The organism is Azospirillum oryzae, from assembly GCF_008364795.1.
In the GTDB taxonomy this organism is placed as follows: domain Bacteria; phylum Pseudomonadota; class Alphaproteobacteria; order Azospirillales; family Azospirillaceae; genus Azospirillum; species Azospirillum oryzae.
Window position 1 is genome coordinate 169009 of sequence record NZ_VTTM01000009.1, and the last position, 57671, is coordinate 226679.

The 57671-nt window shown below is 67.9% G+C and carries 50 protein-coding genes and 1 pseudogene (2 of these 51 only partly in view); 25 read left to right on the top strand and 26 right to left on the bottom strand.

Features of this window, described 5'->3' with window-relative positions; all coding sequences use genetic code 11:
• Positions 1-1708: the 5' portion of a glucose/quinate/shikimate family membrane-bound PQQ-dependent dehydrogenase gene (locus FZ938_RS22170; RefSeq protein ID WP_149200612.1), read on the bottom strand. 746 nt of this gene lie to the left of the window's left edge; 1708 of the gene's 2454 nt are visible here — the first part of the coding sequence; it begins with the start codon at positions 1706-1708; its stop codon lies off the left edge, out of view.
• A gap of 194 nt (positions 1709-1902) precedes the next feature.
• Between FZ938_RS22170 and FZ938_RS22175 the strand changes: the two genes are divergently transcribed.
• Positions 1903-2424 (top strand): BON domain-containing protein, encoded by a 522-nt coding sequence (locus FZ938_RS22175; RefSeq protein ID WP_149200613.1) that lies wholly within the window; start codon positions 1903-1905, stop codon positions 2422-2424.
• A 155-nt stretch (positions 2425-2579) separates the two neighbouring features.
• Positions 2580-2789, top strand: a complete 210-nt coding sequence (locus tag FZ938_RS22180) for a hypothetical protein (protein ID WP_149200614.1) — start codon at positions 2580-2582, stop codon at positions 2787-2789.
• Between the two features lie 42 nt (positions 2790-2831).
• On the opposite strand, the gene FZ938_RS22185 is transcribed toward FZ938_RS22180, so the two are convergent.
• Complete coding sequence (locus FZ938_RS22185; RefSeq protein WP_149200615.1) at positions 2832-3143, bottom strand: hypothetical protein; 312 nt, start codon at positions 3141-3143, stop codon at positions 2832-2834.
• Positions 3144-3450: 307 nt separating this feature from the next.
• Between FZ938_RS22185 and FZ938_RS22190 the strand changes: the two genes are divergently transcribed.
• On the top strand, positions 3451-4704 hold the full coding sequence (locus FZ938_RS22190; protein ID WP_149200616.1) for an allantoate amidohydrolase: 1254 nt from the start codon (positions 3451-3453) through the stop codon (positions 4702-4704).
• A 13-nt stretch (positions 4705-4717) separates the two neighbouring features.
• Positions 4718-5956 (top strand): ArgE/DapE family deacylase, encoded by a 1239-nt coding sequence (locus FZ938_RS22195; RefSeq protein ID WP_149200617.1) that lies wholly within the window; start codon positions 4718-4720, stop codon positions 5954-5956.
• Between the two features lie 7 nt (positions 5957-5963).
• Here FZ938_RS22195 and FZ938_RS22200 read toward each other — a convergent pair whose 3' ends face one another.
• Genes FZ938_RS22200 through FZ938_RS22225 form a run of 6 tightly spaced genes read right to left on the bottom strand, consistent with a single transcriptional unit; the run spans position 5964 to position 13615 of the window.
• On the bottom strand, positions 5964-7754 hold the full coding sequence (locus FZ938_RS22200; protein ID WP_149200618.1) for an alpha/beta fold hydrolase: 1791 nt from the start codon (positions 7752-7754) through the stop codon (positions 5964-5966).
• A complete protein-coding gene (locus FZ938_RS22205; protein ID WP_149200619.1) occupies positions 7751-10255 on the bottom strand; it encodes a glycoside hydrolase family 2 protein in 2505 nt (834 codons plus the stop codon). Before FZ938_RS22205 ends, FZ938_RS22200 begins: the two co-directional genes overlap by 4 nt.
• A 6-nt stretch (positions 10256-10261) precedes the next feature.
• The gene (locus tag FZ938_RS22210) at positions 10262-11245 is read right to left on the bottom strand and encodes a DUF1839 family protein (protein WP_246799085.1); all 984 of its coding nucleotides are present in this window, start codon (positions 11243-11245) and stop codon (positions 10262-10264) included.
• A complete protein-coding gene (locus tag FZ938_RS22215) occupies positions 11242-12168 on the bottom strand; it encodes an amino acid--[acyl-carrier-protein] ligase (RefSeq protein ID WP_149200620.1) in 927 nt (308 codons plus the stop codon). Before FZ938_RS22215 ends, FZ938_RS22210 begins: the two co-directional genes overlap by 4 nt.
• Positions 12165-13370, bottom strand: a complete 1206-nt coding sequence (locus FZ938_RS22220; protein WP_149200621.1) for an acyl-CoA dehydrogenase family protein — start codon at positions 13368-13370, stop codon at positions 12165-12167. The genes FZ938_RS22215 and FZ938_RS22220 overlap by 4 nt, the downstream gene beginning before the upstream one ends.
• Positions 13367-13615, bottom strand: a complete 249-nt coding sequence (locus FZ938_RS22225; protein WP_085090880.1) for an acyl carrier protein — start codon at positions 13613-13615, stop codon at positions 13367-13369. Before FZ938_RS22225 ends, FZ938_RS22220 begins: the two co-directional genes overlap by 4 nt.
• Before the next feature lie 605 nt (positions 13616-14220).
• Here FZ938_RS22225 and FZ938_RS22230 point away from each other — a divergent pair.
• Positions 14221-16872 carry a methyl-accepting chemotaxis protein gene (locus FZ938_RS22230; RefSeq protein WP_149200622.1) on the top strand — a complete coding sequence of 884 codons (2652 nt, stop codon included), beginning with the start codon at positions 14221-14223 and terminating at the stop codon, positions 16870-16872.
• 40 nt (positions 16873-16912) lie between these two features.
• Here the strand turns inward: FZ938_RS22230 and FZ938_RS22235 are convergent, their stop codons facing one another.
• From FZ938_RS22235 to FZ938_RS22245, 3 genes are all read right to left on the bottom strand, one after another.
• Complete coding sequence (locus tag FZ938_RS22235) at positions 16913-17620, bottom strand: Crp/Fnr family transcriptional regulator (RefSeq protein WP_246457956.1); 708 nt, start codon at positions 17618-17620, stop codon at positions 16913-16915.
• Positions 17621-17735: 115 nt separating this feature from the next.
• Positions 17736-19559, bottom strand: a complete 1824-nt coding sequence (locus FZ938_RS22240) for an ABC transporter ATP-binding protein/permease (protein ID WP_246457954.1) — start codon at positions 19557-19559, stop codon at positions 17736-17738.
• 101 nt (positions 19560-19660) lie between these two features.
• Positions 19661-21025, bottom strand: coding sequence for a GH1 family beta-glucosidase (locus FZ938_RS22245; protein ID WP_149200624.1), 1365 nt, complete (start codon positions 21023-21025; stop codon positions 19661-19663).
• A 208-nt stretch (positions 21026-21233) separates the two neighbouring features.
• Between FZ938_RS22245 and FZ938_RS22250 the strand changes: the two genes are divergently transcribed.
• The gene (locus FZ938_RS22250) at positions 21234-22532 is read left to right on the top strand and encodes a family 4 glycosyl hydrolase (RefSeq protein WP_149200625.1); all 1299 of its coding nucleotides are present in this window, start codon (positions 21234-21236) and stop codon (positions 22530-22532) included.
• A 6-nt stretch (positions 22533-22538) separates the two neighbouring features.
• Here FZ938_RS22250 and FZ938_RS22255 read toward each other — a convergent pair whose 3' ends face one another.
• Positions 22539-23690, bottom strand: a complete 1152-nt coding sequence (locus FZ938_RS22255) for an MFS transporter (RefSeq protein WP_149200626.1) — start codon at positions 23688-23690, stop codon at positions 22539-22541.
• A 219-nt stretch (positions 23691-23909) separates the two neighbouring features.
• Here FZ938_RS22255 and FZ938_RS22260 point away from each other — a divergent pair, with 219 nt between their 5' ends.
• Genes FZ938_RS22260 through FZ938_RS22270 form a run of 3 tightly spaced genes read left to right on the top strand, consistent with a single transcriptional unit; the run spans position 23910 to position 26029 of the window.
• Positions 23910-24287, top strand: a complete 378-nt coding sequence (locus FZ938_RS22260) for a nuclear transport factor 2 family protein (RefSeq protein ID WP_149200627.1) — start codon at positions 23910-23912, stop codon at positions 24285-24287.
• 28 nt (positions 24288-24315) lie between these two features.
• Positions 24316-25131, top strand: a complete 816-nt coding sequence (locus FZ938_RS22265) for an alpha/beta fold hydrolase (RefSeq protein ID WP_149200628.1) — start codon at positions 24316-24318, stop codon at positions 25129-25131.
• A gap of 52 nt (positions 25132-25183) precedes the next feature.
• Positions 25184-26029 carry a helix-turn-helix domain-containing protein gene (locus FZ938_RS22270; RefSeq protein ID WP_149200629.1) on the top strand — a complete coding sequence of 282 codons (846 nt, stop codon included), beginning with the start codon at positions 25184-25186 and terminating at the stop codon, positions 26027-26029.
• A gap of 93 nt (positions 26030-26122) precedes the next feature.
• On the opposite strand, the gene putA is transcribed toward FZ938_RS22270, so the two are convergent.
• Both putA and FZ938_RS22280 read right to left on the bottom strand, forming a co-directional pair.
• Positions 26123-29845, bottom strand: coding sequence for a trifunctional transcriptional regulator/proline dehydrogenase/L-glutamate gamma-semialdehyde dehydrogenase (gene putA / locus FZ938_RS22275; RefSeq protein ID WP_149200630.1), 3723 nt, complete (start codon positions 29843-29845; stop codon positions 26123-26125).
• Between the two features lie 360 nt (positions 29846-30205).
• Positions 30206-30823 carry a metal-dependent hydrolase gene (locus tag FZ938_RS22280; protein WP_149200631.1) on the bottom strand — a complete coding sequence of 206 codons (618 nt, stop codon included), beginning with the start codon at positions 30821-30823 and terminating at the stop codon, positions 30206-30208.
• Between the two features lie 572 nt (positions 30824-31395).
• Here FZ938_RS22280 and FZ938_RS22285 point away from each other — a divergent pair.
• From FZ938_RS22285 to FZ938_RS22305, 5 genes are all read left to right on the top strand, one after another.
• Positions 31396-32343, top strand: coding sequence for a glycosyltransferase family 87 protein (locus FZ938_RS22285; protein WP_174757432.1), 948 nt, complete (start codon positions 31396-31398; stop codon positions 32341-32343).
• Positions 32344-32361: 18 nt separating this feature from the next.
• The gene (locus FZ938_RS22290) at positions 32362-32895 is read left to right on the top strand and encodes a hypothetical protein (protein WP_149200633.1); all 534 of its coding nucleotides are present in this window, start codon (positions 32362-32364) and stop codon (positions 32893-32895) included.
• Positions 32896-32970: 75 nt separating this feature from the next.
• Positions 32971-33576, top strand: coding sequence for a hemerythrin domain-containing protein (locus FZ938_RS22295; RefSeq protein ID WP_149200634.1), 606 nt, complete (start codon positions 32971-32973; stop codon positions 33574-33576).
• Positions 33577-33673: 97 nt separating this feature from the next.
• Positions 33674-34846, top strand: coding sequence for a zinc-dependent alcohol dehydrogenase (locus FZ938_RS22300; RefSeq protein WP_149200635.1), 1173 nt, complete (start codon positions 33674-33676; stop codon positions 34844-34846).
• Positions 34847-34855: 9 nt separating this feature from the next.
• Positions 34856-35407 carry a cyclase dehydrase gene (locus tag FZ938_RS22305; protein WP_149200636.1) on the top strand — a complete coding sequence of 184 codons (552 nt, stop codon included), beginning with the start codon at positions 34856-34858 and terminating at the stop codon, positions 35405-35407.
• Positions 35408-35499: 92 nt separating this feature from the next.
• Here the strand turns inward: FZ938_RS22305 and FZ938_RS22310 are convergent, their stop codons facing one another.
• Together FZ938_RS22310 and FZ938_RS22315 are read right to left on the bottom strand one after the other, a co-directional pair.
• Complete coding sequence (locus tag FZ938_RS22310) at positions 35500-35919, bottom strand: WD40 repeat domain-containing protein (protein ID WP_149200637.1); 420 nt, start codon at positions 35917-35919, stop codon at positions 35500-35502.
• A 137-nt stretch (positions 35920-36056) separates the two neighbouring features.
• Positions 36057-37367 carry an MFS transporter gene (locus tag FZ938_RS22315; RefSeq protein WP_149200638.1) on the bottom strand — a complete coding sequence of 437 codons (1311 nt, stop codon included), beginning with the start codon at positions 37365-37367 and terminating at the stop codon, positions 36057-36059.
• 181 nt (positions 37368-37548) lie between these two features.
• Here FZ938_RS22315 and cyoA point away from each other — a divergent pair, with 181 nt between their 5' ends.
• Genes cyoA through FZ938_RS22340 form a run of 5 tightly spaced genes read left to right on the top strand, consistent with a single transcriptional unit; the run spans position 37549 to position 42531 of the window.
• Positions 37549-38661: a ubiquinol oxidase subunit II gene (gene cyoA, locus FZ938_RS22320; RefSeq protein ID WP_149200639.1), complete on the top strand. Its 1113-nt coding sequence runs from the start codon at positions 37549-37551 to the stop codon at positions 38659-38661.
• A 14-nt stretch (positions 38662-38675) separates the two neighbouring features.
• Complete coding sequence (gene cyoB, locus FZ938_RS22325; protein ID WP_149200640.1) at positions 38676-40673, top strand: cytochrome o ubiquinol oxidase subunit I; 1998 nt, start codon at positions 38676-38678, stop codon at positions 40671-40673.
• A gap of 3 nt (positions 40674-40676) precedes the next feature.
• Positions 40677-41336, top strand: a complete 660-nt coding sequence (gene cyoC, locus FZ938_RS22330; protein ID WP_425529376.1) for a cytochrome o ubiquinol oxidase subunit III — start codon at positions 40677-40679, stop codon at positions 41334-41336.
• Entirely contained in the window at positions 41333-41764 is a 432-nt protein-coding gene (gene cyoD / locus FZ938_RS22335) for a cytochrome o ubiquinol oxidase subunit IV (protein ID WP_149200641.1), read from the top strand. Before cyoC ends, cyoD begins: the two co-directional genes overlap by 4 nt.
• The gene (locus tag FZ938_RS22340; protein WP_149200642.1) at positions 41761-42531 is read left to right on the top strand and encodes an SURF1 family protein; all 771 of its coding nucleotides are present in this window, start codon (positions 41761-41763) and stop codon (positions 42529-42531) included. Before cyoD ends, FZ938_RS22340 begins: the two co-directional genes overlap by 4 nt.
• Before the next feature lie 8 nt (positions 42532-42539).
• Here FZ938_RS22340 and FZ938_RS22345 read toward each other — a convergent pair whose 3' ends face one another.
• Genes FZ938_RS22345 through FZ938_RS22355 form a run of 3 tightly spaced genes read right to left on the bottom strand, consistent with a single transcriptional unit; the run spans position 42540 to position 44394 of the window.
• Positions 42540-42884: a winged helix-turn-helix domain-containing protein gene (locus FZ938_RS22345; RefSeq protein WP_211101141.1), complete on the bottom strand. Its 345-nt coding sequence runs from the start codon at positions 42882-42884 to the stop codon at positions 42540-42542.
• Positions 42885-42895: 11 nt separating this feature from the next.
• Entirely contained in the window at positions 42896-43303 is a 408-nt protein-coding gene (locus tag FZ938_RS22350; protein WP_149200644.1) for a hypothetical protein, read from the bottom strand.
• A gap of 41 nt (positions 43304-43344) precedes the next feature.
• Positions 43345-44394 carry an MFS transporter permease gene (locus tag FZ938_RS22355; protein WP_149200645.1) on the bottom strand — a complete coding sequence of 350 codons (1050 nt, stop codon included), beginning with the start codon at positions 44392-44394 and terminating at the stop codon, positions 43345-43347.
• Positions 44395-44623: 229 nt separating this feature from the next.
• Between FZ938_RS22355 and FZ938_RS22360 the strand changes: the two genes are divergently transcribed.
• Both FZ938_RS22360 and FZ938_RS22365 read left to right on the top strand, forming a co-directional pair.
• Positions 44624-45901, top strand: coding sequence for an ATP-binding protein (locus FZ938_RS22360; protein WP_246799088.1), 1278 nt, complete (start codon positions 44624-44626; stop codon positions 45899-45901).
• Positions 45888-46454 (top strand): response regulator transcription factor, encoded by a 567-nt coding sequence (locus tag FZ938_RS22365; RefSeq protein WP_149200647.1) that lies wholly within the window; start codon positions 45888-45890, stop codon positions 46452-46454. Before FZ938_RS22360 ends, FZ938_RS22365 begins: the two co-directional genes overlap by 14 nt.
• Positions 46455-46475: 21 nt before the next feature.
• Here FZ938_RS22365 and thiD read toward each other — a convergent pair whose 3' ends face one another.
• The 3 genes from thiD to folP form a co-directional block, all read right to left on the bottom strand.
• Positions 46476-47306, bottom strand: coding sequence for a bifunctional hydroxymethylpyrimidine kinase/phosphomethylpyrimidine kinase (thiD, locus tag FZ938_RS22370; RefSeq protein ID WP_149200648.1), 831 nt, complete (start codon positions 47304-47306; stop codon positions 46476-46478).
• Positions 47303-48676 (bottom strand): phosphoglucosamine mutase, encoded by a 1374-nt coding sequence (gene glmM / locus FZ938_RS22375; protein ID WP_149200649.1) that lies wholly within the window; start codon positions 48674-48676, stop codon positions 47303-47305. The genes thiD and glmM overlap by 4 nt, the downstream gene beginning before the upstream one ends.
• A gap of 129 nt (positions 48677-48805) precedes the next feature.
• Positions 48806-49963: a dihydropteroate synthase gene (gene folP / locus FZ938_RS22380; protein ID WP_149200650.1), complete on the bottom strand. Its 1158-nt coding sequence runs from the start codon at positions 49961-49963 to the stop codon at positions 48806-48808.
• Positions 49964-50198: 235 nt separating this feature from the next.
• Here folP and FZ938_RS31410 point away from each other — a divergent pair, with 235 nt between their 5' ends.
• On the top strand, positions 50199-50519 hold the full coding sequence (locus FZ938_RS31410) for a transposase (RefSeq protein WP_281497568.1): 321 nt from the start codon (positions 50199-50201) through the stop codon (positions 50517-50519).
• A 75-nt stretch (positions 50520-50594) separates the two neighbouring features.
• A pseudogene (locus FZ938_RS31490) lies at positions 50595-51068 on the top strand (transposase); the annotation flags it as partial.
• Between the two features lie 21 nt (positions 51069-51089).
• Here FZ938_RS31490 and FZ938_RS22390 read toward each other — a convergent pair.
• The gene (locus FZ938_RS22390; RefSeq protein WP_211101142.1) at positions 51090-52421 is read right to left on the bottom strand and encodes an MFS transporter; all 1332 of its coding nucleotides are present in this window, start codon (positions 52419-52421) and stop codon (positions 51090-51092) included.
• A 14-nt stretch (positions 52422-52435) separates the two neighbouring features.
• Between FZ938_RS22390 and FZ938_RS22395 the strand changes: the two genes are divergently transcribed.
• Together FZ938_RS22395 and FZ938_RS22400 are read left to right on the top strand one after the other, a co-directional pair.
• Positions 52436-53431: a GlxA family transcriptional regulator gene (locus FZ938_RS22395; RefSeq protein ID WP_149200651.1), complete on the top strand. Its 996-nt coding sequence runs from the start codon at positions 52436-52438 to the stop codon at positions 53429-53431.
• 422 nt (positions 53432-53853) lie between these two features.
• Positions 53854-54381, top strand: a complete 528-nt coding sequence (locus FZ938_RS22400) for a response regulator (RefSeq protein WP_149200652.1) — start codon at positions 53854-53856, stop codon at positions 54379-54381.
• A gap of 86 nt (positions 54382-54467) precedes the next feature.
• Here the strand turns inward: FZ938_RS22400 and flhB are convergent, their stop codons facing one another.
• The 3 genes in view from flhB to flhA are tightly spaced (at most 4 nt apart) and all read right to left on the bottom strand, a layout consistent with a single transcriptional unit that may run on beyond the window.
• Positions 54468-55550, bottom strand: coding sequence for a flagellar biosynthesis protein FlhB (gene flhB, locus FZ938_RS22405; protein WP_149200653.1), 1083 nt, complete (start codon positions 55548-55550; stop codon positions 54468-54470).
• Positions 55551-55553: 3 nt separating this feature from the next.
• A complete protein-coding gene (locus FZ938_RS22410) occupies positions 55554-56312 on the bottom strand; it encodes a flagellar biosynthetic protein FliR (protein WP_109073631.1) in 759 nt (252 codons plus the stop codon).
• Positions 56313-56316: 4 nt separating this feature from the next.
• On the bottom strand, positions 56317-57671 hold the 3' portion of the coding sequence (gene flhA, locus FZ938_RS22415) for a flagellar biosynthesis protein FlhA (RefSeq protein ID WP_149200654.1). It continues 739 nt past the right edge of the window; only the last 1355 of its 2094 coding nucleotides appear in the window; its start codon lies off the right edge, out of view — the gene reads right to left on this strand; the stop codon is at positions 56317-56319.

Consider the following 57671-nt stretch of genomic DNA (forward strand, 5'->3'; position numbering starts at 1 on the left):
GCGGCGGCGGGTCGTAGGACAGGGCGGAGACCGGCTGGGTCGGGGCGCTGTGGTCGCCCTCGGCGGCCCCCTGCGGCGCCGGCTTCTCGGTCACCGGCAGGATCGGCTTGCCGGTGCGGCGGTCGAGCACGAACAGTTCGCCCTGCTTGGTCGGCTGCACCAGGGCCGGGACGGTCTGACCGTCGACGGTCAAGTCGATCAGGCTGGGCTGTGCCGGCACGTCATAATCCCACAGATCGTGATGCACGGTCTGGAAGACCCAGCGCACCTGCCCCGTCGCCAGATCGAGCGCCACGACGGACGAGGAGAAGCGCTCCACCGCCGGGCTGCGGTTGCCGCCGAACTGGTCGGGCGGCTGGTTGCCCAGCGGCACATAGACCATGCCCAGCGCCTCGTCCACGCTGGAGATCGACCAGCTGTTGGGCGAGTTGACGGTGTAGGTCTGGCCGTCGGAGATCGGCGTGGTCTGGTCCGGCTTGGCCGAATCCCAGTTCCACACCAGATGGCCGTCATTGACGTCGAAGGCGCGGATCACGCCGGACTGCTCGTGGACCGACACATTGTCCAGCACCGTGCCGCCGACGATGACGAGGTTGGCCGTCACCACCGGCGGGGAGGTCGAGTAATAGGCGCCGGGCTGGACGTTCGGCATGTTGGCCCACAGGTTGATCTGCCCGTCCTGGCCGAAGCCGGTGCAGATCGACCCGTCCTCCGGGTTCAGCGCGACCAGACGGCCGTCGGCGGTCGGCATGAACAGCTTGGCGGCACAGGCGCCGCCGGTCGCCGGGGCAGCGGCGGAGGCCTGCTGGGCCGGGTGGTAGGACAGGCCGCGGCAAGTCAGATGTTGCAGCGCCAGCTGCTTCTGGTCGATCTGCAGATCCCGGCGCCACACCTCCTTGCCGGTGGTCGCATCCAGTGCAATCACATGCTGGTGGGGCGAGCAGAGGAACAGGCGGTTGCCGATCTTCAGCGGCGTCACCTCGAACGTGGTTTCCTTCGGGTCACCGGGCTGACCGCGCAGGTCGCCGGTCTCATAGGTCCAGGCGACCTGAAGCTTGTCCACATTCTCCGGGGTGATGCCGGTCAGCGGCGAATAGCGCTGGCCGTAGCCGGTGCGGCCATAGGCCTGCCACTCCCCGTCCGGGATCGCCGGGCCGGAGCCGGTGCCTGCATCCGCGGCCCCAGTATCCCCGGCAAAGGCCGTCTGCTGCCGCGGCGGAACCGTGCCGTCGATGCGGTGCGGGTCGGTGAACCAGGAGACGACCCCGACCAGCAGCACGATCACCAGCGAGGCGGTGAGCGGGATGCCGGTGCCGCGGAAGACGCCGACGGGATAGGCGCCCGGCGCCCGTTCGCCGGCCACCGGTTCACGCTCGCCCAGGCTGCGGGTGATCCAGGGCAGAATAAGCAGGAAGCCCACCACCGCGATCACGTCGCCGCGCGCCGACAGCCGCCACCAGTCCAGCCCGGCTTCCCACAGCGCCCAGATCAGCGTGCCGATCACCAGCACCGCGTAGATCGACAGCGCCGTCGGCGACCGCTTCACCAGCAGCGCGGCGGTGGCCAGGAACAGCACGCCCGCGATGGCGTAGTACCAGGACCCGCCCAGCAGGATCAGCCACAGCCCGCCGCCGAGCGAGCCGAGCCCCAGTATCGCAAGAAGGATGACCATCGCCCAGAGGGCGACGCTTCGATTTGAATGTGTCATGGCACGTCCTCAGCCAAAGCTCTTTTCGAACCCAACTCCCGGCCGTTGACTTGGTTGCGCCTCTTTTGAGCGGTAGCCGCCATGCGCCCGCCGCCGCCGTTTCGCGGCAACCTTCCGGAACGGACAGGGGAACGGGCCGCGCGCACCGACTGTTGAACGGCCAACGATCCCCAAACCATGAAACGGAGGCCGCCATGCATCGCCATCCCTGGAGCGAGGAGTTCGCGAAGATGAGGCCGGAAGCGCGCTATCGCGGCGTCGGCCCGCGCAACTACCGCCGCTCCGACGAACGCATTTTGGAGGACATCAACGAACGCCTGACCGATGACCACCACATCGACGCATCGGACATCGGCGTGAAGGTGGAAGGGGGCGAGGTGACGCTGTCCGGCACCGTGGCGGACCGCGCCGCCCGCCGCCGGGCGGAGGACATCGCCGAGAGCGTTTCGGGCGTCGGGCATGTGCAGAACGACCTGCGGGTCGCCAGCCGGGCCGGCTCGGGCCGGACCGCCACGGTCGGCGTCGGCGAGCGGGTGGAACCGGCAGCCCCGCAGGGCGAGGGCAGCGTGACCGGCCCCGGCGCCCCGGCGCGCGACGCGATGGTGGCCGCACTCGACAACAGCTCCATGGTGTTGGGCAAACAGCCGCTGCCGGAGGATGACACCCTGCGGCGCGGTGACGCCATGGTCGGCAGCGAGAGGCGCGACCGCCGTTAGATCGGCGCCCGCCTGCGCCGGATGCGCTGCTGCCCTGCGCGGAGGACCGGAAGGCCGGAGGGGGTACTTAACCGTTGGTTAACCGGCGGGGACCATTGTCCCGCGGCCAATCGAGTATCCCCTCTCAAGCCTTCTGGAACAGAGCAGCTGCCATCATGGGCAACAAGACCATCAAGCTTTCCGACAAGTCCGGTTACCGCGACGTCGCGCTGGACCAACTGCCGCGCAACGTCCGCGCCGCAGTGACCGACCTGTCTTCCAAGAACCCGGTCGCCGACATCATCGTCGACCAGTCCGGCATGCTGTACCGCATCCACCTGTCGGCCCCGGCCAACATGTATGTGGATGTGCTGGCCGTCGCCTGACGCGACACCACAGCTTCCACGGTCGGAAAGGGCGGCTTGCAGCTATTGCAGCCGCCCTTCGTCGTTCCGGCCCTCCAGCCTTGCCAGCGCGCGGTTCAGCAGGCGGGGCGGCAGCATCGCCACCGCTCCTTCCCGCACCGCCCGCACATCCTCCAGGTCGAGGCCGGTGACGACGGCCAGCTGGCGGTCGTCCAGACCGCGGTCTTCGGCCAGAATCATGATCCATCCCGCCAGCGTGCGGGCCTGGGCCAGTTCGGTGCGGTCGTTGAACCAAAGGCTGCCACCCCGCCCACCTAGCGGGCGGCCAATCGGCGTTGCGTTTTCGAAAGGCATATCGGGATCGAAAGACGTCATGGACGCACCTCCCCTCAGCAGTTTCTTTCGCACTCGCAGCAAAAACACAGACTCATCGGCAGATTTTGTTCCGCTTCATCTATGAAGTCTGCGGCCGGCCTTCCAGAGGGTGGTAGGCAATATTCGGCACTCCCAACGATCTTTCTCCTGTCTTTTTGCGCTGCGGCATGATCGGAAGGCGCCGGGCGGCCCCCTTTCCGGGATTCTTTGAAACTGTCTTCACCGGCCGGGGGCTAGGGCGGAGCGGTGGCTTCGGCGTATAACCGGGGGCATCGTCCTGTTTCCCCCGCGCAGTCCGGACCCGCCGATGCCCGAATCCCCGCTCTCTGGACCGGCCCTTCTCGACCGCATCGACGCGCTGGCGGCGATCAGCGCGGAGGATGGCCGGTTGTCGCGCCTCTACCTGACGCCGGAACACCGCCGTGCCAACGACCTCGTCGCCGCCTGGATGCGCGAGGCGGGCATGGTCGTGCGCGAGGATGCGGTCGGCAACATCATCGGCCGCTATGAGGGCAATCAGCCGGGTCTGCCGGCGCTGCTGATCGGTTCCCACCTCGACACCGTGCGCGACGCCGGGCGCTATGACGGCATGCTGGGCGTGCTGAGCGGCATCGCCGTGGTCGCCGACCTCAACGCCCGCCGCCGGCGCCTGCCCTTCGCCGTCGAGGTGATCGGCTTCGGCGACGAGGAGGGCACGCGGTTCCAGTCAACCCTGATCGGCAGCCGCGCCATCGCCGGCACCTTCGACCCGGCGGTGCTGGAGACGCGCGACGCCGCCGGCACGCGGCTGGCCGACGCGATGACAGCCTTCGGTCTTCAACCCGCCGCCTGGGCAAGCGCGGCCTACGAGCCGCATGCCGTGCTGGCCTATGTGGAACTGCACATCGAGCAGGGGCCGGTGCTGGAGGCGCTGGGCCGGCCGGTCGGCGTCGTCACCGCCATCGCCGGCGCCACCCGGCTGGCGGTGACGGTGGAGGGGATGGCCGGCCATGCCGGAACCGTGCCGATGACCCTGCGCCGCGACGCGCTGGCCGCCTCCGCCGAGATGATCCTGGCTGTGGAACAGCTCTGCTCCGGGCAGGAGCGGCTGGTCGGCACCGTCGGCCGGATCGAGGCGTCGCCCGGCGCCACCAACGTCATCCCCGGCAAGGTCCGCTTCACCATCGACCTGCGCGCCGACCGTGACCCCCTGCGGCTGGAGCGGGTCGGCGCCGTCCGCGCCCGGCTGGAGGCCATCGCCGACGCCCGCGGCGTCGCCATCGGCTTCGAGACCCTGCATGAAAGCCCCGCCGTCGCCTGCCACCCGGCGCTGATGGCGCAGTTCGCCGCCGCGGCGGCCGCCGAAGGGCTGGACGCGCCGGAACTGCCGAGCGGCGCCGGCCACGACGCCATGGCGGTGGCGGCGCTGACCGACATCGCCATGCTGTTCGTGCGCTGCGAACGCGGCATCTCGCACAACCCGGCCGAACGCATCACCGACGCCGACGCCGAGGCCGGCGCCCGCGTGCTCGCCCGCTTCGTCGACCATTTCCAGCCCGCAACCTCCCCCTCCATCCCGTGACGGACCGCCTGCCATGACCGACCTGTCCCCCTCCCTCGCCGCCACACTGGATGAAGCGGTGAACGCCCGCTTCGACGAGGAGGTCCGTTTCCTGGCGGAGCTGGTGAAGGTGCCGTCCGACAACCCGCCCGGCGACTGCGCCCCCCACGCCGTCCGCGCCGCCGAACTGCTGGAGGCGATGGGCTTCACGGTGGAGCGCCACCCGGTTCCGCCCGAGCTGGTGCGGGCCAACGGCATGATCAGCGCCACCAATCTGGTGATCCGCCACCGCTTCGGCGATGGGCCTACCGTAGCGCTGAACGCCCATGGCGACGTGGTGCCGCCGGGCGAGGGCTGGTCGAGCGATCCGTATGGAGCGGAAATCCGCGACGGCGTGATGTATGGGCGCGGCGTGGCGGTGTCGAAGTCCGACTTCGCCACCTACGCTTTCGCCCTGCAGGCGCTGATGGCCTCGAACGCGCCGCTGAAGGGCACGGTCGAACTGCACCTGACCTATGACGAGGAGGCCGGCGGCGAAATCGGGCCGAAATGGCTGCTCGACCAGGGGATTTCCAAGCCGGACTACGCGGTGTCGGCCAGCTTCGCCTATTCGGTGGTGACCGGGCACAACGGCTGCCTGCATCTGGAGGTGCAGGTCGACGGCAAGTCCGCCCATGCCGCCCGTCCCGACACCGGCCATGACGCGCTGGAGGCGGCGACCGGCATCCTGACCGCGCTCTACGCCCACCGGCCGGAGCTGGCGGAGCGCAGGTCCAGCGTCACCGGCATCACCCACCCGTCGCTGACCGTGGGGCTGATCCAGGGCGGCATCAACACCAACGTGGTGCCCGACCGCGTCACCTTCCGCCTCGACCGCCGCATGATCCCGGAGGAGAACCCGGCGGAGGTGGAGGCCGAACTGCGCGCCCTGATCGAGCGCGCCGCCGCCGGCCGGGACGGCATCCGCGTCAGCATCCGCCGCATCCTGCTGGCCCGCCCCTTCCGCTCGGTCGGCGACGCGCCGCGGCTGGCGTCGCTGTTCGCGGCCCATGCGCAGGAGGTGCTGGGCGTGCCGGTCGGCCAGAACGGCATCCCGCTCTACACCGACGCCCGCCATTATTCGGAGGCCGGCATCCCCACCATTCTCTACGGCGCCGGCCCGCGCGACCTGCTGGAGGCCAACGGCCACCGCGCCGACGAAAAGCTGGTGCTGGAAGACTTGCGCCGGGCGACGCAGGTGGTGGCGCGGTCGCTGGCGGAACTGCTGGGGTAGGCGGCCCCTACCCCACCCGCTCGCCGGACGGCAGGCCCCCGGGAAGCCCCAGACTCCAGCTGGTGAGGCCCGAGACGGTGGGATCTGACTGGGCGGCGGATTCCAGGCAGGTCAGATGGCGGTCGATCAGCCGGTCCAGACGGTCGCGCGCCTCCCACACCGTCAGGCTGTGGTCGGAGCGGTCGAGATAGACCACCTCGATGCCGGGCAGGCCGTCCAGGGCACGGCCCCCCTCCCCCAGATGCAGGTAGAATTCGGCCAGCGTCATGTCGCCGCTGCTGTAGACCACCAGCACCCGCCGGCCTTCCGCCGACAGGCGGCGGAACATGCGCAGGGCGTGGCGGGTCATGCCGGTGCGGATCAGGGTCTTGCGGATGAAACGGCCGGCCAGACGCTTGGCCAGCCCGATGGTGCGGGCCGGCTTGCGGATGCTGGCGCGCAGCCGGGCTGGCTTCAGCGCCTCCAGCAGATATTCCCTGGTGGAGCGGAAGGCGACCGTCCGCATCAGATCCATGACGGCGATGCCGCCGCCCAGTTCGAACCGGCCGGGGTTCAGCACGATCTGCCCGACCACGCGGTCGTCGCCCAGGCCGGCATGCAGGGCGGGCGTGCCGCCGGCGCACAGGCCGATGACGACGACGCGCTCGTGCCCCTGTTCCTCCAGCCAGTTCAGCGCGGCACGGACGTCGGTGATCACCTCCTTGTTGTAGAGCAGATTGTCCGGGAAGCCGGGCCGGTCGGGGCTGTCGCCGATGCCGGCCGCATCGATCCGGAGCGAGGCATAGCCGCGCGCCGCCAGCCGCCGCGCCTGGACCACGGTGGCGCGGCCGGAGCCGACATGGTGGGTGGCGCCGCTGTTCAGGAACAGGATGGCGGGCCGGTTGCCGGCGGGATCGGCCAGGACCGGGGTGCAATAGACGCCGAACAGCTCCGGTGCCGAACCGAAGAAGACCGGACGTTCGACCGCGGTCGGCATCATCAGGCCGGCCGGGCGGTCCGGCGGCGGGGTGGCGCCGCTGGCGACCGGACCGGCGGCGATCCAGCGCAGGACCGGCTCCAGCACCGCGGCGGCCTGGGCGCCCTGGGGCTGCTGGACCAGTTCCATCACGCCGCTGACGCCCATCGGCTCCGCCACCGCACCCATGGCGCGCCAGCGGGTGGCGAGCTTCACCGGCGTCTTGCCCTCCGGGCGGTCGGCGATCAGGATGCGCGGGGCGGGTAGCGCCGGCCGGTCGAACGGATTGAGGGCGCCCAGCGCCAGCGCCGTTTCGGGCGTCACCGGCATGCCGATCACGTTCAGCCAGGAGGCGCGTTCCGGCGGTTCCGGATTGCAGACCGGACGCAGCACGATGGCCGCCAGGGTCTGGAGTTCACGAAGCGCCTTGCGGCCCGAGGTGATCGGCGACACCAGAGCCAGCGTGTCGACGCCCTGCCCCTCGTCCGCCAGTTCCTGCGCCGCCGCCGTGGCGAGCAGCGAGCCCATGCGGTAGCCGACCAGGGTCAGTTCGGTGACGCCGGTGTCCTCGCGCAGGCGGCGGACCGCCGCCTTGACGCTGTCCACCCAGGCGCGCACCCGGTCGGGTTCGCTGTCATCCCCGGCCGAATCGCCGGATCCGGGATAATCGAAACGCAATGTCGGCAATCCGGCCGCGGCCAGCCCTTCGGCGAAGCTTTTCCAGGCACGGTGCGCGCACAGCTCCTCATAGCCGTAGGGACCGCACAGAACCACCCCGCGCAGTCCCTGCGCCGGATGCAGCCATCCGAAACAACCATCGAACACCACCGGTGTCGGCTTCATGCGTTCCCCCTGTAGCGGACGGGCGCCAGCGCGTTCAGCGCATGGACCTCGCCGTTCGGCACCGGTCGCCCGGCCGATGCCATCCCGTCCTCGACCCCCGAACCTGCCCGCAGCCGCAGGCGGACGACCCGCTCGACACCGGGCGGAAGATGGAACCAGGCATCTTCCGCCTGGAACCGTTCGTCCTCCACATGCACCGAACAGGCGAACCGCCCCGTGGCGAGCCGCAACGCCCAAACCTGTCCCTGGTCCTCCACCATCGCGGTCAGCCCCAGATCGGACCGCGGCAGCGCGCGTCCCTTGGGGAAATAATGAGACTCGTCAATTGGTTCCGCGTCCCTTTCGGCCGACAGCAATTGCACCGTCACCACATCGTGTGGGATAGGCCCAAACCTGTAGGCGTAGGTCGTGTCAAAAAAGCGGTCGGACAGCTCGGCGGCGGCCAGCGTCGCCGCTCCCCGCGCCGGCAGCGTCACCGGCCGCTCCGCCTTCAGCACCGGCACCGACCCGTCCCGCCAAGCGGTCAGGCGCAGCAGCGCCTCCACTGGCCGGGCGGTATCGTTGACCAGATGCACCGCCAGCCCGTTGACGCCCTCGTCGGTCAGGATCACCCGCAGCGGCCGGAAGGCACGCTTCAGCGCATGCCAGGCCGGCTTCGGCGTGCCGTCGGCGGCGACCACCCCCCAGCCGGCGCCCCAACCGCCGCCCCAATCGCCGCTCGGCCAGGGATCGCGCCACTGCCAGACCAGACCGCCGGCGCAGGTCGACCCGGTGCGCCGCCACTCGTCGAACACCGCCTGCATCACCTCGCCGGTCACGGCGCGCGACAGGCGGCGGTAGCGGTCAGGGTCCTCGTAGCGCAGGCGGCGCGGATCGACGGCATAGAGCGCCTCAAGGTAATGCTCCCGCACATCCTCGAAGTCCCAGGAGGCGCCGGGGTCGCGCGGCACCCGTTCCTTCCAGCGGGGATGATGGAGCGCCGGAACGCCCAAAGGATTGTCCTCGCCCAGGTTGGCGAAGGCGAGGCATTCGCTGGCGAAGCGCACACTGGCCCGCCGGGCATCCTCCAGCGGCTTCATGTAGGCGCCGACCCCGTAGTAATGGGTCACCCCGGCATTGGCGATGAAGGGCAAGGCCCCGCCGCTGGGGGAGTTGGCGACCCGGATCAGGTCGGGCCGGCGGGTGGCCGTCTCCTCCGCGATCACGGCGGTGAGCGCAGGTTGGGTCCAGGAGGCGCGGGGCAGCCCCAGCATGGCCGCCTGCTGCTCCATCTCGCTGCCGCCGCACAGCACCGCCAGCGACGGCGACGCCTGGATGCGGTCGAGCAGCTGCGCGATCTCCGCCCGCACGCTGTCGAGGAAGGCGGCGTCGGTGGGATAGTCGAAGTTGGCGAACATGGCGTCCTGCCAGACCAGGATGCCCAGCTCGTCGCACAGCTCGAAGAAGGCGTCGCCTTCATACAGCATGGTGCCGCCGACACGGACCATGTTGGCGCCGGCCTCGCGCATCCGCCGAAGTTCGGGTTCGTAGGCCGCGCGGTCGGACGACAGCTCGACCAGATCGACCGGCACCCAGCAGCCGCCACGGCAGAACACACGGACGCCGTTCACCAGCAGGGCGAAACCGTTGCCGTCCGGACCACGGTCGACCTCCAGCGAGCGGAAGCCGACGCGGCCAAGATCGACCTCGACGGCACCAATCCGCGCGACCACGCCGTGCAGGACCGGCTCGCCATGGGTGTGCGGCCACCAGGGCTCGACGCCCGGCAGGGTCAGGTCGGCGCTGAACCCATCGACGCCGTCGAAGACGAGCGGCGCCGTCCGGCCGGCGACTTCCACCGATCCGGTGGCGCCGGCCGCCGCCCCCTCCACCGTCAGGCGCAGCGACAGATGGCCGTCCCGCCCGTCGTAGCCGCTGCGCAGATCGGCGCCAAGCACGCGGCAAGGCCCGGTCTCCTCCACCAGCTCCACCGGGCGGAAGGGACCGACGGCGTGGATCGGCGGGCACCAGCCGGGCATATGGCCCAAGAGCGTGGTGCGGACGAAGCGCAGCCCCGCCGGCTCGGCCAGCCTGGGCCGCCAGCGGGCGCGGCCCTTCTTCGCCGCCAGCACCGGATGCAGGGCGTGGAAACGGATCGACAGTTCCGCCTCGCCGTTCAGCGTCACCGGCACCTCATGGGCCAGATACATGCTGTCGGAGGTCAGGATGCGCTCGCCGTCAAGCCGGACTTCCGCGATGGTGGCGAGGCCATGGAAGCGCAGGAGGCGCGGACCGTGGCCGGTCAGGCGGGTGCGGTAGACGACATCCCTGTCATGGAGGGGGGCGGGATCCCCGGCCGACCACAGGCCGGCGGCCTGGAGCGCCTGGGCGGCGGTGCCGGGCACCGGGGCCGGGATGCCCTCCGCCCCGTCATCCGATCCGCCGGGCGCCGATACGGTCAGCGTCCATCCCTGGTCCAGAAGGGTCTGCCGGCGTCCGGTGACGGATCGGATACGGGCCATCGCCGCTCACCCGTATCGCCGGGCCAGACTGCCCAGGACGGCGTCGTAGCCCCGTTCCAGCCGGTCGAAGCTGTCGGTCAGGTCGGGCGCCTTGCGCCGGGCCACGGTGCGGGCCAGCTGGAACTGCATCGCCTTGGCGCCCTCGGCGATGGACCGGCAGGCCTCCACCGCGTCGGCCGGGCCGTCGAGCCAGCGGACATGGGCGCCCAGCAGCTCGAAATTGGCGCCGAGCTGGCGCAGCAGGTTGAAGGCGTAGAGGTGGAAATACTCCATCGGCCGGCTCAGCAGCCGGTCCAGATGCTCCGGGAAGGCGGCGCGATAGGCCGTCACCGGATTGCCGGCCGGACGGCGGGCGAGATGGCGGCGCAGCAGGTCGAGCGAGGCGGTGACCAGCGCCCCGCCCTCCAGTGCCGCCGTGCCCGGCTTCACGAACTCGACGTAGGGGAAGAGCGGTCCGGCCGCCGCGGCGGCGACGCCCTCGTAATCGGCGCCCTCCAGCCGGTAGAAGCCGGCATTGTGGAAGTAGTCCATCGTCCGCGCCGCCGGATCGATGCGGACGATGCCGACCGTGGTCTTCACATGGGTGGTGCCATAGGACGTGCCGCGGGTGTCCGGCAGATGGAAGCCATCGACCTCCACCAGCACCAATCCGCCGCCCTCAAGATTATTGGCCGTGCTACGCTTCAGCTGCTCCGCCACATGGGCCTCGACGCTGTCGTAGATCGCCAGTTCCTGCACGCGCAGGCCGTACAGCGTCTCCAGATCCTCCAGCGGAACCTTGAAGAAGGTGAACTGGTCGCCTTCGAAATCCTGGGTGACGGTGAAGCCCAGCATCGCCCGCGGTTCCAAGCCGCGGGCGTGCAGCGCTTCGATCCACAGATCGACGTAGCAGTTGGTCTCCGGCCAGATGCGTTCTTCCTGGCTGCCCTGGTGCAGGGGATGGCGGTCGTACCCGTCGGGCCGGTGCGGAGTCCACATGCTGGCGGTCACCCCCACAGGACCTTGCGGACCGAGGCCGGCCACTGCGCGGGGTCGAAGCCGTGGTGGCGGAACAGCGCCAGCGCCACGCGCTCCATGCCGAAGCCGACGCAGGCGGTGTGGGCGACGCCGCCGTCGGCGGTGTGGATGTCCCACAGATGGCCGAAATGGTCCTGGTGATAGTTGAAGCTGAGGCAGGCGGTCGGCTTCTCATTGCTGGTGATCGGGATCAGCAATTCGAACTTCAGCTTCTGCTCGCGCTGGCTGCTCGACAACATGGCGCCGGCCCGGCCGAAGAAGGGATCGTTGGCGACATCGACGTCGAGCGGCACCTCCAGCGACCCCATCATCTCGCGCCCGCGCTCCAACCACAGCTCGCGGAACTCCACGACCTGATCGGGGGTGCCGATGCGGATGTACTCGCGCATGCGGAACAGCTGCATGCGGGCGGGGTCGATCGACGGCTCGCGCCGGAAGCAGTAGGAGAAGACGTCGATCAGCTTGCCGTCGCCGGGCAGCGCGCCGCGTTGGGCGATGGTCGGATAGACCGGGTAGCAGGCGGCCGGGGTCATCACCACGTCGGTCGCGACCTGATCCTCGGTCCAGTCCTGCCCCTCCTCCAGCCGGCGCAGCAGGGTGCGGTGCGCCTTCTCGTCGCCGCCGAAGGCGTGGATGGTGCCGGCAAGATGGGGAAAGCTCTTCAGATATTCGCTTTCCTCGAAATACTGGCGGTTCAGGGCTGGTGGGAAGCGCATCACCTCCGCCCCGTCCTGGCCGCCCCAGCGGGTGACCAGGGCGTCGAAACGCTCCACCACATCCTCGAAGACGCCGCTGCGGCCATAGAGGCCGTCCACGCCGGTGGGGATCAGCAGCCCGGATTCCACCAGCTCGTCGCGGTAGGCGGCCTGGGCCGCGGTGATGTCGACCATGTTCATTCGAAGGGCCCCAACCCGTCCCGCTGGACGAGAAGCTGAGTGGCGACATGCGACATGATGCGGTCGTTGCCGATCATGAGCGCGGCGGAATGGGCATCGCGCAGGTGGCGACCCAGGCTGTAGGGGGTGTCGTTGCGGTAGCCCGCAAGTCCGCAGGTGCGGATCGCCGCCTCCACCACCTCGCGCACCAGTTCCGACGTGGTGACCTTCAGCGTGCTCATCGCCGTGGCGAAGGAGAGGCCGGTCAGCTGCTCCGGCGAGCCGCTGGCCAGCTCGTACTGGCGGATCGCGGCGAGGATGACGGCCTTCATCTGCTGCAGCTTGGCGGTCGCCTCGGCCAGCCGCACGGCCGACGCCGGGGTGGTGCCGGGCTTGCGCTTGGCCTCCGAGCGGACGAAGGCGCGGGCGCGGCTGACCGCGTCGGCGGCGATGCCGAGCCAGGTGCTGCTCCACAGGATGTGGGTGACCGGCAGCATGGTCTGGGCCGACAGGTCGGCATAGGGCAAGGGCAGGATCTGGTCGATGACGCCCGCCGCCTCCAGCCGGTAGCCGTCGGAGCAGGTGCCGCGCATGCCCATCGCGTCCCACAGCGACGTCTTCTCCAGCCGGTAGTCGTCCTTGGTCACCACCACCAGCGCCTGATCCGACGACGGCGCGTCGGGGTTGCGCCGCGCGGTGACCAGGATCACGTCGGACTGGTCGCCGTAGGAGATGACCGACGCGTTCTTCGCCAGGGTGAAGCGCCCGCCGTCAGCGTGAACGGCGCAGACGCTGTTGCGGATGTCGCCGCCGGTCTCCTTCTCCGTCGTGGCGGAGCCGAGCAGGAGCTGTTCGGCGGCGAGACGCGCCATCAGCGCGCGGTGCCAATCGTTGGTGCCGTGATTGACCAGACAGGCGACCTGGATCTGGTGCATGGCATAGATCATGCCGGTGGCGGCGCAGCCGCGGGCCAGCGCATGACAGGCCGCCGCCACGTCGAACAGCGAGGCGCCGGCGCCGCCGAGGTCCGCCGGGACCATGACGCCCAGCAGCCCTTGCTCGCGCAGGGCGTCGAAGGCTTCGGTGGGGAAGCGGCCGTCGCGGTCGACGGCATCGGCATGGCGCGCGGCGATCTCCGCACCGATGGCGCGCGCACGGGCCGCGGCATTGACCGAAGCGGGGGCTGCCGCCCGCTCGGCCAGGGCGGCCGCGGCGGCGTTCACGCCTCGCCCCCGTCGACCAGACCGCGCACCGCGTCGCGGATCGCGGCGATGCTCTCGAAGGTGCGGCGGTTCAGCAGCTTTTCCGGAAACTCGACGTCGAACTGCTCCTCCAGCCCCAGCATCAGGCCGACGCAGCCGTGCGAGGTGAGGCCGGCGGAATAGAGGTCGTCGTCGATGGCGAGGGTGCCGGCATCGACCGCCAACCCGCCGCACTCCGCGAGGACGGAGCGGATGCCGGCAACCATACCATCGTCGCTCCCTCCGGTTGCGGATGGGGGAAGCCCGGTGGTCCCAACGGTCATGGAGCCCTCAAAGGACATATTGGCGAAAGGCTGGCTGGCATCCTGCGGCATTCTCGAAATCCCTTGGGTAACGTGCTGATCCCAAGCTAGCCACGCCACCCCGGTGCTTCCACTCGGCATCGGTATGGCCGTCCCGCTATCCAAGTGATCGGTTTTTCGCCGGTGGGGGTAAGCACACGGATAAGGTCGGTCGATGGCCCTGATGCCTTTCGTGCTGCCCGCTATGGCCATGATCCACGCGCATAGGCCTGGGCTTGGCAGTTCGGAAGCGGGCTGCTGACTTTCCCAGCGAAGAAATTTTCACACCGACGATGGGCAGATTTTCCACATATCGGAAGGTATAGGACTATCTTTTCGAGGTAGCGGAAAAGTGATTGACGGCCGCTCACCGCCTCGAAAATCATGCAAGGGCCGGTGTGGCCGATCGTCGCAAGCACGTCTTGAAGCTTGCAGTTCCATGATTGCGCACAATTCGGGCTTGCGGCCGGCAACGACCATATCTGCCCTTACCTGCCCGCCCTTACCTGCTTTGTGGGGAAACCGACGCCATGACCATTGCCGCCCCCGCCGTCCCACAGTCTGGCGCAGTCAGAACCGGGCGCCGTCTCGGCGTGCGGGCCAAGCTGATGCTGTCCTTCGCCGGCATGGCGGCGATGACGGTGGCGGCGAGCGCCGTCGGCCTGATGTCCTTCTCCGCGGTGGAACGGCCGATGACGCAGATCGCCGACACCAGCCTGCCGGAGATGGAGCTGGCGACCCGGCTGGCCGGCGAAAGCGGCGCCATCGCCTCGGCCGCCCCCATGCTGGACGGCGCCGCCAGCCAGGAGGAGCGGGAGCGCATCCGGGAGGAGGCGAAGGAACGCGCCCGCGGCTTCCTGTCGCTGGTCGACGAGCTGGCCGGACGCCGACCGCAGGACCCGCTGCTGACGGAGGTGCGCGAGACCGGCAACGCGCTGATCGCCACGCTGGACGGCATCAACGACGGCGTGGCGCGGCGGCTGTCCGTGCATGACCGGCGCGAGGCCGCGTCCACCCGGCTGGCCCAGAGCTATGACGGCTTCCTCAAGACACTGGCCCCGCTGGTCGATGGCGCCGGGGAGGCCTTGCAGCAGAAGGGCATGGCGCTGGACGGAGGCATCGACCGCGACATGGGGACGCTGTCGGACGCCGTGCGGTCGATGATCGCGCTCTATGACCTGCGCAGCGGCATCGCCGGCGCGCTCGACGCCATGAACCGCTCCGGCACGGCACAGGACGCCAAGACCATCGGCGAGCTGCAGCAATCCTATCTGGAGGCGTCGTCGCAGGTGACCGCCACGCTCGGCACGCTGGGCGACCGCCTGGCCCCCGACAGCGCCGGCAGGATCGATGCGCTGTTCCTGTTCGGCTATGGCAAGGACAATGTCTTCGACCTCCGCCGCGCCGCGCTGGACGGCACCGGGAACGCCACTGGGAACGCCACTGGGAACAGCGCCGGGGTGGTCGATCGCCGGCTGGCCGAGCGGCTGACCGCCGCCAGGACGCAGGCCGCCCAGCTGCTCGACGGGCTAAAGGCGCCGCTGCGCAAGGTGCAGAGCGACATCAAGCGCGCCAACTTCGACATCCGTTCCCAGGTGCAGGGGGCGGTGCAGGACCTGCTCGGCAGCGGGCTGGAGCGCTTCCGCACGAATTTGGAACTGTCGACCTACGGCACCGCCCTGACCGGCGCGCTGAACGAGGCGGCGCAGGCCCCGGACGCCGCCCGCCTGGACCTTCTGGAAAAGCGCTTCACCGCCGCGTCCTCGTCGCTCTATGAGCGCATCGGCACCCTGCGCGGCCAGTCCGGCGACAATGCCGCCGGCACCGAGGTGCTGACGGCGCTGGCAAAGGCGCTGATCGGCTTCGGCCGCGGTGAGGAAGGGGTGATCGCCCTGCGCCGCGCCGAACTGGCGGCGGCGGCCGACACCGAGCGGATGCTGGCCGAGAACCGGCAGCTGGCCCAGCGCTTCGCCGCCACCGTCGACCGCGAGATCGCCGCCATGCGGGACCAGGCGAAGGCGGCGGTAACCGGCACCGAAGGCACCATCGCCGCCGGCCGCCACATGCTGATCCTGTTCGCCGTCGGCAGCCTGATCGGCGCCGCGGCGCTGGCCTGGCTGGTGGTCGGCCGCCACATCGTCGCCCGGCTGAGCGCGCTGTCCGACGCCATGCGGGAGATCGCCGAGGGCCGGCTGGATGCACCGATCCCCGCCGCCGGGGCTGACGAGATCGGCGACATGACCCGCGCCCTGATGGTCTTCCGCGACACCGCCAACGAGGCGAACGCCGCCAATGCGCGGGCGGAGGCCGAACGCGGCCGGGCCGCCGGCGAACGCCGCCGCGCCATGGTCGAGATGGCGGAGAATTTCGAGAGCAGCGTGCGCGGCGTGCTCGGCCGCGTCGCCCAGGCGGCCGGCGAGATGCAGGACATGGCCGAACGGATGACCCGCAGCGCCGACCTGACCGCCGGCGAGGCGACGACCGCCGCCGGCAGTTCCCAGCAGGCGGAGGGCAACGTCAAGGCGGTCGCCGCCGCGACGGAGGAGCTGTCGGCCTCGATCCAGGAGATCGGCACCCAGGTCCATGCCTCCAGCCAGATCGCCCGCAAGGCGGCGGACGAGGCTGAGCGCACCGACCGCACGGTGGAAGGGCTGGCCCAGACCGCCGGCCGCATCGGCGAGGTGGTCGGGCTGATCCAGTCCATCGCCGGCCAGACCAACCTGTTGGCGCTGAACGCCACCATCGAGGCGGCACGGGCTGGAGAGGCCGGCAAGGGCTTCGCCGTCGTGGCGAGCGAGGTGAAGGGCCTCGCCACCCAGACGGCCAAGGCGACGGAGGACATCTCCGCCCAGATCGCCGCCATGCAGTCGGTGACGCAGGAGGCGGTGGACGCCATCCGCTCCATCGCCGGCACCATCCGCGAGGTGAACGAGATCGCCGCCACCATCGCCGCCGCGGTGGAGCAGCAGAGCGCCGCCACCCGCGAGATCGCCCGCAATGTCGGCGAGGCGGCGGACAGCACCCAGCATGTGCGTGGCAACATCGACTCGGTCGCCGATGCGGCGCGCGAGTCGGGGGAGTCGGCCAACCGCGTGCTGTCGGCCTCCTCCACCGTGCAGGAACAGCTGCGGACGCTGGCCGGTCAGGTCGACGGGCTGGTGGAGGAGATGCGGGCGGCCTGAGTCCGGTCCATCGCAGGGAGACGGGCCAAATGGAGAAGGATTACGGTCCGTCCGCCAGCTCCCGCAGGGCATCCACGTCGCAGCGGAAACGGTTGGGCCGCAACTCGTCCAGCAGGCCCTGGCGCTTCAGCTCGGCGACGACGCGGCTGGCGGTCTCGGTGGTAATGCCCAGCACGGCGCCGACATCCTCCCGCCCGAAAAAATCGCATTCGCCCTGGTCGTCCACCAGGGTCAGGAACAGCCGGGCGACCCGCGCCCTGGCGCTCCCGGTGCCGAGTTCGACCAGAAAGGCGTCGGCCCGCTCCACCGCCTGATGCCAGCGGCGCATCAGCTGCTGGTGCAGGTGCTGGGTTTCCTCCGACAGGCGCTGGATCACGGCGCGGGGGATGCGGCAGGTCAGGACGGGGTGGATGGCGATGGCGGTGTGGCGGTAGGGCTCGCCCAGCGCCGCCTCGAGCCCGGCGGTGTCGCCGGTGCGCAGGAGCCGGACGATGCGCTGGCCGCCGTTGGGCAGATACTGCACCAGCTTCACCAGCCCGCCGCGCACGGTGAAGAGCGCCGCCGGCTCGTCGCCGACATGGTAGAGCGCCGCCCCCGGCGCCACCGTCATCTCGTCGATGGGCAGGTGGATCAGGTTGAAATCGGATTCGGTCAGATCGGCGAACAGCGCCGATTCCCGGATGCCGCACCCCCGGCAGTTCGCCAGCCCCCGCCATGCCGCGTTGATGCTGGTCTTCTTCACGCTCATGTCCATGGTTGTGCGGGGCGGCGATGCTGTGGGTACGAACGGTGTCCGCCGCGCAGTGTGGCAGCTTTTTGGATGGGTTCCAAGTTTCCGGCCAAAGTTTCCAAGGAGGAAAGGGTCAGGCCGCGCTTTCCCTCGCCGGCAGGACGTCCCGCACCTCCTCGCGCAGGGTGACGGCGCCGTTGGTGCGTTCCAGCACCAGCTTGCGGCCGTGGTGGGCGTCCAGCCCGGCATGGTGGCCGATGGTCAGCAGCGTGGCGTTCGGCAGTTCGCGCTCCATCAACGTCAGCAGTTCCTCCTCCGCCGGGGGATCGAGGCTGTCGGTGGCGTCCTCCAGGAAGATCCAGTCGGGGCGGCGGATCAGCAGCCGGGCGAAGCCCAGGCGCTGGCGTTCGGGCACCGACAGCACCTCGTCCCAGCGGTCGAGGCTGTCCAGCCGGTCGACGAGATCGGGCAGCCCGACGCTGACCAGCGCCGCCGCCGCCTTGTCGTCGGCCACCGACGAGGCCGTGCCGGGATAGGCCAGCACCGCGCGCAGGCTGGCATGCGGCAGATAGGGGCGTTCCGGCATGAAGAAGACGCGGGTGTGGGCCGGCAGGGTGATCAGCCCGCGGCCCCAGGGCCAGACGCCGGCCACGGCGCGGAACAGGCGAATGGTCGCCGTGGCGTCGCCGCCGATCAGCACCCGGTCGCCCGGCCGCACCTCCAGATCGAAGGGATGGACCACGGCCGTGCCGTTCGGCTCGTCGATGGCGACGCCGGCGAAGGTCAGGGACTTGTGCTCGTCCGCGCGCACGACCTGGATATGGCCGTCGGGCACGTCGCAGACCTCGCGGTCGAGCCGCACCAGCGCGTCGTGCAGGTTCAGCACGCGCTCCACCGACGCGCGCCATTCGGCGGCGCGCGGCAAATTGTCGATGGGCCAGGACAGGGCGCCCACCGTCTGCTGGAAGGCCTGCGCCGTCTGCATCAGCACGCCCAGCGTGATGGCGCCGGTGATGTAGCGGGGGGCGGCGACCAGGATCGGGAAGGCGGCGGACAGCACGGAATAGCTGGCGCTGAACACCATCATGTGGCTGAGCGCCCTGGTCTGGCCGTTCCAGCCCCGCGTCACCCCGGCGAACAGGCCGGTGAGATGCCCGCGCTCCGCCGATTCCCCGTGCAGCAGCGCGATGGTCTGGCCGTTCTCGCGGATGCGGGCCAGAGCGAAACGGAAATCGGCCTCGTAGCCCTGGCGCCGGTTGACGGCGTTGACCAGCGGCTGGCCGATCAGCATGGCGATGCTGGTGCCCACCACGGCATAGATCAGCGCGACATAGAGCAGATGGCCCGGCACCGACAGCTCGGACCCGAAAACCGTGACGGTCAGGGTGCCGGACAGCATCCACAGGATGTTGGTGAAGCTGACCAGCAGCAGCGCGCAGTAGGTCAGCGAATGGCCGAGGTCGATGGCGACCTCCGCCGTGATGCGGATGTCCTCGGCGATGCGGCCGTCGGGATTGTCGTGCTCGCCCGGCATATAGGCGATCTGATGATGGCGGCCGCGGCGCAGCCAATCCTCCAGCAGCTTGCGGGTCAGCCAGTCGCGCCAGCCCATCTGCAGCCGGCGTTTCACCCGCAGATGCAGCACGACGATGACGATGTTGTAGACGATGATCAGCCCGACGAGGGCGATCATCGTCATCAGCCGATCCATGGAGCGCTGTTCGAGCGCGTCGAACAGCCGCTCGCTCCACAGATTGATCAGCACCGGGATCGACACCTGCCCGATGGTCAGCACGATCAGCGCCACGGTCAGCGCCCATACGGTCACCCGGGTCCGTCCGAACCAATAGCCGCCCGCCAGCCGCAGGAAGCGGCGGGTAAAGCCGGGGGCGTCGTCCGCAGGCTTGTCGCCACCCGCTTTACCGCCACCCGATTTAGCTTCAGTGTCGTCGGTCATGCCGCCCATCCCGGGCCTCCGCCCTCGAATCCTCACCGTCCGTATGACTAACGAATAGGACGTGTATTGCTAAAAGTACAGGGTCAGGGGCGAAAGAAGGGTTAAAGCCTCCCCGTTCTCACAACCTCGGCGAGGAAGCGATAGCTGTCCTTTGGCGTGCGTTCGAGCGTGTCGTAATCGACGCGCACGATGCCGAACCGCTTCGACAGGCCGAAGGCCCACTCGAAATTGTCCAGCAGGCTCCAGCACAGATAGCCCTTGACGTTGCAGCCGTCGGCCAGCGCCTTCGCCACCGATTCCAGATGCTCGCGGTAGAAAAGCACCCGCTCGGCGTCGTGGATCTGGCCGTCCGGCGTCACCACGTCGTCATAGGCGCAGCCGTTCTCCGCGATGAAGACGGCGGGGTTGCCGTAGTCGGTGCGGAATTCGGTCAGCAGGTCGTACAGCCCCTCCGGCTGAACCGGCCAGGCCATGCCGGTCCAGCGCCGGCACTGCGCCTCGCCCCAGCCGACATTGAAGGGCCGGCCCTCCTCATGCTTCATCGTCATGCGGGAGTAGTAGTTGATGCCCAGCAGGTCGATGGGATAGCGGATCGCCTCCTCGTCGCCGGGCAGCACGAACTCCGCCATCCTGTCGGCCAGCAGCGCCGGGATTTGCCCGCGCATCAGCCCGTCCAGCGTCACCCGGTTCCACACCGCGTCCCAGCGGGCGGCGGCGGCCACATCCTCCGGCCGGTCGCTGTCGGGAACGGCGGGCTGCAGGTTCAGGACCGTGCCCAGCGTCAGTCCGGAATGCTCCGCCGCGATGGCGCGCAATGCAGCGGCCTGCGCCAGATTCTGGTGGTGCAGGGCGCGCAGGATGCCCTGTTCGCCCAGCTTGTGGCCGGGGGCATGCTCGCCCACGCCATAGCCGAAGATGGCGACCACGTTCGGCTCGTTCAGCATCATCCAGGTCTTGACCCGGTCGGCCAGCCGGGCGGTGACGATGCGGGCATAGTCGGCGAAGGGGCCGACGATCTCCCGTCCCTGCCAGCCGCCGGCATCCTCCAGCGGCTGCGGCAGGTCCCAGTGATAGAGGCAGGCCATCGGCGTGATCCCGGCCTCCAGCAGCCCGTCGACCAGCCGGTCGTAGAAATCGAGGCCGCGCGTCTCCACCGCCCCGGTTCCAGTCGGCAGGATGCGCGGCCAGGCGATGGAGAAGCGGTAGCTGTCGAAGCCCGCCGCCTTCATCAGCGCGATGTCTTCCGGATAGCGGTGGTAATGGTCGCAGGCGATGGCGGCGCTGCTGCCGTCCATGATGCGCCCTTGCGCGGTGAAGGTGTCCCACACGCAAGGGCCGCGCCCGTCGGCCTCAACCGCGCCTTCGATCTGGTAGGAGGCGGTGGACGCGCCCCAGCGGAAATCGGGCGGGAAACTCAGCGGTCTGGCATCGGCGGCCTGGGACACGGGCTGGCTGAAGCTGTCCATTGCTATCCTCCCACGGGGACGTTCGTTTTTCCCAGCATGCCGCAGCCGGACCGTCTTCGCCATGGGACAAGCATGCGGCCGGCGCGGGCGCGACGCGGTGGCGCAGATTGGGACGATTGCACGCGGGGACTGTGCGGCCCCCTCCGAAAGGCGTAGCCTGTTCCGATAAGACGGCGGTCAGCCGCTCCGCTCACGGAGGAAAGCCCACATGGCAAACACCACGAAGCCCAACACAGCCAAAATCGTCTTCATCGGCGCCGGCAGCGCCGCCTTCGGGCTCAGCCTGTTCCAGGACCTGTTCTCCACCACCGAACTGGCCGGCAGCACCCTGACGCTGGTCGATACGAACCCCGAGGCGCTCGACCGCATGGCGGCGCTGGCCGAGGTGATGAACCGTCATGGCGATGCCGGAATCACCATCGAGAAGACCACCGACCGCAAGGCGGCGCTGCAGGGCGCCGGATTCGTGCTGTGCGCCATCGCCATCGACCGCAACCGGCTGTGGAGGCTGGATTTCGAGGTGCCGAAGAAGCACGGCATCCGCCACACGCTGGGCGAGAACGGCGGTCCCGGCGGGCTGTTCTTCACGCTGCGCACCCTGCCGCTGATCGTCGACATCGTCCGCGACGTCGAGGCGATCTGTCCCGACGCGCTGTTCATCAACCTGTCGAACCCGGAAAGCCGCATCGTCCTGGGGCTGTCGCGCTGCACCAGCGTGCGGACGCTGGGGCTTTGCCACGGCATCTTCCTGGCGCGCTGGTTCATCTGCCAGATCCTGGGCATGGCGGAGAAGGAGGTCGATGTCTGGGGCGCCGGGCTGAACCATTTCCAATGGCTGACCGCGATCCGCGAGAAGGCGACGGGGCGCGACCTCTACCCGCTGTTGCGGGAGAAGGAGGCGACGCACGATCCGTCCTTCACCCCGCTGGCGCGCCGCCTGTTCCACGCCTTCGGCCTGTGGGTGACGCCCAGCGACGACCACACCGGCGAGTACCTGCCCTATGGCTGGGAGGCCGGGGAGCATGGCTTCGACTTCAAGCATGACGAAGAGGGCCGCGTCATCCTGCGCGACCTGATGGACGGCGTCATCGACGGCAGCAAGCCGATCCCCGACGACTGGACCAAGCCGTCCTGGGGCGAGCGGGCGGTGGCGGTGATCGCCGGGCAACTGCACAACCAGAAGCGCTTCATCGAATCGGGCATCGTCATCAACCGCGGCGTCATCCCCGGCCTGCCGGACGAGCTGGCGGTGGAGGTGCCGCTGGTGGCGGACGCCGCCGGCATCCACCCGATCTCGCTGGGCCGCCTGCCCGACGGCATCGTCAAGCTGCTGTCGGTTCAGGCCAACGTGCAGCAATTGTCGGTGGAGGCGGCGCTGCGCGGGTCGAAGGAACTGGCGCTGCAGGCCCTGCTGATCGACCCCGTCATCAACTCCAGCACCGCCGCCGTCGCCATCCTGGACGAGCTGTGGGAGGCGAACCGGCCCTATATCCGGGCGTGTTTGTAAGGGGGACTACGCCCGCCCCCGCCGGATCAGCCGGGCCGAGGCGAAGCCCAGCCCGGCGGTCAGCGCGCCGACGCCGAGGAACAGCGGCGCGAAGCCGGTGTGGGTGGAGATATAGCCGTACAGCACCGGGCCGATTCCCTGGCCGATGAAGAAGCTCGACGCGAACAGGGCCAGCGCCGACCCGCGGGCGGTCGGCGCCAGCTCCGTCGCCTGGGTCTGCATGGTGTTGTGCAGCATGTAGAAGCCGAAGCCGGCGACCAGGAAGCACAGGCTCACCACCGGCCAGGGCACCGGGAAGGCGATGACCAGATAGGCCAGCCCGGCGGCCAGACCACCGGCCTTCATCATGCCCCATTGGCCAAGCGAGGCGATCAGCCGCCGCACCACGGCGCTGTAGGCCACGCCGCCGATGGCGAAGGCGGCGATGGTCAGCCCGGCCTGGAAGGCGCCGGCCGCGCCGTGTTCGATCAGCACCGGCGCCACGAAGGGAAAGACGCCGAAGATCAGCAGCCCTTCGGCCGCCACCGTGGCGAAGACGATCAAGGAGGCCGGGTTGGTCAGCACCGTGGCATAGCGCCGCTGCGCCTCCGCCACCGACAGGGGGGAGCGGGTCTCCACCTCCCGCGCCAAGCCGATCAGGGCGGCGACGCAGATCAGCGCCGTCAGCCCGGCGGACAGGCCGAACACCACGCGCCAGCCGAAGGCCTCGGCCAGGGCGCCCGACACGGCGGAGCCCGACATCTGCCCGAGGATCACCGCCAGCAGGAAGCGGCTGATGGCGATCTGGCGCTCCTCATAGGGCACGCGGTCGCCGATCAGGGCCATGGAGGCCGGGATGATGCCGCCGGCGAATGCGCCGGCCAGGATGCGCCCGGCCATCACCGTGCCGTAGCTCGGCGCGATGGTGGACAACACAAGGCCGACGGTCAGGACCGACAGAGCCAGCCGGACCAGCCGCGACTTGCCGATGGCGTCGCCCACCGGCCCCAGCACGATCTGCATCAGCGCATAGGGCAGCGTGTAGGCCGAGGCCAGCAGCGCCGCCTGCCGCACCGTCACGCCGAGGTCGTCGGCGATCAGCGTCAGCATCGGATCGGTGGTGCGCAGGGAAAAGGCGCTGGCGAACCCGGCGAGGCCGAGCAGGAAGATGAGGCGCATGGAGGATCCGAACGGCGGCGGTAGCGGTTCAGGACCTTAGCCGGATCGCGGGCATGCGTACCGCAGTGCGACGGTGATGGCAGGCATGCGTACGCCGCGGGATCGTTCGTGTACGGCATTACCTGGCACGTAATCGATTCAGGTCCCGCCATCGGGCAATTCTGGGGTCGCCGGGACAATCCGGCGGCCAGGACAACGGACCGAGAAAGGGACCTGACGATGACCGATGCGACCCACACCCCCGCCGCAATCGCCGACCTCTACATCGCCGCCTGGAACGAGACGGACCCGCAGCGGCGCCGCGCCCTGATCGCCAAGGGCTGGAGCGAGGATGCCCGTTATCTCGACCCGCTCGCCGGCGTCAGCGGCCATGACGGGCTGGATGCCCTGATCGACACCGTGCAGCGGCAGTTCCCCGGCCTGCGCTTCAGCCTAATGGGTGCGGTGGACGGGCACAATGACCGGCTGCGCTTCTCCTGGGCGCTGGGACCGGAGGGCGGCGAGCCGCTCGCCCGCGGCACCGACTTCGCCCTGCTGGCGGCGGATGGCCGGCTGCGCAGCGTCACCGGCTTCCTCGACCAGATGCCGGCAGCCTGAACCGGAAACTTTCGCAGGGAGATCGATCATGGGCTTCATCCACACCGATGACGGCGTCCGGCTGTTCTATCGCGATTGGGGCAACAAGGAGGGCGGCCGGCCGATCCTGTTCGTGTCGAGCTGGTCGCTGACCTCCGACGCCTGGGCCTACCAGATGGCGCCGCTGTCCGAACAGGGATGCCGCTGCATCGCCTTCGACCGCCGCGGCCATGGCAAGTCGGACGAATCGCCGTCGGGTTACGGCTTCGATCGGCTGGCGGACGACATCGCCGCGCTGATGGACGGGCTGGATTTGCGGGACGTGACGCTGGTCGGCCATTCGATGGCGACGGGGGAGATCGTGCGCTACCTGACCCGGCATGGCGCCGGGCGGGTCGCGGGCGTGGTGATGGTCGGGACCATCACGCCGCTGATGGCGCGGACCGACGACAACCCCGACGGCGTCGATCCGGCGCTGTTCGAGGCGTTCCGGACGGAGCAGCTGCTGCGCGACTTCCCGAAATGGCTGGGCGACAACATCGACCCCTTCGTGAACGAGGAGACCTCGGCGGAGATGAAGGGCTGGATCGTGGGCATGACGCTGCAATCCTCGCTGATGGCCCTGTTGGAGTGCAACCGCGCCATCACCTCGGCCGATTTCCGGACGGAGCTGCCGGGCATCGCCGTGCCAACGCTGGTCGTCCACGGCGACCGCGACGTCACCACGCCGCTGGCGCTCGCCGAGCGCACGGTGGCGCTGATGCCGAACGCCACGCTGTCCTTCTATGAAGGAGCACCGCACGGCCTGTTCATCACCCACCGCGACCGGTTCAACGCGGAATTGCTGGCCTTCGCCCGCGGATGACGGCAACGATGGCGGCAACAATGGCGGAAGAACCCGGTTCGGAGCACTCACCATGCCCCATGGCACCTCTCAGACCTCCGCCCGCAACGGCAGGGTGCCGGCAGGGCCGCCGGTCGGCGCCCTGCTGCGGTCCTGGCGGCAGCGGCGCGGCCTCAGCCAGCTCGATCTCGCCTGCGAGGCCGACATCTCCACCCGCCATGTCAGCTTTCTGGAAACCGGCCGGTCGCAGCCCAGCCGCGGCATGCTGATCCACTTGGCGGAACGGCTGGACGTGCCGCTGCGGGAGCGCAACGCCCTGCTGGTCGCCGCCGGCTTTGCCCCGGTCTACAGCGAACACAGCCTGGACAACCCGGCGATGGAGGCGGCGCGCAAGGCGGTCGATCTGGTGCTGACCGGGCACGAGCCATTCCCGGCGCTGGCGGTGGACCGGCATTGGCATCTGCTGGCGGCGAACCGGGCGGTGGCGCCGCTGCTGGAGGGGGTGTCGGCGGAGTTGCTGGCGGGGCCGGTCAATGTCCTGCGCCTCAGCCTGCATCCCGACGGGCTGGCCGGCCGCATCGGCAACTGGGCGCAGTGGCGGGAGCATGTGCTGTCCCGCCTGACCCGCCAGATCGAGGCGAGCGCGGACCCGGTGCTGGTGGCCTTGCGCAGCGAGTTGCAGGGGTATCCGGCCCCGGCCTCGTTTTTGGACAATGGCGGTGTGGACGGGCACCATCCCGACGTCGTGGTGCCGCTGCGGCTGCACACGTCCTTCGGCCTGCTGAGCCTGTTCAGCACGACCACCGTCTTCGGGACGGCGGTGGATGTCACGCTGTCGGAACTGGCGATCGAAGCGTTCTTTCCGGCCGATGCCGAAACGGCGGAGCGGCTGCGCCGTGCGCTTGCGGCTCCGGAATAATCCCCCTCTCCCCGCTTCCGGCGGATCTTTGATCCGCCTGTCGCGACAGCGCAAACGAAGTTTGCGCGATAGCGGGGGAGAGGGGGATTTCTCTCAGCTCATCGCCACGAGGCTGGCGTTGCCGCCGGCGGCGGTGGTGTTGGTGCTGACGGAACGCTCGTTCATCAGCCAGGCGATCTCCACCCCCTCGCCACCCATGGGCACGCCCTGGATCAGGACGATGGGGCCGGGCAGTTCGGCGATGCGGCGGTTGGCGGCCAGCAGGCGGGCGGCGTCACCCTCCACCAACGCGCCGGCCAATGCACCGAAGGACAGCCAGTTCGCGGTCACCCGGATTCGGGCGGCAAGCTCTGCCGGCAGGGTCTTCAGGCCGGCGGTCACCGAAGCGTCGCCGTCCACCACCACCTCGTTGCCGGTGGCGAGCGCCGCGCCCAGCAGCCGGTACAGACCCTCCTCCGTCTGCGGCAGCAGCAGGATGCGGCCGCGCGGGATCAGGCTGTAGATGTTCTCCTCACCCACCGGGCCGGCCAGTTCGACGCTGCCGCCGACGGGGGAGCGCTTCGCCAGCGTCCGTATGTCGGTGGCGATCGCCGCCTTGCCCTGGTCGGAGAGCCAGTCGGCAAGCGTATGGGCCGGCGCACGTACGGCGTCGCTGCCGCGCATGCGCAAGTCGAGGGAGGGACGTACGGACAGCAGGCGCGACAGGTACAGCGGGCCGCCGGCCTTCGGGCCGGTGCCGGACAGGCCGTGGCCGCCGAAGGGCTGTACGCCGACCACCGCGCCGATGGTGTTGCGGTTGACGTACAGGTTGCCGGCCTCGATCCGGCTGGTCACCCGGTCGATGGTGGCGTCGATGCGGGTGTGCAGGCCGAAGGTCAGGCCATAGCCGGTGCCGTTGATGGCGTCGACCAGCCGGTCCAGATCGTCGCGGCGGAAGCGCAGGACGTGCAGGACCGGCCCGAACACCTCGCGCTCCAGGTCGGCGATGCCGTCGATCTCGATGATGGTGGGCGCGACGAAGGTGCCGTTGGCGGTCTCCGCCGGCAGCGGCAGCGACTCCACCCGGCGGCCCTTGGCCCGCATCGCCTCGATGTGGCGGATTATGCCGTCGCGCGCTTCCGCCGTGATGACCGGGCCGACATCGACCGCCAGCCGGTCGGGGCTGCCGAGGCGCAGCTCCCGCATCGCGCCCTTCAGCATGGTCAGCGTGCGGTCGGCGACATCCTCTTGCAGGCAGAGGATGCGCAGGGCCGAGCAGCGCTGGCCGGCGCTGTCGAAGGCCGACGCGATCACGTCGCCGACCACCTGTTCCGCCAGGGCGGAGCTGTCGACGATCATGGCGTTCTGGCCGCCGGTCTCGGCGATCAGCGGGATCGGCGCGCCGTCCGGCGATAGACGCCCGGCCAACTGGCGCTGGATCAGGCGGGCGACGTCGGTGGAGCCGGTGAACATCACCGCGCGGGTGCCGGTATGGCCCACCAGGGCGGCACCGACCTCGCCCGCGCCGGGCAGAAGCTGGACCGCACCGGCGGGAACGCCGGCGGCGTGCAGGATGCGCACGGCCTCCGCCGCGACCAGCGGGGTTTCCTCCGCCGGCTTGGCCAGCACCGGGTTGCCGGCGGCCAGCGCCGCCGCGACCTGACCGGAGAAGATGGCGAGAGGGAAGTTCCACGGGCTGATGCAGACCACCGGACCCAGCGGGCGGTGGGTGTCGTTGTTGAAGCCGTCGCGGACCCGGGCGCCATAATAACGCAGGAAGTCGATGGCCTCGCGAACCTCGGCGATGGCGTTGGCGGTGGACTTGCCGGCCTCGCGGATGATGAGGCCCAGCAGGGTCGGCATCCGCGCCTGCATTGCGTCGGCGGCGCGGAACAGGCAGGCGGCGCGCTGGGCCGGCGGGGTGGCGGCCCAGACCGGGGCGGCGGCCTCGGCGAACTGGAAGGCGTCGGCGATGTCGGCCGGGCCGGCCTCGACGCAAGTCCCGACGACGTCGCGGTGGTCGGCCGGGTTCAGCACCGGCTGGGCGCTGCCACGGCGTTCGCCGTCGGCCAGCAGCGGGGCGGCTGTCCAAGCGACGGTGGCGCTGTCGCGCATCGCGGCGGAGAGGTCGGCCAGCGTGGTCTCGTTCGACAGGTCGAGGCCGGCGGAGTTCGCCCGCTCCACGCCGTAGAGGTCCTTGGGCAGGGCGATCAGCGGGTTTTTTTCGCCCACCGGCAGGGCGGCGCGGGCCAGCGCCACCGGATCGGCGACCAGTTCGTCGATCGACACGCTCTTGTCGGCGATGCGGTTGACGAAGGAGCTGTTGGCGCCGTTCTCCAGCAGGCGGCGGACCAGATAGGCCAGCAGCGTCTCATGCGTGCCGACCGGGGCATAGACCCGGCAGGGCCGCTTCAGCGGGCCGACCACTTCCTTGTAGAGCGGCTCGCCCATGCCGTGCAGGCACTGGAACTCGTACTGGCCGACCTTGAACTCACCGTTCAGGTGCGCGGCCATCCGGTAGATGGTCGCCAGCGTCTGGGCGTTGTGGGTGGCGAACTGCGGGAACACCGCGTCGGGCGCCGACAGCAGCCGGCGGGCGCAGGCGGCATAGGACACGTCGGTGTGCAGCTTGCGGGTATAGACCGGGAAATCCTCCAGTCCGTCGACCTGGGCGCGCTTGATCTCGCTGTCCCAATAGGCGCCCTTCACCAGACGGACCATCAGCCGGTGGCCGCTGCGCCGCGCGAGATCGACGATGAAGTCGATGACGTAGGGGCAACGCTTGCCATAGGCCTGGACGACGAAGCCGATGCCGTTCCAGCCCTTCAGATCCGGGTCGAAGCACAGCGATTCCAGCAGGTCGAGCGACAGCTCCAGCCGGTCGGCCTCCTCGGCGTCGATGTTCAGGCCGATGTCGTAGCTGCGGGCCAGCCGGGCCAGTTCGGTGACGCGCGGCAGCAGTTCCGCCATGACGCGGTGGCTTTGAGCGCGGGAATAGCGCGGGTGCAGGGCCGACAGCTTGATCGAGATGCCGGGGCCATCATAGATGCCGCGCCCGGCCGAGGCCTTGCCGATGGCATGGATCGCGATCTCGTAGTCGGCGTAATAGCGGTCGGCGTCGGCGGCGGTCGTCGCCGCTTCACCCAGCATGTCGTAGGAATAGCGGAAGCCTTCGGCCTCCATCTTGCGGCTGTTGGACAGAGCCTCGTCGATGGTCTGGCCGGTGACGAACTGCTCGCCCATCATCCGCATGGCCATATCGACGCCGCGGCGGATCAGCGGCTCGCCGCCGCGCAGGATCAGCTTGGTCAGGGCGGATGACAGCGCCTGCTCGCCGCCGAAGCCGTCGCCCAGCACACCCGTGACCTTGCCGGTGACCAGCAGCCCCCAGGTCGCGGCGTTGACGAACAGCGACGGGCTGTTGCCGAGATGGGCGCGCCAGTCGCCGCCGGCGATCTTGTCGCGGATCAGCGCGTCGCGGGTGGCGCGGTCGGGGATGCGCAACAGCGCCTCCGCCAGGCACATCAGCGCCACACCCTCCTGGCTGGACAGGCTGTATTCGTGGATCAGCCCCTCCACTCCGCGCCCCTGCGGCTTGGCGCGCAGCGCCGCGATGAGCGAACGCGCGGTCTCGGCCGCCGCCGCCATCACCTCGTCCGGCAGCACCGCCTGCTCGACCAGCCACGCCACGCACTCCGGCTCCGGCCGGCGATAGGCGGCGGTGATTGCCCGACGCAGCGGGCCAGCCGGACGAACGACGGGGGCGAAGGCGGCAAAGGGGCCGGTGCCGGTGGAGAAGGACGGTTCGGTGGCGGGGGCAACGCTCGGTTCGGTCATCTGGTTCATCGCGTGGCTGGCTCTGGTCGGGGGGCGTGGAGCGGCACCTGTCCGGCGGGTCGCGGAGGCCGATCCGATGCCTGTCAGGCTAACCGATTTTCCGGGATCCTTTCCAACTGGTATTTATGCCATCTTACCGACTAAAATTCTGAATTATGGCGGCTTGTCAGAATGAATTACGAGCGTCGAGGTGAAATCTCAGAACATCCGGCCGGTTTTCGGGGCCGCGTGACGGGCGCATTCGTTTTTGCCGAACAAAAGTTGGCAATGCAGCCCTGTTGCCGACGATACAGAGAGATCGTCGGGTTTGTTTTCGCAGATTCGATGGCATGGCGGGCAGAGTGCCCGAACGGCCGGGACTCAGCCCTTCAGCGGCTTGGGACGGCTGGCTTCCGGCGGCTTGCGCACGGGGATCGGCGGTGCGGCCTTCTCGATGCCGCTCTCCCCCAGATAGGTCTGCGCCGCGGCGACGACCGAGCGCCAGGGCCGTTGCAGCGGGAATTCCGGCCAGCCGTTGGCGAACAGGCCGGAGATCATCCAGCCCGCCATCAACGTGACCGCTAATTGTTCGGAAAAGCCGCCCGTCTTCAGGATCGGCAGGGCGAAATTGCGCCGCCGCTTGATCGGCCACAGCAGCGGCAGGCCGGCCGGGGTCAGCAGGTCGCCGGCCAGATGGGTGAGATAGCCGACGATGAAGGGGATCAGCAGGCGCTGGTAGGCGGCATGTTCGTGCAGGACCCACAGGCAGCCGGCGATGGCGAGCGCCGAATGGGTGACGCCGCGATGGCCGAAGATGTTGGAGATCGCGGTGGACAGCGGCTTGACCATCTGCCCCAACGTCGATTTCGGATGGTCGATGTCCGGCGCCAGCGCCCCCAGAATCGCCGCCCCGAAGGCGACCGCGTCGAAGGTCATCCCGTACCGGCTCGACAGGTAGAACCATGTGGCGCCACCGACGATTATGTGAGAGGACGCCATCACCGTCGGGTCACCGGGGCCTGAAACTGGTCTCTGTCGGGACGGCTTCTGTGCCGAACCCGAAAATTGGGGGAGTTTGACCTTAGAATACTTTCAGGTTCCAGAACAATAATACAGGTGGAACCGAGGGATTCCCTAAACGCATACCGTTCATGCGTTCGGCAACGGCGGGTTGCCGCGGCCATGTTCCTCCCCATCCGGCGTCCGCCGGAACTCCGGCCCGGCCCGGCCGGCATGTTGGCCGGGAGGACGAGATGGACAAGCGATAGGACCAGAACCAGGATCGGGACCGGCACGCCGCTCCGCCGACCCCGAAGGAGGACGCCTGCAAGCGGCCGCGCAACCGCGAAGCGGGAAAGCCGGGCTGACCGGCTCTTTCCACCGTCCTTTGTCCGAACGCGCCCGAACCGGCCGCGGCGGGATAGCCTGCTACCGCTGCGGGTGCCCGACGTTTAATGGCATTACTCCCATCCGGCACGGGTGGGGCACATTCCCCATCCACAGTGCTCTGGCATAGTTTCGCGAACATGCCGGCGGTCGAGGCCGGGAACAATACCGGGGAGTGGGCGCCGATGGACTCGAAGGAATTCGCAAGCGCGGCGGACGGAGCATTAAAGGGACGGTTGGACAATGTTGGCGGCGGCCGAACTGCCGACATCATCGGCAACCACCGCTTCGCCGCCTGGATGCTGTCGGTCGCGTTTCTGTTCGTTCTCAGCGCCGACACCCTGCTTGGCATCGTTCTCAAATCCTATCTGGATGCCGGACTCGACACTACGGTCTGGGACGTCCTGCTCCTGATCCTGGGCAAATCGCCGGAACACCTGCCGCTCGATTCCTGGGAACCGATGATGACGGCCTTCACCTGGCTGCATGACAATGGACAGGGCAACGTCTACGACGCCATCTTCTTCACCAGGCATGTGAAATTCCAATATCCGCTGACCTCGCTGCTGGTGCTGGAGGCGATGTCGGCGGTCGGCCTGCTCCATCTGCGGATCTATGCCATGATCAACCTGCTGATGGTCGTCGCCACCGCCGGCGGCATGGCGCTGCTGATGCGCGACCTGGCGGAACGCATGGGCTTCGACCAGACCGTGCGCAACGGGGTCAGCCGGCTGACGCTCGCGGCGCTCGGCGCGGTGGCGACGCTGTGCTTCTTCCCGATCGTCAAGGCCTTCGCCGTCGGCCAGATGCAGGTGTGGCTGAACGCCGCCTTCGTCTTCGCCACCCTGTTCTACGTGCGCGACCAGCGGGTGCTCGCCGGCGCGATGCTCGGCGCATCGACGTTGATCAAGCCGCAGATGTCGCTCTTCCTGATCTGGGCGCTGCTGCGCCGGGAATGGGGGTTCGCCATCGGCTGGGCGGCGGTGGTGGTTCCCGGCTTCGGCGCCGCCAGCGCCCTCTACGGCTTCGGCCCGTCGCTGCATTACCTCGACGTGCTGTCGTTCCTGGGCCAGCATGGCGAAAGCTATTATGCCAACCAGACCTTGAACGGGCTTCTGCATCGCCTGCTCTAGAACGGTCCTAACCTGCTATTGAACACCAACGGCGAGACCGAATGGCGGGGCAGCGCGTTCCCGGCCTACAATGCGCTCGTCCATGGCGCGACGCTGGTCTCCGGCATCCTGTTCGTCCTGTTCGGCCTGCTGTGGCGGATCAGGGACGGGGACGGGGTCGGCAACGGGGGCAGCAACGGGAACGGGCGGCGGCAGCCCATCGCCTCCTTCCTGGTGGCCGGCACCTGCTTCACCATCGGCACGCCGATCGCCTGGATCCCGCATTACGGCGTGCTGTTGCCGGTCTGCGCCTATCTGCTGTTCGTCCTGATCGACCTCGCTGCCCGGGACCGGCGCCGGGGGCTCGGCAAACTGCTGCTGCTGGGCATCGGATTCGCGATCATGAGCAACGACTTCTTCCATCCCCTGAACGAGCTTGCCAATACCCCGCTCAACGTCCTGCAATCCTACCTGTTCTTCACCGCCCTGCTGCTGCTCCACCTGCTGGTGACGACCGCGGACAGGCCGCGGGCGGCACGGCAAGCCTCCGCCCCGCCTCTGCCTGCCGCCTGACCCCCCGCCGGAACGCCGGGGCTCGCGCGCCTGTTGGTGAGCCAGATCACCCAACCGGCAGGAAGGAGCCCCGCCATGGCACGGTATTCGGGAGCAGGCTATTCGCACGGAGACGATACGGGCTGGCTGTCGGCGCGCGGGCTGGCGATGATGGCCGGCGGAGCGGCACTGGCGCTGGTGGCGAGCCGGCTGCTGCCGCCGGTGGTGGCCCAGCTGGCCGGCACCGCCCGCCACGCAGCCGGCCGCGACGGCATCGACGCGCTGATCGACGATCACCGCCACATCCAGTCGCTGCTGGTGGAAATGGTGCAGACCCCGATGGACGCGCCGGGCCGCCGCACCCAGCTGCTGCTGCGCCTGAAGCGCCGGCTTGCCGCCCATGCCATGGCGGAGGAGGACGTCGTCTATCCGCTGCTGCACGATCAGGCACGCAAGGAGGAGGACGCCAAGCATCTCTACGGCGAGCATGCCGAGATGAAGATGCACCTGTTCGACCTGGAACAGACGCCGAAGGACGATCCGCGCTGGCTCGCCGTCGCGCTGGACCTGAAGCGCATCATCGACGGCCATATCCGGCAGGAGGAGGAGATCGATTTCCCCGCCCTGCGCAACAGCCTGGACGACGGCCAGACCGCCATCATGTCCGGCGGCGTCGCCCGCGAGAAGGCACTGATCCTCTGACCATCGCCTTTCGGTAAAGGGCCGGCACCGGAACGCTCCGGCCGCCGGTCCTGTTGCTGAACGCGACCCAAACGAAGGCGAGAGTCGGGAGATTTTGATGAGAGCACTGGTATGGCATGGCGCCAACGACATCCGCTGCGACACGGTCCCCGATCCGGAGATCGAGCATCCGCGCGATGCCATCGTCAAGGTGACGACCTGCGCCATCTGCGGGTCCGACCTTCACCTGCACGACAATTTCATGCCGGGCATGGAGAAGGGCGACATCGTCGGCCATGAGTTCATGGGCGAGGTGGTGGAGGTGGGTTCCGACGCCAAGAGCGCGCTGAAGGTCGGCGAGCGGGTGGTGGTTCCCTTCACCATCTGGTGCGGCGAATGCGACCAGTGCAAACGCGGCAACTATTCGGTCTGCGAACGCTCCAACCGCAACAAGGCCCTGGCCGACAAGGTCTTCGGCCACACCACCGCCGGGCTGTTCGGCTACACCCACCTGACCGGCGGCTATGCCGGCGGGCAGGCCGAATATGTGCGGGTACCCATGGCCGACCGCACCCACATCAAGATACCCGGCGGGCTGACCGACGAACAGGTTCTGTTCCTGGGCGACATCTTCCCCACCGGCTGGCAGGCCGCTGCCCAGTGCGACATCCAGCCGACCGACACCGTGGCGATCTGGGGCTGCGGCCCGGTCGGGCAGATGACGATCCGCAGCGCGATCCTGCTCGGCGCCAAACAGGTGATCGCCATCGACCGCGTGCCGGAACGGCTGGCGATGGCCAAGGCCGGCGGCGCCATCACCATCAATTTCGAGGAGGAGAGCGTCGTCGAGCGGCTGAACGAGCTGACCGGCGGCAAGGGTCCGGAGAAATGCATCGATGCCGTCGGCATGGAGGCGCACGCCACCGCCACCATCGACAGCATGATGGACCGCGCCAAGCAGGCGCTGATGCTGGAATCCGACCGCGCCCATGTGCTGCGCGAGATGATCTATGTCTGCCGCCCGGCCGGCACGCTGTCGATCCCCGGCGTCTATGGCGGGCTGATCGACAAGCTGCCCTTCGGCATGGCGATGAACAAGGGACTGACCTGGCGCATGGGCCAGACCCACGTCAACCGCTGGACCGACGATCTGCTGAACCGGATCCAGGAAGGTCAGATCGACCCGTCCTTCGTCATCACCCACACCGTTCCGCTCGATCAGGGCCCCGAGATGTACAAGACCTTCCGCGACAAGCGGGACGGCTGCATCAAGGTGGTCCTCAAGCCCTGAGGTGAAGACATGGCCTATTACGACCGCTCCTCGGCCGGAGACACTCTCGCCCGCGGGTTGGGCTGGTTCAGCATCGGCATCGGCGTCGCCGAACTGATGGCCGGCCGCAGCATCGCCCGCTGGATGGGGATGGAGGACAAGACCAACCTGATCCGCGCCTATGGCGTGCGGGAGATCACCGCCGGCGTCGGCCTGCTGGCGCTCGGCGATCCCAAGCCGTGGATCTGGGGCCGCATCGCCGGCGACGCCGTCGACATGGCGACGCTGGCGGAGGGAATGGCCCTTGGATCGAAAGACAATCCACGCGCCCGGAATGCCGGCATCGCCTTCGGCGCCGTGCTGGCGACGACGGCGGTGGACATCGTCTGCGCCCAGAAGCTGCACCGGGAGGAGGCCCATTACCGCAGCCTGCCGGTGCCGGACTACAGCGGTCGCAGCGGCTTCCCCCGCCCCGTCTCCGCCATGCGCGGTGCGGCCAGCGACGCCCCCATCGCCGAGGACATGCGGACGCCGAAGATCCTGCAGTTCCAGCCGGCGACCGGCCAAGCCGGCGCCTCCTGACCCCGACGTATCCGGCCGACCTGTTCATGGCCCTGTGGCGCCATGCGCTCTAGTCGGGGCGCTCTAGTCGGGGCGCTCGAGTCGCGCCGGCCTCAATCCACCGTGAAGGTGTTGCGCAGCGACCCGTCGGCATTGACCATCTGGTAGCGGCCGTCGGGAAGCTTGTAGATCTCCATGCATTGCTGGCGCGGATCGATGTCCAGCGTCAGGCAATAGCGGTCGTCGGACACCGTCCAATGGCCGTATTCATTGCCCTTGGAGCCGGAAATGACGATCGACCCGTCCTTGGAAAAGCGGTTCAGGTAGGATTTGCCGCGCGCGTTGACGATGCTCAGCGTGTGGCCGCCGAGCAGCGTCGACACCTCCGGCCCGGTCAGGCGCTGGGCGCCCGGCTTGCGGTAGTCCGGCTCGAACCCGGCGCAGGCCGACAGTCCCGCCAGGGCGGCCAGCGTCACCACGAGCAGGCGCCCGCGACCAGGGGAGGCGGGACGGGAATGGGATGGCAATCGCATGGGGTCTGGCCGCCTTTTTCCGGTTCGTTGCACCGATCAAGATTGGCGGCGAAGGCGTGTCCGGCAAGTCAGGGGCCGGCAAGTCATGAGGGTTGCCCGCCCGCCGCAAGAGTGGCGGCGGGCGGGCGGCAACCCCGTCAGGACGACAGCGTCTTGTTGACCCGCAGCGCCACCAGCGTGCAGATCGCGCCCGACAGCAGGTAGAGGCCGGAAGCGATCAGCCCGAAATGGCTGGACAGGTACAGCGCGACGAAGGGCGCGAAGCCGGCCCCGAACAGCCAGGCCAGATCGGAGGTCATCGCCGACCCGGTATAGCGGTACTGCTGGCTGAAGCCCGATGCCACCGACCCCGACGACTGGCCGAAGGACAGGCCGAGGATGACGAAGCCCAGCACCATGAACACCAGTTCGCCCACCTTGCCGGCGTCGAGCAGCATCGGCGCGAAGCCGCTGAACACCGCGATCGCCGCCGCGCAGGTGCCGAGCAGCGTCCGCCGCCCCACCCGGTCGGCGATATAGCCCGAGGCGATGATCGCGAGCGTACCGAACACGGCGGCGATCACCTCGATCATCAGGAAGACACCGGTCTCCTGATTCGCGTTGAGGAAGATCCAGGACAGCGGGAAGACGGTGACCATGTGGAACAGGGCGAAGCTGGCCAGCGGGGCGAAGGCGCCGATCACCACGCGCTTGCCTTCCATCTGCAACGTCTCCACCACCGGGGCCGGCTGCAGTTCCCGGTTCAGGAACAGGCGTTCGAACTCCGGCGTCTGCACCAGCCGCAGGCGGGAGAACAGGGCCACCACGTTGATGGCGAAGGCCACGAAGAAGGGATAGCGCCAGCCCCAGGCGAAGAAATCCTCAGCCGACAGGCTGTTGACCATGTAAGCGAACAGGCCGCTCGCCACGATCAGGCCGATGGGCGCGCCCAGCTGCGGGATCATGGCGTACCAGCCGCGCCGGTTCTCCGGCGCGTTCATTGCCAGCAGCGAGGCCAGACCGTCCCAGGTGCCGCCCAGCGCGATACCCTGCCCGATGCGCGACAGTGCCAGCAGCCATGCGGCGGCGACACCGATCGCCTCGTAGTCCGGCAGGAAGGCCAACGCCACGGTGGAAATGCCCAGCAGGAACAGGGCGATGGTCAGCTTGGCGCTGCGCCCGTAACTCTCGTCGATGGCCATGAAGATGAAGGTGCCGATCGGTCGCGCGACGAAGGCCAGCGCGAAGATGGCGAAAGACCAAAGGGTCCCGGTCAGCGGATCGACATAGGGGAACACCAGCTTCGGAAAGACGATCACGGAAGCGATGGCGTAAACGAAAAAGTCGAAAAACTCGGATGTTCTGCCGATGATCACGCCGATGGCAATTTCTCCGGGGTTGACCCCGTGATGCCGCGCGTTCACCAGCCTCGCATCCCGTTCAACGGCCGCAATCGATGAAGTCATCATGTCGGCTCCGGCTGCGTTATTTCGCTTGCGATGATCCGCAGATCATACAATATGGGGCCCCAACTTTCGGTGCCCTGTCAAGCGCGCAGGCGTGAGGCATTGGACAAATTGTCCAATGTCGCAGCTAGGCTATTGCCGCTAGCTGTCTGCCCAAAGCAAACCTTATGAAACAGGTCCTGCCTTGAGCCGTTATCGCGCAATCGCCCTGCTGCCAGTAATGGCGGCGTTGAGTGGCTGCAACCTGGTCGTGCTGAACCCGGCCGGCGACGTTGCAAGCCAGCAGGGAGACCTTGTGGTCATCTCCACCCTGCTGATGCTGCTGATCATCGTCCCGGTCATGGCGCTTACCGTGCTGTTCGCCTGGCGTTACCGTCAGTCGAATAACACAGCCCGCTACGAACCGGACTGGGACCATTCGACGCAGCTTGAACTGGTGATCTGGGCCGCCCCGCTGCTGATCATCATCTGCCTGGGTGCCATCACCTGGGTGACCACCCACAAGCTCGATCCCTACCGTCCGCTCGACCGCATCGCGTCGGACAAGCCCGTTCCCGCCGGCGCCAAGCCGCTGGACGTGCAGGTGGTGGCGCTCGACTGGAAGTGGCTGTTCGTCTATCCGGAATACGGCATCGCGTCCGTGAACGAGATGGCGGCCCCGGTCGACCGGCAGATCCGCTTCAGCCTCACCGCCTCGACGGTGATGAACTCGTTCTACGTTCCGGCGCTGGCCGGCATGATCTACACCATGCCGGGCATGGAGACGAAGCTCCACGCCGTGATCAACGAGCCGGGAACCTACAAGGGCTTCTCGTCCAACTACAGCGGCGCCGGCTTCTCGCACATGCGCTTCAACTTCCTTGGCCTGTCGAACCAGGATTTCGACGGCTGGGTGTCGAAGGTGAAGTCGGCCGGCGGTTCGCTCGACCGCAACGCCTATCTGGCGCTGGAGAAGCCGAGCGAGGCCGTCCCGGTCCAGCATTACGGCACCGTCGATCCGAAGCTGTTCAACGCCGTCGTCAACATGTGCGTGCGTCCCGGCACCATGTGCATGAGCGACATGGCCGCCATCGACCGCGCGGGCGGGCTGAACGCGGGCGGCAAGGCCGCCGCCGAGGCGATCCTGCGGGCCAACACGCTGGCCGGTTTCCCGGACACCCAGCAGACCGGCCTGTGCACCGTCGCCGAGGCCGTTGAAGCCGCTGCGTCAAACTCGGGCGCCGTGCAGCGCCCCACCGTCACGCCGATCAGCGCGTCCGCCACCCCGGCCGGACCGCAGCGGCTGGCCAATCCCTGATTGGGCACACCGGCATGCTTGAGACACTGACGACCTTCCTCTTCGGGCGCCTCAGCCTGGAGTCCTTCCCCTATCACGAGCCGATCGTGGTCGCGACCTTCTTCGCGGTCGTGCTCGGCGGTATCGCGCTGGTCGCCGCCCTCAGCTATTTCAAGCTGTGGGGCTATCTGTGGACGGAGTGGTTCACCACCGTCGACCACAAGCGCATCGGCATCATGTACATGGTGCTGGGCCTGATCATGCTGCTGCGCGGCTTCGCCGACGCCATCATGATGCGCGCCCAGCAGGCCATCGCCTTCAACGGCAGCGAAGGCTATCTCAATTCCCACCACTTCGATCAGGTCTTCACCGCCCACGGTGTGATCATGATCTTCTTCGTCGCCATGCCGCTGGTGACGGGTCTGATGAACTATGTCGTGCCGCTGCAGATCGGCGCGCGCGACGTGTCCTTCCCGTTCCTGAACAATTTCAGCTTCTGGATGACCGTCGGCGGCGCAGTCCTCATCATGGCCTCGCTGTTCGTCGGCGAGTTCGCGCGCACCGGCTGGCTGGCCTATCCCCCGCTGTCGGGTCTGGAGGCCAGCCCTGACGTCGGCGTCGACTATTACATCTGGGCCCTGCAGGTGGCGGGCGTCGGAACGACGCTGTCGGGCATCAACCTGATCTGCACGATCGTGAAGATGCGCGCCCCCGGCATGACCATGATGAAGATGCCGGTCTTCACCTGGACCTCGCTCTGCACCAACGTCCTGATCGTTGCCTCCTTCCCGATCCTGACCGCCGTGCTGGTCCTACTGTCGCTGGACCGCTATGTCGGCACGCATTTCTTCACGAACGACATGGGCGGCAACCCCATGATGTACGTGAACCTGATCTGGATCTGGGGCCACCCGGAAGTCTACATCCTGATCCTGCCGTGCTTCGGCATCTTCTCGGAAGTGACCTCCACCTTCACCGGCAAGAAGCTGTTCGGCTACACCTCGATGGTCTACGCGACCGTCGTCATCACCATCCTGTCCTATCTGGTGTGGCTGCACCACTTCTTCACCATGGGTTCGGGCGCCAGCGTGAACTCGTTCTTCGGCATCACGACGATGATCATCTCGATCCCGACGGGTGCGAAGATTTTCAACTGGCTGTTCACCATGTACCGCGGCCGCATCCGGTTCGAGCTGCCGATGATGTGGACCATCGCCTTCATGCTGACCTTCGTGATCGGCGGCATGACCGGCGTGCTGCTGGCGGTCCCGCCGGCCGACTTCGTCCTGCACAACAGCCTGTTCCTGATCGCCCACTTCCACAACGTCATCATCGGCGGCGTGCTGTTCGGCCTGTTCGCCGGCATCTACTACTGGTGGCCGAAGGCCTTCGGTTTCCGCCTGGATCCGTTCTGGGGGAAGATGTCCTTCTGGTTCTGGGTGATCGGCTTCTACTTCGCCTTCATGCCGCTCTATGTCCTGGGCCTGATGGGCGTCACCCGCCGCCTGCGCGTGTTCGAGGATCCGTCGCTGCAGATCTGGTTCCAGATCGCCGCCTTCGGCGCCGTCCTGATCGCGCTGGGCATCGGGTCCTTCCTGATCCAGATCGCCGTCAGCGTCCTGAAGCGCCGCCAACTGGTCGACGTGTCGGGTGACCCGTGGGACGGCCGTACCCTGGAATGGGCGACCTCCTCGCCGCCGCCGGGCTACAACTTCGCCTTCACGCCGGTCATCCATGACAACGATGCCTGGTGGGACATGAAGAAGCGCGGCTATGCCCGTCCGCTGGACGGCTTCCGCCCGATCCACATGCCCAGCAACACCGGCACCGGCGTCATCCTGGCCGGCATCAGCACCGTGCTCGGCTTCGCCCTGGTCTGGCACATCTGGTGGCTGGCCGCGGTGAGCTTCGTCGGCCTGCTGGCGGTCGCCATCAACCATACCTTCAACTACAACCGCGACTTCCACATCCCGGTGGATGAGGTGGTGCGGACCGAGAGCGAGCGGACCCGTCTGCTCTCCGGACAGGTGTAAAGCATGACGACGACCGTTGAAGCCATGCACGACCGTCACGTGGGGCACGACACCCCGCGCGGCGCCACCCCGCCCGTCTTCTATGTGAGGGACGAGCACGCCCACGAAGCCGCCAGCACCGCGCTCGGCTTCTGGATCTACCTGATGAGCGACTGCCTCATCTTCGCGGTGCTGTTCGCGACCTACGGCGTGCTGGGCACCAGCTACGCCGCCGGCCCGACGCCGAAGGAGCTGTTCGACCTGCCGCTGGTGGCGCTGAACACCTCCATGCTGCTGCTGTCCTCCATCACCTATGGCTTCGCCATGCTGGCGATGGAAAAGGGCCGCACCGGCCAGACCCAGGCCTGGCTGTTCATCACGCTGCTGTTCGGCCTCGCCTTCCTGGGCATCGAGTTGTTCGAGTTCGCGCACCTGATCCACGAGGGGGCCGGCCCGTGGCGCAGCGCCTTCCTGTCGTCCTTCTTCACGCTGGTCGGCACCCACGGTCTGCACGTCACCTTCGGCAGCGTGTGGCTGGTGACGCTGATGGTCCAGGTCGCCCGCCGCGGCCTGATCCCGGCCAACCGCCGGCGCCTGATGTGCCTCAGCATGTTCTGGCACTTCCTGGACGTCATCTGGATCGGTGTGTTCACCTTCGTCTATCTGATGGGAGCGCTGCGATGAGCACCCACGCGCACAGCGACCACCACGCCCATCAGGGCCACGGGCATGACCATGGCGGTCACGGCGGTCATGGTCACGACGACCACGGCCACCCCGCGGGCGCCCACGGCACCTTCGGCAGCTATATGATCGGTTTCGTCCTGTCGGTGATCCTGACGGTCATTCCGTTCTGGCTGGTGATGAACGGCACGCTGGACAACGCGACCACCACGGTCGTGATCCTGGCGCTGGCCGTCGTCCAGATCATCGTCCACATGGTGTATTTCCTGCACATGAACGGCCGCGTCGAAGGCGGCTGGTCGATGCTGGCGATGATCTTCACGGTCATCGTCGTGGTCATCATGTTCTCTGGTTCGCTCTGGGTGATGTACCACCTGAACCACAACATGATGCCCGGGATGACCCACGACATGAGCAAGATGCCGTGACCGGACTGCCGTCCGCGCCCCCCGCGGGCGGCACACCGAAGAGGGCCCGCCCGGTCTGGGCGCTGGCCCTCTTCGGCCTTCTGGCGCTGGCCGGCGTCGCCGGCCTGACCGCGCTCGGCATCTGGCAGCTCGAACGCCGGGTGTGGAAGCTGGACCTGATCGAGCGGGTGGACGCCCGCATCCACGCCTTTCCGGTGCCGGCACCGGGGCCGGAGTCCTGGCCGTCGGTCACGGCGGCGTCGGACGAGTACCGGCGCGTCACCGTCACCGGCCGCCTGATGAACGACCGCGAGACGCTGGTGCAGGCCGTCAGCGACCTGGGCGGCGGCTTCTGGGTGATGACCCCGCTGGTCACCGACCGCGGCTTCACCGTGCTGGTCAACCGCGGCTTCGTGCCGCCGGAGAAACGCGATCCCGCGACCCGCGCCGAAGGTCAGCCGCAAGGCGAGGTCACCATCGCCGGATTGTTGCGCATCACCGAGCCGAAGGGCGGTTTCCTGCGCAGCAACGACCCGGCCGCCGGCCGCTGGTATTCCCGCGACGTCGCCGCCATCGCCGCCGCGAAGGGGCTGACCGATGTCGCCCCCTATTTCATCGATGCCGACGGCACCCGCAATCCCGGCGGCTGGCCGGTCGGCGGGTTGACGGTGGTCAGCTTCCCCAACAGCCATCTCAGCTATGCGCTGACCTGGTTCGCGCTGGACCTGATGCTGATCGGCGCCGCCCTCTACGTCGTCCGCAGCGAGATGCGGCGGCGCCGGGCGTAAGCCGGTTGCTATTGGGTGCGCGGCCTCAGCACCGGCGTTCCTTGTGAGGCCGGCGCCGAGGCCGCAGCCCTGTCCAGCGGCAACAGGCGTTGCAGGGCGGCGATGTAGCCGTGCAACGCCTCGCGGCCGAGGGGGGTCAGGGCGTAGCTGGATTGCGGCCGCCCCTCCCCCGTTTCCTTGCGGACCGACACGTAGCCCGCCGCGATCAGCTTCTTCAGATGCGAATCGAGGTTGCCGTCCGACACGTCCAGCCGCTGCTTCAGCTCGGTGAAAGTCGCCTCGCCGGCACCGGCCAGAAAGGCGGCGACCTGCGTGCGCAGCGGTTGGTGCAGCAGAGGGTCGAGCGTGTCCAAGGCCATTCCGTTCAGGGTTTGAGGTCGAAGCGTGCCGACATGGTGCCGGGCGACTTGCTGTCCTTTTCGCCGGGCAGCGTGATGGCGAACTCTCCGCCGACCGCCTTGTCGGCGGACATCCAGGTCTTGCCGTCGAAGCTCAGCCACGTCTTGTAGACATAGACGTCACGGTTGGTGGCGACCTCCATCCGCGCCAGCCCCGGCTTGGAAATCAGCGTCCCGGAGACCGACGCCACCACCGGCAGCGGCGCCCCGGCCGGGTAGAGCAGCACGTAATCGCCGCCGGCCGACGGTGTCTCACCATAGCGGACCACCGGGATTTTCGCCATCTCGTCGGCGCCCGGCGCCGGCATCAGGCCCGCGCAGCCGGCAAGCGTCACCGTGGCGGCCAGCAGGGCCGCAGACAGAGTCCTGGTCATCTTTTTCTCCTGGATCTACGGATTGGGAAAGAGGGAGGCAATCAGGGCCGCGGCGCGGCCATGGTGTTGGCGTTGACGACGGCGCGGACGACCGGTCCGCCGTCGGGCGTCAGGTCGCCGTCCAGCTTGGGGACATGCAGCCACAGACCGACGGTGCCGCGCATCCAGGGCTCCCCGTCGAAGCGGGCATCGCCGGTCGGCACGCCGTTCTCCAGAACCAGCTCCACCGGCTTGGAAAGGGTCAGCGGCAGGGTGGTGGCGGGATCGTTGCGGAAGATGTTGCCGTTCACGCGGATTTCGACCGGCACCGGCGTGCCCGCCGGCAGGGTCAGAACATGGCGCCCCACGGCCCCAGCCCCCTTGCGGAAGGCGTCGAGCGACAGGGCCGGCGCGTCGGCCGGGGCGCCGAAGTCGCCGTGATGGCGCAGGGCCAGCGGCACGCCCAGCACCACCAGCATCCAAACGGCGGACTGCGCCATGCGGTGCCAGGACGGCCGCGCCCGACCGCGGTCGAGCATCAGCGCCAGCAGCGGCAGCCCCAGCCCGAAGACCGATGCCGCGATCAGCCGGATGATCGTGTAATCGAGCCGGTAAACCAGGCTGGCGATGCCGGTGAGGATGGTGAGGACGCCGATCCACTCCAGCAACTCCTCGGAAAACAGGCCGTGGACATAGAGGCCGAGGCCGATCAGAACCACCCAGGCGGCGCAGACCATGTATCCGCCGCCGAAGAAGAAGGTGGCGAAGGTCATCAGGATGCCCAGCGCCACCAGCAGCCACCAGACCTTCAGCACCTGCCGGTGGATGAAGGACCATGCCTCGTCCCGCTCGCGCTTGACCCGCCGCGTCAGGTGCCAGTCCAGCACCGCCACCCCGCCGAGAGACAGGGTCAGCAGCAGAAGCCACGCCACCGCCTGTTGCGCCACGTCGGCGAACTGCGCAGGCGTCAGGATGCGGTCGCTGAACAGCAGCAGCGCCGCCCCCGTCAGCCCCCACAGGACCAGCGTGTGCCGCTCGATCCGCAGATTGCGGTGACCGGCCGACAGCATGGAATGGATGGCGTCAAGGCGCTGGGACAGGCTGTCGGACATGGGATTTCCGTGGCTTCGGGTCGGTGGGGCTGTCCGCTGAACGTCACTCTGTGATGCAGAGTGACTACACTCTGAAATGCAGAGTGTCAACGGCGAAGCCCGCGCCTGCGTCGATATGGACCATTGCCCTTTGGCATAGGGGAAACATCCGACAAAGCTCCCCTCCCGCCGGTAACTCTCTATATAAGTCGGTATGCTGATGAACCGGGCGAGGAACAGGACGTCTTTCGTGCGCGACACCACCGACCGCAAAAACCTGTTCCTGCTCGTCCAGCTGCGTTGGCTCGCCGTCGTCGGGCAGATCGTGACGATCCTGATCGTCCATCTGCAGATGGGCATCCGCCTGCCGCTGCTGCCGATGGCGGCGGTGATCTTCGTGCTGGTGGCGCTGAACATCGCCAGCCTGATCCAGATCCGCCGCAGTTCCGCCGTCTCCAACACCCAGCTGTTCCTGGAACTGCTGATCGACGTCTGGGCGCTGACGTTGCAGCTCTATCTCAGCGGCGGCGCCTCCAACCCCTTCATCTCGCTGTATCTTCTTCAGGTGGCGCTGGGGGCGGTGCTGCTGGAGGCGTGGTCGGCCTGGGCGCTGGTTCTGGTGGCGACCGCCGGCTTCACCTGGCTGATCGGCACCCACCAGCCGCTTCCCCTGCCACCCGCCTATGAAGGGGAGCTGTTCAGCCTGCACATCCAGGGCATGTTCATCTGCTTCGTGCTGGCGGCGAGCCTGCTGGTCCCCTTCCTCACCCAGATCAACCGCAACCTGCGCGCCCGCGACGCCTATCTGGCGGAACTGCGCCAGCGCTCCATGGAAGAGGCGCACATCGTCCGCATGGGGCTGCTGGCGTCGGGCGCGGCACATGAGTTGGGAACGCCGCTCGCCACCCTGTCGGTGATCCTCAACGACTGGCGCCGCATGCCGTCGCTGATGGCCGACCCCGATCTGGCGGAGGAAGTGGCGGAAATGCAGAACCAGATCGACCGCTGCAAGTCCATCGTGTCGGGCATCCTGATGTCGTCGGGCGAGGCGCGCGGCGAGGGCACGGTGCGCACCACGGTGAAGGGGTTCCTCGACGGGCTGGTGGAGGACTGGCTGTCCAGCCGCTCGCCCGGCCGCTTCGACTATGACAACACGGTCGGCCCGCAGGAGCGGATGATCGCCGACCTCGCCTTGAAACAGGTGCTGTTCAACGTGCTGGACAATGCGCTGGAGGCCTCGCCCGACTGGATCGCCGTCGCCGCGCTGCGGCAGGGCGACAATCTGGTGGTGGCGGTCAATGATTGCGGCCCCGGATTCGACCCCGCCATCCTGGAGGAGCTGGGCAAGCCCTACCGCTCCACCAAAAAGCGGCCGGGCAGCGGGCTCGGCCTGTTCCTGGTGGTCAATGTGCTGCGCAAGCTGGGCGGCACCGTCACGGCCAAGAACCGGGCCGCCGGCGGCGCCACCGTGACGCTGACCCTGCCGCTGTCCGCCCTGTCGCCGGGAGGCTCCGATGGAGACGACTGAACTGGAGACGCCCGAGTTGGAGGGGGGCGACCGCACCCTGCTGATCGTCGAGGACGACGAGTCCTTCGCCCGCGCGCTGCGCCGGTCCTTCGAACGCCGCGGCTACGAGGTCCATGCCTGCACCGGGCTGGAGGAGATGCGGGAGATCCTGCAGACGGTGGACCCCGACTATGCGGTGATCGACCTGAAGCTCGCCACCGGATCGGGGCTGGAATGCGTGAAGGAGCTGCACGAGGCTGACGAGGAAACCCGCATCGTCGTGCTGACCGGCTTCGCCAGCATCGCCACGGCGGTGGAGGCGATCAAGCTGGGCGCCTGCCATTATCTGGCGAAACCGTCCAACACCGACGACATCGAGGCCGCCTTCGACCGCACCGAGGGCGACACGTCGATCGCGCCGGCCGTCCGCACCACCTCGATCAAGAATCTGGAGTGGGAGCGCATCCACGAGACGCTGGTGGAGACGAACTTCAACATCTCGGAGACCGCGCGGCGGCTCGGCATGCACCGGCGTACGCTGGCGCGCAAGCTGGAGAAGAAGCGGGTGCCGTGAGCGGGCGCCCGCCCCGCCCCTTTACGAGAACTCCCGCACCGTGTGCAGGTGGTTGAGCGGGCCGTGGCCGTGGCCGAAGCCGGGCGCGGTCAGGATCGCCGTCTCCACATAGCGCCGAGCCCGAGCCACCGCGTCGCGGGTGCCCAGACCCTGGGCCAGACCGGCGGCGATGGCCGACGACAGGGTGCAGCCGGTGCCGTGGGTGTGGGGGGTGTGGACGCGGCGGCCCTCGAACACCGTCTCGCCCTCCTCCGTCAGCAGCAGGTCGTAGAGGGTGTCGTCCTCCAGATGGCCGCCCTTCAGCAGAACCGCTTTCGGGCCGAAGCTGAGCATCAGTTCGGCGGCGCGGCGCATGTCGTCCAGGTCGCGGATCGGCAGGTCGGTCAGCGCCTCGGCCTCCGGCAGGTTGGGCGTCACCACCTCGGCCAGCGGCAGCAGGCGCTTGCGCAGGGTCAGCACGGCGTCGGGGTCGAGCAGATGGTGGCCGCTCTTGGCGATCATCACCGGATCGAGGACCAGGGGGACGTTGACGGCCCGTTCCTCATATTCCGCCGCCACCGCCTCAATGACGGGGGCGTTGGCGAGCATGCCGATCTTCACCGCGTCGGCGCCGATATCCTCCAACACCAGCTTCATCTGCAGGGCGACGAAGGCCGGATCGACCGGAACCACGCCATAGACGCCGGTGGTGTTCTGCGCCGTCAGTGCGGCGATGGCGGTCATGGCATAGGCGCCGAGCGCACTGACCGCCTTGATGTCGGCCTGGATTCCGGCGCCGCCGCCGGAATCGGAGCCGGCGACGATCAGGACGCGGCCCTTGATGGTGTTGCCGTTCACGCTGCTGTCGCTCATTGCGCGGCCTCCAGGCTGCGGGCGGCGCTGGCCTGAATGGCGCCGGCGATGTCGGCGACCACGCTGTGGACCAGCGTCTCGTCGTCGCCCTCCGCCATCACGCGGATCAGCGGCTCGGTGCCCGACTTGCGGATCAGGACGCGGCCGCTCGCCGCCAGCCGTGCTTCGCCCTCCTTGATCGCCTGCTGGACGACGGCATCCTCCAGCGGCTTGGTCCCGGCGGAGAAGCGGACGTTGGTCAGCTTCTGCGGCACCGGATCGAAGACGCGGCAGACCTCGCTGGCCGCGCGGCCGTCGGCCTGGATCAGCACCGCCAGCACCTGAAGCGCGGCGATCAGCCCATCGCCGGTGGTGGAATAATCGGACAGCACGACATGGCCCGACTGCTCGCCGCCGACATTGTAGCCGCGCTCGCGCATCATCTCGACGACATAGCGGTCGCCGACGGGGGTGCGGGCCAGATGCAGGCCAAGGCCGCCGAGATGGCGTTCCATGCCCAGGTTGGACATGACGGTGGCGACGACGCCGCCGCCGCGCAGGGTCTGCGACCGCGCCCAGGAGGTGGCGATCAGGCTCATCAGCTGGTCGCCGTCGATCGGGCGCCCGGCCTCGTCCACCATGATGAGGCGGTCGGCGTCGCCGTCCAGCGCGATGCCGAGATGGGCACCGTGGGCGACCACCTGTTCCTGCAGGGTCTGGGTGGCGGTGGCGCCGCAGCCCTTGTTGATGTTGGTGCCGTCGGGGCTGACGCCGACCGGGATCACGTCGGCCCCCAGTTCGTACAGCACCTTGGGCGCGACCTTGTAGGCGGCGCCGTTGGCGCAATCGACGACGATCTTCAGCCCGTCGAGCCGCAGGCCGCGCGGGAAGGTGTTCTTCACATATTCGATGTAGCGGCCGGTGGCGTCGTCCAGGCGGCTGGCGCGGCCGAGATCGGCGGGACCGGCGAGATCGGGGGCGAAGGGCAGCGCCATGCGCCGCTCGATGGCCGCCTCCACCTCGTCCGACAGCTTGTAGCCATCGGGGCCGAACAGCTTGATGCCGTTGTCCTGATAGGGGTTGTGCGAGGCGGAGATCACCACGCCCATGTCGGCACGGAGCGAACGGGTCAGCATGGCGACCGCCGGGGTCGGCAGCGGCCCGACCAGCACCACATCCATCCCCATGGAGATGAAGCCGGCGGTCAGCGCCGGTTCCAGCAGATAGCCGGACAGGCGGGTGTCCTTGCCGATCACCACCCGGTGCCGGTGGTCGCCGCGGCGGAACTGCAGCGCGGTCGCCATCGCCACGCGCAGGGCCGTTTCGGCGGTCATCGGGTCGATGTTGGCGGTGCCACGGATGCCGTCGGTGCCGAACAGGTGTCGCGTCATGAAAACCTCGTGCAGAGACCGTCTCCAGCCCCGGATGTCGGATCGGGTGGCGGGAAACGCAAGCGAAGGATGTTTCTTCGCCCGGCAGACGGGCCGGGTCAAGGCCCCATCGGCGGCTGCGCGAAAGGGTTACAGGCGATGCAGCCCCTCCCACACCGCACGGGCCTGCGCGGTTTCGGCCACGTCGTGGACGCGCAGGATCTGGGCGCCCTGGTTCAGCGTCTCCAGCCCGGCGGCGAGCGAGCCGGCAAGCCGTTCCTTCGGCGGTTCCCCGCGCGACAGGCGGCCGATGAAGCCCTTGCGCGACAGGCCGATCAGCACCGTGCAGCCCAGGGCGTGGTACAGCGAGGTGTGGCGCAGGATGTCCAGATTGTGCTCCGTCGATTTGCCGAAGCCGATGCCGGGATCGACGGCGATGCGCTCCGGGGGCACGCCGGCCGCGGCGCAGTGGGCGATCCGCTCCTCCAGCCAGTCGAACACGTCGAGCGCTGCGTCGCGGTAGGTCGGGTTGGCCTGCATGGTGCCGGGATCGCCCTGCATGTGCATCACCACCACCGGGGTGCCGGTGCGCGCGACCACCGGCAGGGCCTGCGGGTCGCCCAGCCCGGCGATGTCGTTGACGATGCGGGCACCGGCTGCGGCGGCGGACTCCATCACGCTGGCGTGGCGGGTGTCGACCGAGACGGTCGCTCCCTTCGCGGCGAAATGGCGGATGACCGGCAGGACGCGCCGCTCCTCCTCCTCCGGCGGGACCGGATCGGCGCCGGGGCGGGTGGATTCGCCGCCGATGTCCAGGATGTCGGCGCCGGCGGCCAGCATCGCCTCGCCATGGGCGATGGCGGCGCCGGGGTCGAGGAAATCGCCGCCGTCGGAGAAGCTGTCGGGCGTGACGTTGACGATGCCCATGATTTGCGGCCGGTCGGGCGGCAGCCCGGCAAAGGGCGCGCGGGCGCGGGTCAGGGCGCCGAGTTGGCGGTCCAGCACCTCCGCCACCGTGCGGGAGCGTTCCCAGCCCCAGGCCATGATCTCGGACAGCGGCGCGAAGGCGCGGTCGATGCGCGAACCGGCATCGCGCACGATCAGTTCGGCGGTGGAAAAGGCGAACCGCCCGCCGGCCAGCGGCACCGCGGCACCTTTGGCCCAGGCCGCGATGGGCATCAGCCCGACCGGGCGAAGATAGACCCGCACGCCCTCCTCTCCCGCCCAAGGGCAGAAGCCGGCCAGCGACCCGGCGGCGGACTTGAGCGCGGCGGCTTTGGCGGCGGGCTTGGCGGAGAGCGGCGGCATCGGGAATTCCCCTTCACATCACGGGCTGACACTATCGTTCCTGGCATGCGCCCGGCGGGATGGCAAGGGTGCCATAGCGGACGGCTCCTTCCCTCGCCCTGGGAGAAGGCGATGATCGGCAGACGAAGGAACAGCGTGGAACAGCTTTCCGCGAACGGTCCATCTTGCGGCTCTGACAGCCCGTTTCGAAAGTCGCGTGGACGGGGTGATGGGCTGTTGGCAGGGAAGCCCGTTGTTGGAGACCGCCGATGTGACACCTGAGGACCGCCGCTTGGTCGGCGATTACGGCGCCGGCCAAGCGCTGAACGATGACCAGTACCGCCAGATCGAACCCCTTCTCCCGTCTGCCAAGCCCGGCGGGCGGCCCCGTAGCACAGATATGCGCCGACTGTTTGACGCCTTGTTTTACGTGGCGCGGACAGGTTGCCAATGGCGCCATCTGCCGCCCCCACCAGCCTTTCCGCCCTGGCAAACTGTCTACCGCTACTTTCGTGCCTTCCTGGAGGCCGGCCGTGTGGAAAAACCTTTGCCACCATCTGATGATGATGCTGCGTGAGCAGGAAGGACGCGATCCGACGCCCTCGGCCGCCATCCTCGATACCCAGAGCGTCAAGACAACAGAAAAAGGAGCGCCCGAGGCTTTGACGCGGCCAAGAAGATCAAGGGCCGCAAGCGTCACATCGCCGTCGACACCTCGGGCTTCCTCCCCGGGGTCCTCGTCCACGCCGCCGACATCCAGGACGCCGACGGCGCCGGAGCGCTGCTGACGCGGATCAAGCGGCTCTACTGCTGGCTGCGCACCATCTTCGCCGACAGCATCTACAATCGGATGCCGGTGATCCTCGCCTGCTTCCTGCTCGGGCTGACGCTGATCATCGTCCGGCATATCGCCGGTGGCGGCTTCATCCTCGTTCCCCGCCGCTGGTTGGTCGAACGATCCTTCGGGTGGCTCGGACGGTGGCGCCGTTTGTCCAAAGACTATGAGGAACGCACCGACGTCGCCGAGGCCATGGTCACACTCGCCGCCATCCGGATCATGCTACACAGACTCGTTCACCCAAACCGCAGGCGTCTGCCACCACCTGACTTTTTAAACAGTCTCTGAAGACCGAGACGTGGACGAGGCTCATCCGTTGCGCGGGCGCCTCAGCCTGTGCAAGACGAATAATACCAGAGCGATGGATTCCGCCACGGCAGCGGCGAGCCCGATCGCGGAGACAGAATGGTCCATGATGAGCGCGGATCCCAACGCACTGCCTACGCTGAAGCCGATGTACATGACCGACGTGTTGAGCGAGAGCGTTACAGGAGCCGCGGGTGCCCCCCCAGCGCTGATGAGTTGGGCCATCTGCGCCGGATAGAATCCCCATACACTAACGCCCCACACGACTATTGACACCATCACGGGGATCAGCGCTCGATCTGGCGGCAGGAAAGCTGCGCTCGCCGCCAGCGTCAGGAAAGCCATCGCCAGGAGGGTAAGGGCAGGCCCGATGACGAAGGATGAGCCTAGCCGATCATTGAGCGAGCCCCCGAGAACCATGCCAACGGCGGCTGACACGCCCCAGACGAACACGGCGCCTGACACGCCCTCATCGCCAAAGTCGAGAACCGCTTGGAGATAAGGTGCAATGAAAGGATAAGCTGTGAAAGCACCCATTGCCCAGAAGAACGTCAGTGACAGAGCCTTTACAACGGCGGGCTGAGCTGCAACCCGAAGACGCTCAGACGCACTCGCGACGCGGATGCCATTTCCCGCACCTTTGGCAATTCCAAACGACAGGCCCAAGGCGGCAATGGCCGCGAGCACGCCGACACAGAGAAACGTCGCACGCCACCCGAGCGCGTGGCCGATGATGGAGCCCAGTGGCAGGCCGAGAGCAATGGCGACGGTTGCGCCCCCGGTGACGAGGGCGAGTGCCCGTCCACGTCGGTCCGGTGCAACGATCGCGCCCACCAGTGCACTGGCGTTTGGTAAGTAAAGACCGGCCGACAATGCAAGCAGAACGCGCGCAGCCATGATCCCCGAAAATCCTGTAGAGCGCCAAGCAACGATGTTCGCCGCTGCAAAGATGGCCATCGCTCCGACCAGGAGATTGCGCCGGTTCAGCGCTCCGGTCATGACGGTCAGGATTGGTGAGCTGATTGCGAGTGTCAGCGTAAACATGGTTACGAGCATCGCAGCCTGCGAAACCGGCAAAGCGAGATCGCCGGCGATCTGCGGCAGGAGCGGGGCGATCATGAACCCCTCTGTGCCGATCGCGAACGCACCGAGCGACATGCAGTAGATCGGCAACAGACCTCGCTGCTGAGGCAACGATTGACTGGGCTGCGCGGGAATGGATTGGCTTTGCGGCTTCATCGCTGTGAAACGCCCCCTCGTGCGTTGGTCAGGATGCGGAAACCTAGCCTTGACGGAAGATGTCTTGAATGTCTTAGTCATGTCATTTTCAGACATTCGGGGCGTCCGGCATGCCGACGATTGGATTCCTGCTCCATCCCCAGTTCTCGCCGATGGGACTGGCCATGGCCGCGGCCTTTGACGTGGCCAACCAGCAATCGGGCACCCGCATCTATGATCTCGTTATGCTTTCGGATGCCGGCGGTCTCGTCGGAGGCTCGATGGGGATCGCTGTCCAGACCGAAGCCTTGTCGGACCGATACCTCGATGTTGTCGTGGTCGGCGGCGGGGTCGAAGCGGCGACGCCGGTGACGATCGCCTTTCTCAGGAATGCCGTGGGCCGCGTGAGCAGGATCGCCGCGACCTGCACGGCGGCCTTCGTGCTGGCGGAAGCTGGGCTGCTTGATGGGCGGCGTGCAACGACGCATTGGGCACGGGCGCGTGAACTCCAGCTTCGCTATCCCCTTGCGAAGATCGAGGAGGATCGCATTTTCGTGGAAGATGGGCCCATCTGGACCTCGGCCGGCATGACCGCCGGACTCGACCTCGCGCTCGCTTTCATCGAGCGTGATCTCGGAATCGAAGCTGCTCGGTCCGTGTCACGGGCTCTGGTCATGTATCACCGCCGCAGTGGCGGGCAATCACAGTTCTCGATCCTTCTCGAACTCGAACCGAAATCGGACCGCATTCAGAAAGTCCTCACCTACGCGCGCCGTCACCTTGCGAACAGGCTGGATGTGGAGGAATTGGCGGGAGTCGCGGGTCTCGGCACGCGGCAATTCAACCGAGTCTTCATCCGGGAGACCGGTCAGTCGCCCGCCAAGGCGATCGAGCATCTCAGGCTGGAAGCCGCCCGAAGCTTGATGGAGGACACGGATCAGACGATTGATGCGGTGGCACAGCAAACAGGATTCGCCGACCGCAATCGAATGCGTCGTGCGTTTTTGCGCGCCTTTGGGCAGCCGCCACAGACCATCCGGCGCGCAACGCTCGCGACACATACGGACGGCATGGATAGACAGGGCATGATCTCACTTCGGCCAATATCCGCCAAAGCTACCAGCTGAGCATTGCTTGCCGAAAGACTTGCTGGTCTCCAACGCCGAGTTGCCTTGGCGCATGGAACTGCTGTCAACACGACCAACCCCATGTACGTTGCTGGGCCAAAGGTGACTCGTTTCACCCTCGGTGGCGAACGAGACTTGCGCCGAGTGGGCCGAGGCGTTGCATAGGACAGAGCGGGCGAGCGACGGAGCCGAGGGACAGCATTCCATCATCGCTACTTCACGTGTCATGTTTCGCGCCGCCTCCCCACTTTCGAAACGGGTTGTCAGAAAGCTGCGGAGATGGATCACGGATGGCGCCTATGAGTGGCTTCTCTTTGAATTGGCTGAGGGAAATAGGGGTTTTCCCGAATATTCTTTAATTACATCTTCATAATCCATTCTCAAATTTAATACGGCAACTTTACATCCAGGTTCTTTGAATAATGGGCATCGCGAACAACATTTGCAGGAAGCCATGTAATTTTAAATCTACGTCCGCCTTGATTGTTGACTTTAATATATCGTCCAGCGAATTAATGGAAAGAACCCTTACTGGCCTTAAACTGAAGCACATCTACCGCTCATTTTCCACCGAAGACGCTCTCTCGCTTCTTTCAGAGAACGAGATCGGCATTGTCATCGTAAACGCAGATACGATCCGCGAAAAAGCGCTTCAACTGCTGGAGATGATCAGATTTCGCCAGACAAAAGACCCATGTCTGGAGGAAAAAATAAAACATATCTCGATAATCCCATTCGTAATCATCAGCTCTGCAGTGACGCCGAAAATGGCGGAAAAAGTGGCAGATGCAGGAATCTGCGCATTGGTTTCAATGCCGTTCAAGCCGATTGAATTTATGAAGAAGATCAAAAACCTACTTTACGTGCACTGCGAAGACAATTGCTTCAATATGGCAAGTCCTTCGCTTGAAGGCAGCGACTTGCTGGAGGAGCCCGGCAGCCCTCGCTGACGTAAAGCCAGGAGTTCTGCGTCCTCGACGGCGACATTTGAGAAGACATCCCTCCTGTGGGGCAGAGGGCGTTTCCTTCCCTTCCCTCACCCCCTCCGCGCCAAACCGCCCTTCAGCTTCAGCACGTAGGTGATGACCTCGGCCACAGCTTGGTAATGCTGGAGCGGGATGGTGGCGTCGACCTCCGCCGAGGCGTGGAGGGCGCGGGCGAGCGGCGGGTTCTCGACGATGGGGATGTCGTGTTCCTGGGCCAGCGCGCGGATACGCAGCGCGATCAGGTCGGCGCCCTTGGCGAGGCAGATCGGGGCGGCGGTGCGGCCGCGCTCGTATTCCAACGCGACGGCGAAGTGGGTGGGGTTGGTGATGACCACCGTGGCGCGCGGGACGTTCGCCATCATGCGCTTCTTCGAACGCGAGCGGCGGATGTCGCGCAGGCGGGCCTTGGCGTTGGGGTCGCCCTCGATCTGCTTGTATTCGTCCTTGATCTCCTGGTGGCTCATGCGCAGGCGGCGGCGCCATTCCAGGCGGTTCCACAGCACATCCACCGCCGCCATCAGGACGGTCGCCAGCAGCACCGCCAGCAGCAGCCGCAAGGTCACGTCCCGCAGCAGCACGGGCAATCCGGCGACGTCCATGCCCACAGTATCCTCCGTCCATGCGATGTAGGGCGCCAGCGCGTGCCAGGCAGCAGCGCTGATGATGGCGAGCTTGACCAGGCTCTTGGCGAATTCGACCAGCGCCGGGCGGCCGGCGATCCGCTTCCAGCCCGACGCGGGCGACAGATGCGACCATTTCGGCCGGATGCGGTCGGAGGCCACGACGAACCGCCCCTGCCCCAGCGCCGACACCACCACCCCGCCAAGCAGGATGCCCAGCACCGGCAGCAGGGCCACCGCGACGCCGCCGATCAGCCAAGCGAGGCTGTGGATGACGTCGATGGCGCTGCCGTCGATGCGGATGTCGTCGGGATTCTCGATCAGCGGCAGAAGCAGGGCCGACAGGTTCGACGCGACGCCGGGCACCGCCATCAGCACGATCATCCAGGCGGCGACCATCGCCGACAGCAGGCCGACGTCGCGGGCACGGGGGACGTCGCCCTTCTCCGCCGCCTCGCGCAGGCGTTTCTCTGTCGGTTCCTCTGTCTTCTGTTCATCGTCCTGCTCCGCCATGCGTCAGGACCCCGACAGCCAGCCGCCGAGTGCGGCGACGAAGGCGGTCAGCATGGCGCCGGCGGTCGCCATGAACAGGCCCATGCCAACCATCAGCACGCCGGGGGTGGCGACGAAATAGACGGGCATCGCCGGCATCACCCGGTTGACCAGCCCGAGCGCCACATTCACCACCAGCCCATAGAGGATGAAGGGCGCCGCCAGCCCCACCCCCAGCCGAAAGGTGGTCGCCAGCAGTTCGGCGAAGCGCTGGGCGACCATGCCGAGGTCGGGGAACACCCCCGCCGGCCAGGAGCCGTAGGAACGCGCCAGCGCGCCGATCATCAGGTAATGCACATCCGATGCGAACAGCAGGGCCAGCCCGCCGATCAGCAGCACGCCGGACAGAACCGATCCGCCCTCGAACCCCGCCGCCTCCATGGAGAAGGGGTTGCTGAGGCCGACGACCTGGGCCGTCAGCGCGCCGGTGGTCTGCAAGGCCGCCATGAACAGCCGGGCGCCGAGGCCGAGATAGGCGCCGACCAGCGTCTCCCCCGCCAGCGCGCGCAGCATCTCAACCGGCTGGTCCGGCATGCGCTCGGGCAGGCCATCCACCCCCGGCAGCAGAACCAGCGTGACGATGATCGCCAGCGCCGCCCGCACCCGCATCGGCACCGCCGCCTCGCCGAAGCCCGGCAACAGGCCGATGGCCGCCGCCACCCGCGCCAGCACGATGAAGCCGCGATAGATCTCCAGGGTCAGGAACTGGCTGAGGTCCACCATCCGGCTAGACCTGATCGACGGTCTTGAGCGACGCCTTGCGGTGCAGCTCGGCGTGGCTCAGCACCGGGGTCATCGGGCTGACCCGCTCCAGCAGGGAGCGGACGAAGGGCCGCACCTCCGCCCCCACCAGCAGGGCCGGCCAGACCTGGGAGGTCGCGTGCTTCTGGATTTTCAGGCGGACGGCGGTCAGGAACTCCTGCACCTGGCTTGGCGGCATCACGAAGCGGCGGTCGTCGCCCTCCACCACGATGTGGTCGAGCAGCGCCTGCTCCCAGCGCGGGCTGAGCGCGATGACCGAGACGAAACCGTCCGGACCGGCCAGACCCTGGTGGATCTGCTGGCCCAGCCGCATCCGCACATGTTCGGTGATGAGGGTGATGTGGCGGGTCCAGCCCACCGCCTCCGCCACTGCTTCGACGATGGCCGGCAGGTTGCGGATCGACACCCGCTCCGACAACAGCTGCTGGAGCACGCGCTGGAGCACGACCAGCGAGATCTGGCTCGGCACCATGTCGTTGATGAGCTTCTGGTACTCGCGGCCCAACCCGTCGATCAGCTTCTGCAAGGCGGCGAAGGTCAGCAGGGTGGAGAGGTTGTCCTTGATGACCTCGGTCAGGTGGGTGGTGATGACGCTTTCCGGATCGACGACGGTGTAGCCCTTCGCCACCGCCTCTTCATGACGGGCCGGGTCGATCCATTTGGCTTGCAGGCCGAAGGTCGGCTCGCGCGTCGCGTCGCCGGCGATGTCGGGAACGGCGCCGCCGGTGGGGTCGATGGCGAGCAGGTGCTTGGGCCGAACCTCGCCCTTCGCCGCTTCCACCCCCATGATGCTGATGACGTAGCTCTTGGGCGGCAGGAAGCTGGAATCCTTGATGCGGACCGACGGCAGGACGAAGCCGAACTCGGTGGCGAAGCGCTTGCGCAGCGTCTTCACCTTCGTGGTCAGCGGTCCGTTCTTGTTCAGGATCAGCGGGACGAGGTGATTGCCGACCTCCACCTTCACCTCGTCGACCTTCAGCATGTCCTCCACCGCCTCTTCCGGGACGGCGGGCGGCGCCTTGCGGCTTTCCTCCAGCTTGGCCAGCGCGGCGGCGCGGGCCTTGCGGCGCGGGGCGTACCAGCCGAGCGCGGCGAAGGCGGCGCCGATGGCGAGGAAGGGCGCCATCGGCAGGCCCGGCGTCAGCGCCAGCGCCCCCAGCAGCCCGGCCGCCACCAGCAGCGCCTTCGGGTAGGCGCCGAGCTGGTCGATCACCGCCTTTTCGGCGGAGCCGATGTTGCCGCCCTTGGTCACCAGCAGGCCGGCGGCCAGCGACACCACCAGCGCCGGGATCTGCGTCGCCAGCCCGTCGCCCACCGTCA

Coding starts and splice junctions, on each gene's coding strand:
- FZ938_RS22175 (WP_149200613.1), top strand. CDS start 1,903: ATGCATCGCCATCCCTGGAGCGAGGAGTTCGCGAAGATGAGGCCGGAA.
- FZ938_RS22180 (WP_149200614.1), top strand. CDS start 2,580: ATGGGCAACAAGACCATCAAGCTTTCCGACAAGTCCGGTTACCGCGAC.
- FZ938_RS22185 (WP_149200615.1), bottom strand. CDS start 3,143: ATGACGTCTTTCGATCCCGATATGCCTTTCGAAAACGCAACGCCGATT.
- FZ938_RS22190 (WP_149200616.1), top strand. CDS start 3,451: ATGCCCGAATCCCCGCTCTCTGGACCGGCCCTTCTCGACCGCATCGAC.
- FZ938_RS22195 (WP_149200617.1), top strand. CDS start 4,718: ATGACCGACCTGTCCCCCTCCCTCGCCGCCACACTGGATGAAGCGGTG.
- FZ938_RS22200 (WP_149200618.1), bottom strand. CDS start 7,754: ATGAAGCCGACACCGGTGGTGTTCGATGGTTGTTTCGGATGGCTGCAT.
- FZ938_RS22205 (WP_149200619.1), bottom strand. CDS start 10,255: ATGGCCCGTATCCGATCCGTCACCGGACGCCGGCAGACCCTTCTGGAC.
- FZ938_RS22215 (WP_149200620.1), bottom strand. CDS start 12,168: ATGAACATGGTCGACATCACCGCGGCCCAGGCCGCCTACCGCGACGAG.
- FZ938_RS22225 (WP_085090880.1), bottom strand. CDS start 13,615: ATGGTTGCCGGCATCCGCTCCGTCCTCGCGGAGTGCGGCGGGTTGGCG.
- FZ938_RS22230 (WP_149200622.1), top strand. CDS start 14,221: ATGACCATTGCCGCCCCCGCCGTCCCACAGTCTGGCGCAGTCAGAACC.
- FZ938_RS22235 (WP_246457956.1), bottom strand. CDS start 17,620: ATGAGCGTGAAGAAGACCAGCATCAACGCGGCATGGCGGGGGCTGGCG.
- FZ938_RS22240 (WP_246457954.1), bottom strand. CDS start 19,559: ATGACCGACGACACTGAAGCTAAATCGGGTGGCGGTAAAGCGGGTGGC.
- FZ938_RS22245 (WP_149200624.1), bottom strand. CDS start 21,025: ATGGACAGCTTCAGCCAGCCCGTGTCCCAGGCCGCCGATGCCAGACCG.
- FZ938_RS22250 (WP_149200625.1), top strand. CDS start 21,234: ATGGCAAACACCACGAAGCCCAACACAGCCAAAATCGTCTTCATCGGC.
- FZ938_RS22255 (WP_149200626.1), bottom strand. CDS start 23,690: ATGCGCCTCATCTTCCTGCTCGGCCTCGCCGGGTTCGCCAGCGCCTTT.
- FZ938_RS22260 (WP_149200627.1), top strand. CDS start 23,910: ATGACCGATGCGACCCACACCCCCGCCGCAATCGCCGACCTCTACATC.
- FZ938_RS22265 (WP_149200628.1), top strand. CDS start 24,316: ATGGGCTTCATCCACACCGATGACGGCGTCCGGCTGTTCTATCGCGAT.
- FZ938_RS22270 (WP_149200629.1), top strand. CDS start 25,184: ATGCCCCATGGCACCTCTCAGACCTCCGCCCGCAACGGCAGGGTGCCG.
- putA (WP_149200630.1), bottom strand. CDS start 29,845: ATGACCGAACCGAGCGTTGCCCCCGCCACCGAACCGTCCTTCTCCACC.
- FZ938_RS22280 (WP_149200631.1), bottom strand. CDS start 30,823: ATGGCGTCCTCTCACATAATCGTCGGTGGCGCCACATGGTTCTACCTG.
- FZ938_RS22285 (WP_174757432.1), top strand. CDS start 31,396: ATGGACTCGAAGGAATTCGCAAGCGCGGCGGACGGAGCATTAAAGGGA.
- FZ938_RS22295 (WP_149200634.1), top strand. CDS start 32,971: ATGGCACGGTATTCGGGAGCAGGCTATTCGCACGGAGACGATACGGGC.
- FZ938_RS22300 (WP_149200635.1), top strand. CDS start 33,674: ATGAGAGCACTGGTATGGCATGGCGCCAACGACATCCGCTGCGACACG.
- FZ938_RS22305 (WP_149200636.1), top strand. CDS start 34,856: ATGGCCTATTACGACCGCTCCTCGGCCGGAGACACTCTCGCCCGCGGG.
- FZ938_RS22310 (WP_149200637.1), bottom strand. CDS start 35,919: ATGCGATTGCCATCCCATTCCCGTCCCGCCTCCCCTGGTCGCGGGCGC.
- FZ938_RS22315 (WP_149200638.1), bottom strand. CDS start 37,367: ATGATGACTTCATCGATTGCGGCCGTTGAACGGGATGCGAGGCTGGTG.
- cyoB (WP_149200640.1), top strand. CDS start 38,676: ATGCTTGAGACACTGACGACCTTCCTCTTCGGGCGCCTCAGCCTGGAG.
- cyoC (WP_425529376.1), top strand. CDS start 40,677: ATGACGACGACCGTTGAAGCCATGCACGACCGTCACGTGGGGCACGAC.
- cyoD (WP_149200641.1), top strand. CDS start 41,333: ATGAGCACCCACGCGCACAGCGACCACCACGCCCATCAGGGCCACGGG.
- FZ938_RS22350 (WP_149200644.1), bottom strand. CDS start 43,303: ATGACCAGGACTCTGTCTGCGGCCCTGCTGGCCGCCACGGTGACGCTT.
- FZ938_RS22355 (WP_149200645.1), bottom strand. CDS start 44,394: ATGTCCGACAGCCTGTCCCAGCGCCTTGACGCCATCCATTCCATGCTG.
- FZ938_RS22365 (WP_149200647.1), top strand. CDS start 45,888: ATGGAGACGACTGAACTGGAGACGCCCGAGTTGGAGGGGGGCGACCGC.
- thiD (WP_149200648.1), bottom strand. CDS start 47,306: ATGAGCGACAGCAGCGTGAACGGCAACACCATCAAGGGCCGCGTCCTG.
- glmM (WP_149200649.1), bottom strand. CDS start 48,676: ATGACGCGACACCTGTTCGGCACCGACGGCATCCGTGGCACCGCCAAC.
- folP (WP_149200650.1), bottom strand. CDS start 49,963: ATGCCGCCGCTCTCCGCCAAGCCCGCCGCCAAAGCCGCCGCGCTCAAG.
- FZ938_RS22390 (WP_211101142.1), bottom strand. CDS start 52,421: ATGTCTGAAAATGACATGACTAAGACATTCAAGACATCTTCCGTCAAG.
- FZ938_RS22395 (WP_149200651.1), top strand. CDS start 52,436: ATGCCGACGATTGGATTCCTGCTCCATCCCCAGTTCTCGCCGATGGGA.
- FZ938_RS22400 (WP_149200652.1), top strand. CDS start 53,854: ATGGGCATCGCGAACAACATTTGCAGGAAGCCATGTAATTTTAAATCT.
- flhB (WP_149200653.1), bottom strand. CDS start 55,550: ATGGCGGAGCAGGACGATGAACAGAAGACAGAGGAACCGACAGAGAAA.
- FZ938_RS22410 (WP_109073631.1), bottom strand. CDS start 56,312: ATGGTGGACCTCAGCCAGTTCCTGACCCTGGAGATCTATCGCGGCTTC.